At 68.4% G+C, this 51745-nt stretch carries 50 protein-coding genes and 5 pseudogenes; 18 read left to right on the top strand and 37 right to left on the bottom strand.

Features of this window, described 5'->3' with window-relative positions; translation table 11 throughout:
* Positions 1 to 154: pseudogene (locus ACOJVU_RS03860) on the bottom strand (MmgE/PrpD family protein); the annotation flags it as partial.
* A gap of 275 nt (positions 155 to 429) precedes the next feature.
* On the opposite strand from ACOJVU_RS03860, the gene ACOJVU_RS03855 reads away from it, so the two are divergent.
* Complete coding sequence (locus ACOJVU_RS03855; RefSeq protein ID WP_421528571.1) at positions 430 to 1794, top strand: HNH endonuclease signature motif containing protein; 1365 nt, start codon at positions 430 to 432, stop codon at positions 1792 to 1794.
* Here ACOJVU_RS03855 and ACOJVU_RS03850 read toward each other — a convergent pair whose 3' ends face one another.
* The 4 genes and pseudogenes from ACOJVU_RS03850 to ACOJVU_RS03835 all read right to left on the bottom strand — a co-directional run bounded on the left by ACOJVU_RS03850 (position 1795) and on the right by ACOJVU_RS03835 (position 6103).
* The gene (locus ACOJVU_RS03850; protein ID WP_421528575.1) at positions 1795 to 2304 is read right to left on the bottom strand and encodes a DoxX family protein; all 510 of its coding nucleotides are present in this window, start codon (positions 2302 to 2304) and stop codon (positions 1795 to 1797) included. It abuts the gene before it with no gap.
* 214 nt (positions 2305 to 2518) lie between these two features.
* Positions 2519 to 3823 (bottom strand): annotated as a pseudogene (locus tag ACOJVU_RS03845) (hypothetical protein); the annotation flags it as partial.
* A 19-nt stretch (positions 3824 to 3842) separates the two neighbouring features.
* Positions 3843 to 4748 (bottom strand): alpha/beta fold hydrolase, encoded by a 906-nt coding sequence (locus tag ACOJVU_RS03840; RefSeq protein ID WP_421528570.1) that lies wholly within the window; start codon positions 4746 to 4748, stop codon positions 3843 to 3845.
* Between the two features lie 269 nt (positions 4749 to 5017).
* The gene (locus ACOJVU_RS03835) at positions 5018 to 6103 is read right to left on the bottom strand and encodes a histidine phosphatase family protein (protein ID WP_421528569.1); all 1086 of its coding nucleotides are present in this window, start codon (positions 6101 to 6103) and stop codon (positions 5018 to 5020) included.
* 264 nt (positions 6104 to 6367) lie between these two features.
* Between ACOJVU_RS03835 and ACOJVU_RS03830 the strand changes: the two genes are divergently transcribed.
* Both ACOJVU_RS03830 and ACOJVU_RS03825 read left to right on the top strand, forming a co-directional pair.
* Positions 6368 to 8239: a tetratricopeptide repeat protein gene (locus ACOJVU_RS03830; RefSeq protein ID WP_421528568.1), complete on the top strand. Its 1872-nt coding sequence runs from the start codon at positions 6368 to 6370 to the stop codon at positions 8237 to 8239.
* Between the two features lie 109 nt (positions 8240 to 8348).
* Positions 8349 to 9218 carry an alpha/beta fold hydrolase gene (locus ACOJVU_RS03825; RefSeq protein WP_421528567.1) on the top strand — a complete coding sequence of 290 codons (870 nt, stop codon included), beginning with the start codon at positions 8349 to 8351 and terminating at the stop codon, positions 9216 to 9218.
* Here ACOJVU_RS03825 and gnd read toward each other — a convergent pair.
* The 5 genes and pseudogenes from gnd to ACOJVU_RS03800 form a co-directional block, all read right to left on the bottom strand.
* The gene (gene gnd / locus ACOJVU_RS03820; RefSeq protein WP_421528566.1) at positions 9211 to 10233 is read right to left on the bottom strand and encodes a phosphogluconate dehydrogenase (NAD(+)-dependent, decarboxylating); all 1023 of its coding nucleotides are present in this window, start codon (positions 10231 to 10233) and stop codon (positions 9211 to 9213) included. The genes ACOJVU_RS03825 and gnd overlap by 8 nt on opposite strands.
* Positions 10234 to 10289: 56 nt before the next feature.
* Positions 10290 to 11699, bottom strand: coding sequence for a glucose-6-phosphate dehydrogenase (locus ACOJVU_RS03815; protein ID WP_421528565.1), 1410 nt, complete (start codon positions 11697 to 11699; stop codon positions 10290 to 10292).
* A gap of 249 nt (positions 11700 to 11948) precedes the next feature.
* A pseudogene (locus ACOJVU_RS03810) lies at positions 11949 to 12071 on the bottom strand (type II toxin-antitoxin system PemK/MazF family toxin); the annotation flags it as partial.
* A pseudogene (locus ACOJVU_RS03805) lies at positions 12058 to 12299 on the bottom strand (ribbon-helix-helix protein, CopG family). The pseudogenes ACOJVU_RS03810 and ACOJVU_RS03805, both read right to left, overlap by 14 nt.
* Positions 12296 to 12499 (bottom strand): hypothetical protein, encoded by a 204-nt coding sequence (locus ACOJVU_RS03800; RefSeq protein WP_421528564.1) that lies wholly within the window; start codon positions 12497 to 12499, stop codon positions 12296 to 12298. The pseudogene ACOJVU_RS03805 and the gene ACOJVU_RS03800 overlap by 4 nt, the downstream one beginning before the upstream one ends.
* Before the next feature lie 67 nt (positions 12500 to 12566).
* Here ACOJVU_RS03800 and ACOJVU_RS03795 point away from each other — a divergent pair, with 67 nt between their 5' ends.
* Entirely contained in the window at positions 12567 to 13247 is a 681-nt protein-coding gene (locus ACOJVU_RS03795; RefSeq protein ID WP_421528574.1) for a guanylate cyclase, read from the top strand.
* A 15-nt stretch (positions 13248 to 13262) separates the two neighbouring features.
* Here ACOJVU_RS03795 and ACOJVU_RS03790 read toward each other — a convergent pair whose 3' ends face one another.
* The 3 genes from ACOJVU_RS03790 to ACOJVU_RS03780 form a co-directional block, all read right to left on the bottom strand.
* On the bottom strand, positions 13263 to 13586 hold the full coding sequence (locus tag ACOJVU_RS03790) for a putative quinol monooxygenase (protein ID WP_421528563.1): 324 nt from the start codon (positions 13584 to 13586) through the stop codon (positions 13263 to 13265).
* A 362-nt stretch (positions 13587 to 13948) separates the two neighbouring features.
* Complete coding sequence (locus tag ACOJVU_RS03785; protein WP_421528562.1) at positions 13949 to 14476, bottom strand: peptidoglycan endopeptidase; 528 nt, start codon at positions 14474 to 14476, stop codon at positions 13949 to 13951.
* A gap of 195 nt (positions 14477 to 14671) precedes the next feature.
* Positions 14672 to 16216, bottom strand: coding sequence for a threonine/serine ThrE exporter family protein (locus tag ACOJVU_RS03780; protein WP_421528561.1), 1545 nt, complete (start codon positions 16214 to 16216; stop codon positions 14672 to 14674).
* A gap of 237 nt (positions 16217 to 16453) precedes the next feature.
* On the opposite strand from ACOJVU_RS03780, the gene ACOJVU_RS03775 reads away from it, so the two are divergent.
* Positions 16454 to 16843, top strand: a complete 390-nt coding sequence (locus ACOJVU_RS03775) for a DUF732 domain-containing protein (RefSeq protein ID WP_421528560.1) — start codon at positions 16454 to 16456, stop codon at positions 16841 to 16843.
* A gap of 123 nt (positions 16844 to 16966) precedes the next feature.
* On the opposite strand, the gene ACOJVU_RS03770 is transcribed toward ACOJVU_RS03775, so the two are convergent.
* The 7 genes from ACOJVU_RS03770 to ychF form a co-directional block, all read right to left on the bottom strand.
* Positions 16967 to 17230 (bottom strand): type II toxin-antitoxin system RelE family toxin, encoded by a 264-nt coding sequence (locus ACOJVU_RS03770; protein WP_421528559.1) that lies wholly within the window; start codon positions 17228 to 17230, stop codon positions 16967 to 16969.
* Positions 17227 to 17511 carry a type II toxin-antitoxin system Phd/YefM family antitoxin gene (locus ACOJVU_RS03765; protein ID WP_421528558.1) on the bottom strand — a complete coding sequence of 95 codons (285 nt, stop codon included), beginning with the start codon at positions 17509 to 17511 and terminating at the stop codon, positions 17227 to 17229. Before ACOJVU_RS03765 ends, ACOJVU_RS03770 begins: the two co-directional genes overlap by 4 nt.
* Before the next feature lie 96 nt (positions 17512 to 17607).
* Entirely contained in the window at positions 17608 to 17976 is a 369-nt protein-coding gene (locus tag ACOJVU_RS03760; protein WP_421528557.1) for a PIN domain-containing protein, read from the bottom strand.
* The gene (locus ACOJVU_RS03755; RefSeq protein ID WP_421528556.1) at positions 17977 to 18168 is read right to left on the bottom strand and encodes a type II toxin-antitoxin system VapB family antitoxin; all 192 of its coding nucleotides are present in this window, start codon (positions 18166 to 18168) and stop codon (positions 17977 to 17979) included.
* A gap of 97 nt (positions 18169 to 18265) precedes the next feature.
* Positions 18266 to 18454: a hypothetical protein gene (locus ACOJVU_RS03750; RefSeq protein ID WP_421528555.1), complete on the bottom strand. Its 189-nt coding sequence runs from the start codon at positions 18452 to 18454 to the stop codon at positions 18266 to 18268.
* On the bottom strand, positions 18451 to 19110 hold the full coding sequence (locus ACOJVU_RS03745; RefSeq protein ID WP_421528554.1) for a TetR/AcrR family transcriptional regulator: 660 nt from the start codon (positions 19108 to 19110) through the stop codon (positions 18451 to 18453). The genes ACOJVU_RS03750 and ACOJVU_RS03745 overlap by 4 nt, the downstream gene beginning before the upstream one ends.
* Positions 19111 to 19176: 66 nt before the next feature.
* The gene (gene ychF, locus ACOJVU_RS03740) at positions 19177 to 20250 is read right to left on the bottom strand and encodes a redox-regulated ATPase YchF (RefSeq protein WP_421528553.1); all 1074 of its coding nucleotides are present in this window, start codon (positions 20248 to 20250) and stop codon (positions 19177 to 19179) included.
* Between the two features lie 163 nt (positions 20251 to 20413).
* Here ychF and ACOJVU_RS03735 point away from each other — a divergent pair, with 163 nt between their 5' ends.
* On the top strand, positions 20414 to 21643 hold the full coding sequence (locus tag ACOJVU_RS03735; RefSeq protein WP_421528552.1) for a DUF6542 domain-containing protein: 1230 nt from the start codon (positions 20414 to 20416) through the stop codon (positions 21641 to 21643).
* A gap of 122 nt (positions 21644 to 21765) precedes the next feature.
* Here the strand turns inward: ACOJVU_RS03735 and ACOJVU_RS03730 are convergent.
* Positions 21766 to 22761, bottom strand: a pseudogene (locus ACOJVU_RS03730) (4-hydroxy-3-methylbut-2-enyl diphosphate reductase); the annotation flags it as partial.
* Between the two features lie 101 nt (positions 22762 to 22862).
* Here ACOJVU_RS03730 and ACOJVU_RS03725 point away from each other — a divergent pair.
* The 4 genes from ACOJVU_RS03725 to ACOJVU_RS03710 all read left to right on the top strand — a co-directional run bounded on the left by ACOJVU_RS03725 (position 22863) and on the right by ACOJVU_RS03710 (position 26260).
* Positions 22863 to 23483 carry a lipid droplet-associated protein gene (locus ACOJVU_RS03725; protein WP_421528551.1) on the top strand — a complete coding sequence of 207 codons (621 nt, stop codon included), beginning with the start codon at positions 22863 to 22865 and terminating at the stop codon, positions 23481 to 23483.
* Entirely contained in the window at positions 23480 to 24730 is a 1251-nt protein-coding gene (gene xseA / locus ACOJVU_RS03720) for an exodeoxyribonuclease VII large subunit (RefSeq protein WP_421528550.1), read from the top strand. The genes ACOJVU_RS03725 and xseA overlap by 4 nt, the downstream gene beginning before the upstream one ends.
* Entirely contained in the window at positions 24720 to 25019 is a 300-nt protein-coding gene (locus ACOJVU_RS03715; protein ID WP_421528549.1) for an exodeoxyribonuclease VII small subunit, read from the top strand. The genes xseA and ACOJVU_RS03715 overlap by 11 nt, the downstream gene beginning before the upstream one ends.
* A gap of 80 nt (positions 25020 to 25099) precedes the next feature.
* A complete protein-coding gene (locus ACOJVU_RS03710; protein ID WP_421528548.1) occupies positions 25100 to 26260 on the top strand; it encodes an AI-2E family transporter in 1161 nt (386 codons plus the stop codon).
* 190 nt (positions 26261 to 26450) lie between these two features.
* Here ACOJVU_RS03710 and ACOJVU_RS03705 read toward each other — a convergent pair whose 3' ends face one another.
* Both ACOJVU_RS03705 and ACOJVU_RS03700 read right to left on the bottom strand, forming a co-directional pair.
* Positions 26451 to 27248 (bottom strand): dienelactone hydrolase family protein, encoded by a 798-nt coding sequence (locus ACOJVU_RS03705; protein ID WP_421528547.1) that lies wholly within the window; start codon positions 27246 to 27248, stop codon positions 26451 to 26453.
* A gap of 37 nt (positions 27249 to 27285) precedes the next feature.
* Positions 27286 to 27990: a DUF4245 domain-containing protein gene (locus ACOJVU_RS03700; RefSeq protein ID WP_421528546.1), complete on the bottom strand. Its 705-nt coding sequence runs from the start codon at positions 27988 to 27990 to the stop codon at positions 27286 to 27288.
* An 80-nt stretch (positions 27991 to 28070) separates the two neighbouring features.
* Here ACOJVU_RS03700 and glpX point away from each other — a divergent pair, with 80 nt between their 5' ends.
* Together glpX and ACOJVU_RS03690 are read left to right on the top strand one after the other, a co-directional pair.
* On the top strand, positions 28071 to 29168 hold the full coding sequence (glpX, locus tag ACOJVU_RS03695) for a class II fructose-bisphosphatase (protein WP_421528545.1): 1098 nt from the start codon (positions 28071 to 28073) through the stop codon (positions 29166 to 29168).
* A 74-nt stretch (positions 29169 to 29242) separates the two neighbouring features.
* Entirely contained in the window at positions 29243 to 30673 is a 1431-nt protein-coding gene (locus tag ACOJVU_RS03690) for a class II fumarate hydratase (protein ID WP_421528544.1), read from the top strand.
* 295 nt (positions 30674 to 30968) lie between these two features.
* On the opposite strand, the gene ACOJVU_RS03685 is transcribed toward ACOJVU_RS03690, so the two are convergent.
* From ACOJVU_RS03685 to glyA, 4 genes are all read right to left on the bottom strand, one after another.
* Positions 30969 to 31844 carry a polysaccharide deacetylase family protein gene (locus ACOJVU_RS03685; protein WP_421528543.1) on the bottom strand — a complete coding sequence of 292 codons (876 nt, stop codon included), beginning with the start codon at positions 31842 to 31844 and terminating at the stop codon, positions 30969 to 30971.
* Positions 31845 to 31870: 26 nt separating this feature from the next.
* On the bottom strand, positions 31871 to 33172 hold the full coding sequence (locus ACOJVU_RS03680) for a PhoH family protein (RefSeq protein ID WP_421528542.1): 1302 nt from the start codon (positions 33170 to 33172) through the stop codon (positions 31871 to 31873).
* 196 nt (positions 33173 to 33368) lie between these two features.
* Positions 33369 to 34196, bottom strand: coding sequence for an acyl-ACP desaturase (locus tag ACOJVU_RS03675; protein WP_421528541.1), 828 nt, complete (start codon positions 34194 to 34196; stop codon positions 33369 to 33371).
* 118 nt (positions 34197 to 34314) lie between these two features.
* The gene (gene glyA / locus ACOJVU_RS03670; protein ID WP_421528573.1) at positions 34315 to 35595 is read right to left on the bottom strand and encodes a serine hydroxymethyltransferase; all 1281 of its coding nucleotides are present in this window, start codon (positions 35593 to 35595) and stop codon (positions 34315 to 34317) included.
* A gap of 145 nt (positions 35596 to 35740) precedes the next feature.
* Between glyA and coaA the strand changes: the two genes are divergently transcribed.
* Entirely contained in the window at positions 35741 to 36679 is a 939-nt protein-coding gene (gene coaA, locus ACOJVU_RS03665) for a type I pantothenate kinase (RefSeq protein WP_421528540.1), read from the top strand.
* Positions 36680 to 36695: 16 nt separating this feature from the next.
* Here coaA and ACOJVU_RS03660 read toward each other — a convergent pair whose 3' ends face one another.
* Together ACOJVU_RS03660 and ACOJVU_RS03655 are read right to left on the bottom strand one after the other, a co-directional pair.
* Complete coding sequence (locus tag ACOJVU_RS03660; protein ID WP_421528539.1) at positions 36696 to 37796, bottom strand: methyltransferase; 1101 nt, start codon at positions 37794 to 37796, stop codon at positions 36696 to 36698.
* 223 nt (positions 37797 to 38019) lie between these two features.
* Positions 38020 to 38808 carry a (2Z,6E)-farnesyl diphosphate synthase gene (locus ACOJVU_RS03655; RefSeq protein WP_421528538.1) on the bottom strand — a complete coding sequence of 263 codons (789 nt, stop codon included), beginning with the start codon at positions 38806 to 38808 and terminating at the stop codon, positions 38020 to 38022.
* A gap of 183 nt (positions 38809 to 38991) precedes the next feature.
* On the opposite strand from ACOJVU_RS03655, the gene trhA reads away from it, so the two are divergent.
* A complete protein-coding gene (trhA, locus tag ACOJVU_RS03650) occupies positions 38992 to 39786 on the top strand; it encodes a PAQR family membrane homeostasis protein TrhA (RefSeq protein ID WP_421528537.1) in 795 nt (264 codons plus the stop codon).
* Positions 39787 to 39799: 13 nt separating this feature from the next.
* Here the strand turns inward: trhA and ACOJVU_RS03645 are convergent, their stop codons facing one another.
* From ACOJVU_RS03645 to mca, 4 genes are read right to left on the bottom strand one after another with little or no spacing between them, the layout of a single operon-like run.
* Positions 39800 to 40183: a nuclear transport factor 2 family protein gene (locus tag ACOJVU_RS03645; RefSeq protein WP_421528536.1), complete on the bottom strand. Its 384-nt coding sequence runs from the start codon at positions 40181 to 40183 to the stop codon at positions 39800 to 39802.
* Positions 40184 to 40205: 22 nt separating this feature from the next.
* Positions 40206 to 42230: a thioredoxin domain-containing protein gene (locus ACOJVU_RS03640; protein ID WP_421528535.1), complete on the bottom strand. Its 2025-nt coding sequence runs from the start codon at positions 42228 to 42230 to the stop codon at positions 40206 to 40208.
* A complete protein-coding gene (locus ACOJVU_RS03635; RefSeq protein WP_421528534.1) occupies positions 42217 to 42600 on the bottom strand; it encodes a hypothetical protein in 384 nt (127 codons plus the stop codon). Before ACOJVU_RS03635 ends, ACOJVU_RS03640 begins: the two co-directional genes overlap by 14 nt.
* Positions 42597 to 43469, bottom strand: a complete 873-nt coding sequence (mca, locus tag ACOJVU_RS03630; RefSeq protein ID WP_421528533.1) for a mycothiol conjugate amidase Mca — start codon at positions 43467 to 43469, stop codon at positions 42597 to 42599. The genes ACOJVU_RS03635 and mca overlap by 4 nt, the downstream gene beginning before the upstream one ends.
* Before the next feature lie 188 nt (positions 43470 to 43657).
* Here mca and ACOJVU_RS03625 point away from each other — a divergent pair, with 188 nt between their 5' ends.
* A complete protein-coding gene (locus ACOJVU_RS03625; RefSeq protein ID WP_421528532.1) occupies positions 43658 to 44092 on the top strand; it encodes a DUF4307 domain-containing protein in 435 nt (144 codons plus the stop codon).
* Between the two features lie 223 nt (positions 44093 to 44315).
* The gene (gene greA / locus ACOJVU_RS03620) at positions 44316 to 44810 is read left to right on the top strand and encodes a transcription elongation factor GreA (protein WP_421528531.1); all 495 of its coding nucleotides are present in this window, start codon (positions 44316 to 44318) and stop codon (positions 44808 to 44810) included.
* Between the two features lie 15 nt (positions 44811 to 44825).
* Here greA and ACOJVU_RS03615 read toward each other — a convergent pair whose 3' ends face one another.
* The 4 genes from ACOJVU_RS03615 to ACOJVU_RS03600 all read right to left on the bottom strand — a co-directional run bounded on the left by ACOJVU_RS03615 (position 44826) and on the right by ACOJVU_RS03600 (position 49260).
* Positions 44826 to 46013 (bottom strand): cystathionine gamma-synthase, encoded by a 1188-nt coding sequence (locus tag ACOJVU_RS03615; RefSeq protein WP_421528530.1) that lies wholly within the window; start codon positions 46011 to 46013, stop codon positions 44826 to 44828.
* On the bottom strand, positions 46010 to 46648 hold the full coding sequence (locus ACOJVU_RS03610) for an RDD family protein (RefSeq protein WP_421528529.1): 639 nt from the start codon (positions 46646 to 46648) through the stop codon (positions 46010 to 46012). The genes ACOJVU_RS03615 and ACOJVU_RS03610 overlap by 4 nt, the downstream gene beginning before the upstream one ends.
* Positions 46649 to 46763: 115 nt before the next feature.
* Positions 46764 to 48158 (bottom strand): cystathionine beta-synthase, encoded by a 1395-nt coding sequence (locus ACOJVU_RS03605; protein ID WP_421528528.1) that lies wholly within the window; start codon positions 48156 to 48158, stop codon positions 46764 to 46766.
* Positions 48159 to 48189: 31 nt separating this feature from the next.
* Positions 48190 to 49260: an alpha/beta hydrolase gene (locus ACOJVU_RS03600; protein ID WP_421528527.1), complete on the bottom strand. Its 1071-nt coding sequence runs from the start codon at positions 49258 to 49260 to the stop codon at positions 48190 to 48192.
* Positions 49261 to 49542: 282 nt separating this feature from the next.
* Here ACOJVU_RS03600 and ACOJVU_RS03595 point away from each other — a divergent pair, with 282 nt between their 5' ends.
* Positions 49543 to 50487, top strand: a complete 945-nt coding sequence (locus ACOJVU_RS03595; RefSeq protein WP_421528572.1) for an SGNH/GDSL hydrolase family protein — start codon at positions 49543 to 49545, stop codon at positions 50485 to 50487.
* Positions 50488 to 50596: 109 nt separating this feature from the next.
* On the top strand, positions 50597 to 51745 hold a 1149-nt coding region (locus ACOJVU_RS03590; RefSeq protein WP_421528526.1), incomplete at its 3' end, for an acetyl-CoA C-acetyltransferase.

The raw sequence follows: 51745 nt of genomic DNA, 5'->3' as shown, positions 1-51745 counted from the left end.
CGGCGTTGTCGATGATCCGGTTCGCCACCATCTCCGCGACGTCCGGCTCGACGGGAACCGGGTCGGTGGCGACGTCGGCGATCTTGGCAGCCAGGTGTTCGCTGCGCGGAAACGCCTCGGCGCTGCGCCGCGCCCGGACCGTGTGTATCAACACACCGTGCACACTATTTTGCGCCGCGCGCCCATTTTGCGCCGCGCCCGGTTTTGCGCCGCGCCCGGTTTTGCGCCGCGCCCGGTTTTGCGCCGTACCCGGTTTTGTGCAGCGCCCGGTTTTGCGCCGTACCCGGTTTTGTGCAGCGCCCGGCCGGGACCGGGTGGCCAACCTCGCCGCGGTGCGCCGGATGACAGGTTTTCCGCCTGCGCCCCTGGCGCTTCAGGTCCAGCATCTCGGGGCGACCTGTTGTCGGTGGCCCGGCATAATATTCGAACATGAGTTCGAGTAGTCGCGAGGAGGTCGCCTCGGTCCTCGACGCGCTCGACGCCGACATGGATCGCGCCTGCGCGCTGTCGTTCGACGCTTTGACCAACCCGGAACGGTTGCGGATCCTGATGCGGCTGGAGAGAGTCGCCCGACGGCTGCCCGTCCCCGGCCACCAGCTGATCAACCAGCTCGCCGAACGAGCCACCCGCGAGGAGCTCGGCGCCACGCTTCCCGACGCGCTGGCCGACCGGCTACGCATCACGCGCGGCGATGCCACCCGGCGCGTCGCCGAGGCCGGTGACCTGGGTCCGCGCCGCGCCCTGACGGGGGAACCGTTGCCGCCGCTGCTGGCCGGCACCGCCACCGCCCAACGCGACGGCGACCTGGGCTCCGGACAGGTGCGGGTCATCCGCCGCTTCCTGCACCACCTGCCCCACGCCGTCGACGTGGGGACCCGGGAGAACGCCGAAGCCCACCTCGCCGAACTGGGCGCCTGCCACCGCCCGGACGATCTGGCCAAACTTGCCGAGCGCCTCAACGGCTATCTGAACCCCGACGGCACCTACACCGACGAGGACCGCGCCCGCCGCCGCGGCATGACGCTCGGCAGGCAAGACATCGACGGCATGTCCAAGCCGACCGCCTGGCTGACCCCCGAATCCCGTGCCACCCTGGAGGCCGTGCTGGCCAAAACGGCGACTCCCGGCATGTGCAACCCCGACGACCAGATGCCCGTGGTCGATGGCCAAGCCGACGAGCAGGCCCGGCAGCGCGACAACCGCAGCCCCGCCCAGCGCAACCACGACGGGCTCAACGCCGCGCTCAGAGCGCTGCTGGCGTCGGGAGACCTCGGCCGGCACAACGGATTACCTGCCACCATCATCGTGACCACCACACTGGCCGAGTTGGAGGCTGCCGCCGGACGCGGCCTGACGGCCGGAGGGGCCCTGTTGCCCATGAGCGACGTGATCCGACTGGCTCGCCACGCGCACCACTACCTGACCATCTTCGATCGAGGCAAAGCGATCGGACTGTGCCACACGAAACGACTCGCCTCACCCGGGCAACGAATTGTCCTGTACGCCAAGGACCGTGGGTGTACCCGGCCAGGATGCGACAGGCCCGGCTACTGGACGGAAGCGCACCACGTCGAGGACTGGGCCACCACCCACCGCACGGACGTCAACAAGCTCACGCTGGCGTGCACGTCGGATCACCCACTGGTGGGACCCGGCGGCTGGACCACCCGAAAGAACGCGCGCGGCGACACCGAATGGGTACCGCCGCCCCATCTCGACTACGGCCAACCGCGAACCAACCTGTTCCACCACCCGGAAAAGCTTCTGGCAGAAGAGGACGACGACGAGCCGTAGCTACCTCGCCGGTTTGGCCGGCGGGCGGTAGAAGATCAGTAACTGGCCGAAGGCTCCGGCCAGGCCGAGCCCGGTCGATATCAGCAGGCCGTGCCAGCCGTCGCACCAGTTCTGCCCGAATACCAGCCAGTCCAAGCTCAGCCTGCCCGCACCGAGTGTGGCCACTGCGACCGCGCTCGCCGCCAGGACCAGGTTGTACTCCCAGCCCTCTTTGACGATGAAGAAGCCGTTGGCGCGGTGCACGGTCCAGGCCGCGACCAGCATCAAGGAGACGAAACCTGCCGCGGGAATCGGCGTCAGCAGCCCGGCGGCCAGGCCCAACCCGGCGGCCATCTCGGTGGTCGCGGCCACCGTGGCGTGAAACCTGCCAGGTTTCATGCCGATGCTTTCGAACCACCGCGCGGTGCCCGGGATACGGCCCCCGCCGAAGAACTTGTTGTAGCCGTGCGCGGCCAACGTCACACCCAACACCAGTCGCAGGATCAGCAATCCGACATCCTGGCTCGACACTGCGTCGTGAATCATGCCTGCAAACCTAGAGCATCGGCCGGGGTGACACGAATATCGATTGATGTAACGCTTCCCCGCGTTTCACCGCGGTGCGGCGGCGCTACAGCGCCGCGTCGAGTAGCCGCACGTAGGCGTCGCTGCCGGCGTCGATGCCGGCGTCGCTGCGGGCGTCACTGCCGGCGTCGCTGCCGGCGTCGCTGCCGGCGTCGCTGCCGGCGTCGTCTCCCGGGAAGGCCGACGCCGCCGCGTGCACGCTGATCGCGGCGGTGTCGCCGATGCCGTGCATCCCGTGGGTCAGGCCCATCGCGGGCGACAGTGCCGGATACCCGGCCGTCAGCACCACCCGGGCACCCCCGAAACTCAGGTCGGCCTCCCCGCGATGCACGCTGGACACCACCGTGTTGCCGGCCACCTGCGCCGGCCGCACGCCGGGGTCGAACCGCGCCACGCCCCACCGCAGCAGCACCGGGGGCATCGCGGCGAACGCCCGGTGGGCGCTGCGGGTGGCCGGATGCGCGAAGCGACGCCGGCCATTGGCCAGGTCGGCGGCGATCCGCTCGGCGCGGTCGTCGCGACCCAGGTTCGGATATAGACCCAGGACGACGTTGCCGAAGTGGTTGTGTGCCTGTGGGGCAACGGGTTTGGCCATCGGCACTTCGGCTCCCAGCGAATCGGCCCCCAGCGAATCGGCTCCCAGCGAATCGGCTCCCAGCGAATCGGCCCCCAGAGAATCGGCCGCACCGCCCAGCAGCGCCGACAGCGCCGTGGACACCGCCCCCAGCACCCCGACGGTGACCGTGGGGCCGGGCAGCTGCGAGCGGTGCCGCACCAACGTGCGCACCGAGCGTGCGCCGCCCGGACGGACATTGGTGGGCTGCAACGGGCGCAACCCGGCTCCCGGTGCCAGCAGCCCGGCGCACCCATCGCCGACCAGCCGGCGATGGGTGCGGGCCGCATCGACGGCCCGCCACCCGAAGCACGCCACCACCGGCCGTCTGAATCCGGGCACTGGGGCGTCCCGGCCGAAAAGCCACGCGGGCAGCGCCGCCGCGCGGGCGCCGTCGGCCAGCGCGTGCGCGACCTGCAGCACCGCGACCGTTCCCGGCCCGGCGACACCCGGGACGCCGAGCACCGGCGTGAACACATGCAACCGCCAGGGCACCAGTTCGGCGTCGAGCTGCGCGTCGGCGAGCCCGGCGACGGCCGCCAGGCAACCGGCCCAGCCGCCGCCTGCCACGTCGCCGCCTGCCACGCCGCCCCCTGCCACGCCGTGGAGAACCACCTGCCGTGCCGCGTCCACCAGCGCCGGGACCCACCGCGGACAGGTCAGCGGATTCCGGTCCTGAATCCGCATCGCCAACGACGGGCAGGCACGGGCCCGCCGACAGACGTGTTCGACGGCGTGCGCCAGATCAGCCAGCTCGCCGTCGAAGGCATACAGCAGGAACTGGTCGTTCGGGATCTTGGCCGACATCCAGTAGAACTGCGCATCCACTGCCGTCATGTACCGGGCCGTCATGTACTGGCCCGTCATGTGCTCAGCCGGGCGAGCCGATGAACCCGAGTACCAGATCGGCAACCTTGTCCGGCTGTTCGAGCTGCAGGAAATGTCCAGCGTGTTCGACGATGGCGACCTCACTGCCGGCCGGCAGCACTTTTTCCACCCAGTGGGTGAAATCCGCTGTCATGCAACCATCGTCGCGGCCGTGCAGGTACAGACACGACAGCACGGGCGGCTCGGTCCAGCGCCGGTCCAACTCGGCATACCGCTTCGGCGGGGCGGTGTTGCGGACCAGGGCCCGGTAGGTTCCCAGGGCCGCGCGCCAGCTCTCCGGTGTACCGATCGCGGCGTCGACATGACGCAGGTCCTCGTGCGGGTTGTAGCCGGGCGACCATCGTTTCCACAGCAAGGGCAACACCCAGGAGGCCGAACGCTCAGGCAGCCAGGGCAATTGAAAGTAGAAGATGTACCAGCTGCGCAACAGCTGACGCGGCAGCCGACGGACCAGCCGGCCCCGCTCGGCCACACCACCCCGCAAGCGCAGCGCCGCCGAGGGCGGCACCGACATGATCACGGCCCTGGTGAACGGGCTGTCGGGCATCGCGGCCAGTCCGGTGGCGGCAATCGCCCCCCAGTCGTGACCGATCACCACGTCGCGATCGGTGCCGCCCGCCGCCGACCGGACTCGCAACGCGTCGTCGCACAGCGCACCGATGTGAAAGCTACGATCGGCCGGGATCGAAGACGGGGCATATCCCCGCATGAAGGGCGCGACGACCCGCCAGCCGGACTCGGCCAGCCGGGGAGCGACCTTGCGCCAGCCGTACGGGGTATCGGGAAAGCCATGCAGGCACAACGCAATCGGGCCCTCGGGCGGCCCCCAGGTCAGCGCCTTGAGGTCGCCACCGGCGCCCGGCACGTCCAGCCAGCGCGGTTCAGGCATCGCAAGTCGCCCTCGACGTATCTTCGGTCGTATCCCAATTGGTCATGTCCAAGTCGGTCATGTCCACTCCTCATCAGGCCCCGGTCGTCAGAGACCGTTCGTCAGAGACCGTTCGTCAGAGACCGTTCGTCAGAGACCGGTCGTCAGAGACCAACGTAACGCGAAGAGCGACGTCGCCGGAATACCACTGGGCACGCGCCGACGGCAGCCGCGCATCACCGCGCTACGGAGGAGTGCTGCCCCGCAGCGCCGCAGCGCACCCGTCGCGGCTAGACAATTCCCAAAAACAACGCGTCGAACGCGACGTTCAATGCCTCGCCCGCGGCCACGTCGGTGACAAGATTCTGCACTGCGCTGGCCGTGTCGCCAATCACCGATATCGGGAACTGGACCGTGGCCGCGCCGATATTCTGCAGGCCCTCCTCAAGCGCGGTCCCGACCGCCGTCGGATCCCCGGTGAACAAGGCCTCGGTCACGTTGTACGCGGCGATCTGCGGTGGCGTGATCAGATCGCGCACGTCGACGACCAGTTGCGTCAACAATCCCGGGTCCCGCGGAATGGCCTGCCCGTCGAAGCTGACCAGGGTCCACCCCTCGGTGGGGTCGCCTGAGAGCACCACCACCCCGGTGTTGGGCAGGAAGTCTTTGCCGTACACCAGATCCTCGGCGAAAAGGGGAAGGAAGATCGCCAGATCCGGGTTTTTCGCATTCATCAGCGACCAGGTGCTGATCGCGGCCTCACCGGAAAACGCCACATCGGTGGTCGAGCCGCCCGAGCTCACGGTGCTGTCGTAGATCGAGGCCACGGCGTTGCTGAAGCCTTCGTCGAACGACACGCCGTTCAGGTCGAAGGAGCCCCCCATGGGCACGCTGTCCAAGCCGAACACCCAAGCAGCCAGGGTCAGGTCGTAGAGGATGCCGCCCGGGCTCGCTGACGGGTCGCCGTTGTAGATGCCGCCGGCGATCTCGTCGAGACCGGGCAGTTGGGTGATGTTCATGTTGAGTGCATCGGCCAACGGTTGGGCGGTCTGGATCATCCTGAGGTTCTCCCCGGCGTAGATACCGGCGTACGGGGCCCCCTGCTCAAGAACCTTGGCCACCGCATCCGCCTGCTCCTCGCCGGTCGCGTTGAGCGGATATCCCGGCAGGTAGGACCCGATGGTGGACAGGTACGACACGGGCCCGTCGGACCCGTGCCGGACGAGGTCCAGCACGATGTCCTCCTCACCGGCGGCGAGCTGAATCGCGCGCTGCTGCGATTCGGCCGGCGGCGGGGTCACCGGAGTGGCGGCGATGAGACCGGCGGTTGCGGTCGCGACACCGGCGGCCAGATACGCGCGACGGCTGAGTTCCATGACGTTGTCCTTTGGCTCGATGGCCGATGACCGATGGCCGATGGCCGATGGCCGATGACCGATGGGGAACTGAACGCGGGATGGATGCAACCAGAGCGTAACCAATGGAACGTGTGAATCGGTAGATCTCGCCGGAATCATCCGCCGACCACCCCGCAGCGCCCGCAGCAGCTCCGGGGTGGTAACGCCCGTGAGCCTGCACCTGCGCCGCGGGATCGGAGCCGGGCCGAAGGCCCGTTTGATACGGTCCCGCAGGAGGGTGTCATGGCGCTGGTCGAGCCGATCATCGTGGTGCTGGGCCCCTGGTGCGGCGGCACATCGGCTGTAGCGGGAGTCCTGCACCACCTCGGCGTGTTCATGGGCACCGACTTCGACCTGGTGATTCGCGAACCCCACGACACCTGGGAGGACTACCAGCTGGCGTTGTTGTGCCGCAAGGCATTCGCGGCGTATCAGGGACCAGGCAACAGGCTGCGCATGGACCCCGACTCCTGGCGCGCGAAACTTCGCGGGTGGGCTGATACGCACCGGCGCGCGGCCCTGCGCGCCGAGCAACGACCGGGCGCCAAACATCCGCTCCTGTGCCTTGCGGTGGACGCCGTCCGCGACGCGTGGGGGCCGGTGGTGCCGGTTGTGGTGGACCGCCCCCAGGACAAGGTGGTGGCGTCGCTGAATCGGCTCGGCTGGCTCAGGGACGAGCAGGAGCGCGCGGATTCGACGGCGCACCTGATCGCCGCACGTGACCGCGCGCTCGGCGACCCGAAAACGATCAGGCCGGAACCGATCGGGGCGGCCGCGATCAGGGTGGACTTCGAGGCGCTGCGCGCCGCGCCGGGCGCGGTGATCCGCCGCCTCGCCCGGGACCTGCGCCTGGAGGTCACCGAGGAGCAGGTGGCGGCGGCCACCCGCAGCATCGTGGGGCCGGTCGAGGTCCGTGCCGGTGACAAGACAGCCGATCCTGCGGCACACCTGCGGGATCGGCTGCTGGCCCGGGTCGATGACTGTCCGCAGGACGCGCGGGCAGTTTTCTTTCTGGCCCAGACGTTCTTCGCGCGCAACGATTTCGACAACGCGACACAGTGGTACGCCCGGCGCGTGGAGATGGGCGGCTGGGACGAGGAACGCTATTTCGCGATGTGGCAAATCGCCCAGTCGATGGCGCAGCAAGGAGCGCCGGGACCCGACGTCGTGGACGCCTACCTGCGGGCGTGGGAGTTCCGTCCGACACGCGCCGAGCCGCTGTACGCCGTCGCCCGCCGCTACCGCGCCGAACAGCGTTACCGGATGGGCTACCTGTTTGCTCAGCGCGCCGCCGAAATCCCCTGCCCGGAAGACGATCTGCTGTTGATGGACCCTGACATCTACGGGTGGCGCGCACTGTATGAGCAAGCGGTCTGCGCCTCCCGGCTTGCTGACGATACCGAGGCGTTCACGTTGTGGCGGCGTCTGCTGGCCCGGGACGATCTTTCCGAGGAGGATCGGCAACGGTTCGCGGCCAACCGCGATGTTTTTGCTCCGGCGATGGCCGAAGCCGCGCTGTCCTACCCCGATGGGCCGGTACGGGGTCTGATCGGCGGTTCCAGTGAGCCCGACGTGGTGGTGAGCCTGGTCGCCGGGCCGGACCGCACAGTCGCCGAGCACACACTGAACTCGTTTCTGCGCTGCTGCCTCGACAGGTCGCGGATCGGGCGTTTCCTGGTCATCGACGCCGGATTGTCGGCACGGGACCGCAGGATTCTCGAGGAACGCTACGGGTTCCTCGAGTTCGGCGATCCCGACTCCGCGAACGGGCGGTTCTGGCTGCATCTGGGTCAGGGCTGGCGGTTCTTCGCCCCCGAGAACCTCATCACTCGGCTGACCGCGGTGCTCGAGACCGAACCGCAGGTGTGTCAGGTGGGCGTCAACTTCGCTGACGCGGTCACGCTGACCGGAACCTGCGCGGCCGAGGCCGCGACACGCCGAAACCCCGCCGCCGGCCGCTACGTACTCACCGACGTGATGGCCCGCGGCCCGGCGATGTTCGACACCGCGCGCCTGGACGGGGCAGCCGGCCCCGGCGACGTTGCGCAGGGACCGGGGGCCGACGGGTCGCGCACCGCCAGCCTCGACGAGGTGCTCTGCGTCCGCATAGTCTGACCCGCCACGGCCGGTTTCGGAGTGGTGGTGGCGGCACCGCAGACCGAGTGCGGCTCACCGTCGGCGGGCGGTTCGACGCACGCGCATCCGGCCTGGGTAACGTCAGGGCATGACCGCCGCGAGCAGCAACCCGCAGACCGTCGAGTTTTCCGGTGTCGACGGGATCAGCCTGGTCGCCGACGAATGGAACCGCGGCGCCGCGTCCGGGCACCCGACCATCCTCATGCTGCACGGCGGCGGCCAGAACAGGTTCTCCTGGAAGAACACCGGCCAGGTGCTCGCCGACGGGGGATTCCACGTCGTCGCCCTCGACGCCCGCGGACACGGCGACAGCGATCGAGCCCCCGGGGCCGACTACGCGGTCGAGACGTTGACCGCCGACGTCATGCACGTCCTGGACACGCTCGGCCGACCCGTGACGATCATCGGGGCCAGCATGGGCGGGTTGACCGGCATCCTCGCCGCCCACCGGGCCGGCCCCGACCGGGTCACCCAACTGGTCCTCGTCGACGTGGTACCCCGCTTCGAGAAGGGCGGCAGCGCCCGTATCCGCGACTTCATGATGGGCAACCTCGACGGGTTCGACACGCTGGAGCAGGCCGCCGACGCCGTCGCCGAGTACCTGCCCTACCGCACCAAGCCGCGCAACCCGGAGGGTCTGACGAAGAACCTGCGCCTGCGCGACGGTCGCTGGTATTGGCACTGGGATCCCGCGTTCATGACGAAGCCCGGCGACGACCCGGAGCTGCGCACCGAGAAATTCGAGCATGCCGCGACGAGCCTGACGATTCCGGTTCTGTTGATCCGCGGGAAGCTGTCCGACGTCGTCAGTCCCGAAGGGGTCCAACACTTCCTGTCGACGGTGCCGCAGGCGGAATTCGTCGAGCTGTCCAACGCCGGGCACACCGCGGCAGGCGACGACAACGACGCGTTCAGCGAAGCCGTTGTGACGTTCGTCCGGAGGGGATCGCTCAGTTAGCGGGTTTTTCCGCGTGCCCGCCGAACTGCTTGCGCATCGCCGACAGGGCTTTGTTGGCGAAGTCGTCGAGCTCGCGTGAGGCGAAGCGGGACTGCAGCGCGGTCGTGAGCACCGGAGTGGGAACGCCTTCGTCGATCGCCGCGATGGACGTCCACCGGCCCTCCCCCGAGTCGGACACGCGCCCGGAGAACTCCTCGAGCTCGGGCGAGTCATGCAGGGCGATCGCGGTCAGGTCCAGCAACCAGGAGCCGATGACGCTGCCGCGCCGCCACACCTCGGCGACCTCCGAGATATCCAAATCGTATTGGTAGAACTCGGGATTCGACAGCGGCGCGGTTTCGGCGTCGCCTTCTTGCACGTGCTTGCCGACGTCGGCGTTGCGCAGCACGTTGAGCCCCTCGGCGAGCGAGGCCATCATTCCGTACTCGATGCCGTTGTGCACCATCTTGACGAAGTGACCCGCGCCGGACGGCCCGCAATGGAGGTAACCCTTCTCCGATTGGGCGACCGCGCCGTCACGCCCCGGTGTGCGTTCCGCCGCGTCCACCCCCGGGGCGACGGTGGCGAAGATCGGCTCGGCGTGGTCGAATGCGGCAGCGTCGCCGCCGATCATCAGGCAGTAGCCACGCTCGCGACCCCACACGCCGCCGCTGGTTCCGCAGTCGAGCAGCCGAATGCCGCGCTCGGACAGGGTTTTCGCGTGCCGGATGTCGTCCCGGTAGTAGGAGTTGCCGCCGTCGATCACGATGTCGCCGGAGTCCAGCGTGGTGGCCAACTCGTCGATGACCCCCGTGGTGATCGTTCCGGCGGGCACCATCACCCAGACCACGCGCGGGGCACTCAGCTTGTCGGCGAGCTCCTTGAGCGAGGACACACCGATCGTGTTGTCCTCACCGGCCATGGCTTTGACCGCGTCGGCGTCGTGGTCGTAGACGACGCATTCGTGGCCGTCGTTGACCAGGCGGCGCACGATGTTGGCGCCCATTCGGCCCAAGCCGATCATCCCTAGTTGCATGGCGTGCCGTCTCCTCGATTTCGGGTCGTCCCTGTCGGGTCATCACTGTCGGGTCGTCACTCTCGTGCCTGCGGATCACGTGGCAGCCAGGGCTCCTGCCAGGTGCGATGGCCCCGCAGCAGCGACTGCGTGGTGTCGGGGCCCCAGGACCCCGGGTCGTAGTGATGGATCCGGCCCGGAGCGTCCAGCAGGGGCTGCACGATCCGCCACGTCTCCTCGATGGCGTCCTCGCGGGCGAAAAGCTGGCGGTCCCCCATCAATCCGGCATAGAGCAGCCGCTCGTAAGGCCGCACCGGCTCACCGAGATCCTCGGCGAACGACGAATCCATGTGAACGCTCTGCCACGAGGTGCCGACTTGGGCCGACAACTGCAGGCGCATCCCCGGGTCGGGGTCGATGCGCAGCACGATCTGGTTGGCCTCGGGGGGCCGGCGGTTGGGCAGGAAGGAAAAGCCGGGCACGTGATGCAGGAACATCCGCACCTCGGTGACCTTCGTCGGCAATGCCTTGCCGGCCCGCAAAAAGATCGGCACACCGGCCCAGCGCCAGTTGTCGATCTCGGTTCGCAGGGCGACATAGGTCTCGGTTTGTGAATCCTGTGCCACACCGGCCACCTCGGTGTAGCCGCGGTACTGGCCGCGGACGCATCGATCAGGATGCATCGCCGGCATCGCCCGGAACACCTCGGCTTTTTTGTCGTTCACGTCATCTGCGCCGGGACCGACCGGGGGTTCCATGGCCACGAGCGCGAGCACCTGTAGCAGGTGGTTCTGCACCACGTCACGCAAGGTTCCCACCGCGTCGTAGAACTTGCCGCGGTCCTCGACCCCGAAGTTCTCGGCCATGGTGACGTGAATCTCGGAAATGGCGTTGCGGTCCCAAATTTCGGTCAGAGCACGATTGGCAAAACGCAGGTACTGCAGCTCTTCGACGGGTTGTTTGCCCAGAAAATGGTCCACCCGCAGGATCTGGTTTTCCTCGAGCACCGCGCGCAACCGCGCGTTGAGGTCTCGCGCGGACTCGAGGTCGTGACCGAACGGCTTCTCCACCGCGACGCGGGCACGCTCGAGCAACTCGGCCTTGGCGAGGTTCTCCACGATGGGCGCGAACAAGGACGGCGGCATCTCCAGGTAGAAGAACGGGCTGCGGCCCGGCCCGATTGCTTCGGTCAGCTGCTTGTACAGCTTGTCGTCCAAAACGTCGCCGTGCAGGTAGGAGAACCGTTGCGCCAGCCGCTCGAACACCGCCTCGTCGAACTTCTCACCGCTGGCGACGATGTGCTCCCGCCCCCTGGCCATCAGCTCCCCGACGGAGATGGCGTCGCTGGCCACACCCACGATGGGGCAGTTCAGCAGGTGGCGGGACTCGAGCCGGTAGAGGGCTCGAAACGTCATCTTGCGGGCCAGATCCCCGGTGATCCCGAAGATCACCAGCACATCTGACGGGCTGATGTCACCGTCGGCCAAAACCGCACCTTTCCGAACGTCACCTGATCGGCTTACTTGAGAATCGGCTTACTTGAGAATCGACGTGCTTGAGAATCGACGTGCTTGAGAATCGACGTGCTTGAGACCCATTACCCGCGGCGGCCGCTTTCCACCCTAGACACTGCGCTGGGGCCCGACAACCCGACTCGGACCCACGCGCGCCCGGCCATGAGGCGTGGCGTCGCTGCTGCGCCGCATCTCGCGGTCGACGCCCGGGAGCGATCGCGGACCCGGACGCGGCCTGGTGAAAACCGCCATACCGATGCGATCGGCAACCGGATCTCCGGTGAGAACGAGCACGGGCCGGTCGCCACCGGATGTCGCGGCACACCACCGTTCACCTCGCCGCATCGGCCCAGTCAGCCCAGTCCTCGGCAGGGCCCCACTCGGCGATCTCGACGAGGGCCTTCTCGTCATCGATCACGGGCTGCTCGGCGGCGCGTGCACGTCGTGGTCGGCCGTGAGCTCGGCCACGTGGCGTCGGAGCGCCTCGCGGAGAAGCTCCGGGCGGTCGATGTGCAGCCGACGAGACCACTGATCGACCGCGGCCGCGTCCTCGCCGCCGACGCGAAAGCTCACGAACGCTTGTTCGCCGTGCGAGACGAAGCCGAATCGTGACGACTGTTCGCCTCGGCCTCGGCCAGCCTCTGATGCAGACGGGCGCGCACCTGATCGGGGGTATACGCGCGTCGTCTGCGTTGATCGCGCACGACCAGCGCTCCCCCGGCCACCACGCCGGCGACGCCGGCCAATCCCAGCCACTTCCACGTGCTGCGCATGACGGCAGGATATCGCCGGGTGGTCCCGACGCTGCTGCGTAACCTCGGCGAGCGACAATCACCGATCATGCTGTCCCTGGATCGTGCACTCGACGAAACCCGTACCGGCGACCTCTGGCTGTTCCGTGGCGGGTCACGGCCCGACCGCGCAATCCAGACCCTGACCAACAGTCCGGTCAACCACGTCGGGATGACTGTCGCCCTCGACGACCTGCCACCGCTGATCTGGCATGCCGAGCTGGGCGACAAACTGGTCGACATGTGGACCGGCACCAACCACCGCGGTGTCCAGCTCAACGACTTGCGGCAGGCCGTCGTGCAGTGGACGCAGCGCTACCACCAACGCTGCTGGCTCCGGCAGCTGACCCCCTACGCCGGCCGCGAGCAGGAGAACCAGCTGCTGCAGGTGATCGCGCGGCTCGACGGTACCGCGTTTCCGACGACAGCCCGGCTGACCGGCCGATGGCTGCGTGGGCGACTACCGACCACCTCCGACTGGGTACGGGGAACCCCTTTGCTGGACAATAAGTTTCGCGAGTCGCGGCAACGACACCGAGCCCGCCACAGCGTCGGCCTGGAGACTGCCTACTGCGCGGAGACCGTGGCGGTGACCTACCAGGAAATGGGGCTGCTGGCCACGGACAAGAACTCGAACTGGTTTGACCCCGGCTCGTTCTGGAGCGGCGACGCTCTCCCACTGGCACCGGGCTACCGCCTGGGCGCCGAGATCGCGATCGATCTCGGCTGAGCCCGGACTCGCCGGTCAGTCGACCGTCATCTCCCCCATCAGCGACCACCCCGTCGCCTCGACCGTCTGGCTGATGATCTTGGGCGTGGACTTCAGCGCCTGCGGCAGTTCGTGCATCGCCTTCGCGAAGTGAGCGCTGTTGACATGCACACCACCCGCATCGCCGTCGCGGAACGCCTCGACCAGGACGTACTCGTGCGGGTTCGCCAGGCTGCGAGACCACTCGAACCATAGGTTGCCGGGCTCGGCGCGCGTGGCGGCAGTGAACCCGGCAACCAGCTCCGGCCAGCGCTCCGTCCACTCCGGCCTGGTCTCGAACTTGACGACGATGAAGATCAATGCCCGCCCCGATGTTCGGTGCTCGATGGTTCGACGGGGCCCGCTCGGATTCCCCGGGCGGAACCCCCCCGGGTGGATTCCCCGGGCGGGGCCAGCTTATACGGCTTCCCCCGGGGGATTCTCGGAACGGACCCGCCATGCCGGACACCAGACATGAACCGAGAACAGTAAGCCGGAGTTACAGCAAATTGTCTTCTGATCTTTATCGGTCTTTATCAAAGCGTGAGCGTATCGTCGCAGTAGTGTTACTTCACCGCTGCGTCATTTGATCTGGAGACGGATCTCCAGATTTTGTCGACAGAAATCAGAATCATTGATCGGATGGACACAGCATTGATATATTCGTGAAACTCACGGGAAACTCACGGCCCCGGCGGCGGCAATTCCCCGGGCGGCGCAGCCGGCATGTCAGGAGCCGTGTCGTCGACCAGAACAGCCGGCACATCCGACGGTGGGGCCGCGTCCCCGGGGGGTGGCAGGGGCGCGTCCGGCGGGGGGGTCGGCAGTTCCGCATCGTCCGGCGGAACGGGTAAGAACATGTGGTGAGTGAAACCGGCCTGGTAGGCGCCCTGACCACCGACGCGTACACCGCCGCGCTCGCCACTGGACACCGCGGTGCCGTCGGGCAATGTCACGGCGGTGTGGCCACCGTTCCAGCCGATGACCACGGCATCGGGAGCGGTTCCATAATGAAATCCCCGCGCCAACAAAGCGGCTTCCTCATTACCCGTGTCGAATCGATCCCCGAAGACCGGCCGGTCTGCCGCCGCATTTGCTATCCAGGAAGCCAACCCCGAGCAGTCGGTCCCGGCGGGAGAATCCCCACCCGAAATATAGGGTGTACCGGATAACTGATTGACAAGCGAAACCAACGCGGCTAAAACTACCATGGGCAGGCACGCTAGCAATTACCGACACTGTGCTCCAAAATTTGTGGCGTAGTTCATTCGAATACAAGACCATGGCATTCGTCTCACCCGGAGCCAATTACGGTGGACAAGCTTGCGGCCCGGGCCCGCGTGACGTGGGGTCCCCCGCAGCTCGAGGTCGCGGCAACCGCTACCGGGCGTCGCTCTCGCCGGCGTTCAGGTGTTCGGGAGGTGCTCGGCAGGTTCGGGCTCCAACGCGACGCTGCGCGAGCGCTGCCTGCGGGGGCCGACGGGCTGCGGCCGCGTGGCAGGCTTCAGGTGCACGACACGGCCGACGGCCCGGCGGATGCCAGGCGGCCCCTCGAGCCGGAACAGGTCGCCGATGCGGCCGGCGCGGTACCGCAGCGGCGAGCCGACGAACTCGCCGAGCACCGCCCCGCTACCGAGAGCCAGCGCCGTCGTCGCGGCCCCCACCAGTTGGGCTTGGGCGTCGTTGAAGTTCTTGTCGACGGCGAAGTAGAACACCGCCCGGAAAATCGCCAGGCCCGGCAGCATCGGCATGATCCCGGCGGTCGCCGTCACCAGGGCGGGAGCCTGCCGACGGATCGAGATCAGCGTGGCCAGGAAACCGACGCCGACCGCGGCGAGCCCGGCGGCGATCACCTGGCCGAACCCGGCCGACCCCAGACCGATCAACGCGAACTCGGCCAGCCCGGCGGCGAGCCCGCCGGTGGCCACCGAACGCAGCGGCGCGTAGCTCGCGACGGTCAGGCACGCCCCGGCCAGCGCGGCGCCGGACACCGCAAGCAGGATCGCCAGCGGACGGTCCGGCACCACGAAGGTTTCCGCAGCATTCATGTACAGCTCGATCGTGATGCCGGCAAGGGCGGCGACCTGCAGTCCGGCGAGGATGCCGACGACGATCCCCGACGTCAGGAACAGTGCGTCGCCGAGCCTGGCGACCGCGGGCAGCATGTAGCCGGTCACCGCGTCCTGCACGGCACCTACCAAGGTCATCCCCGAGAGCAGCATCATGATCCCGGTGACCACCAACGCGCTGGGGCCCTGGCCGGCGAACAGGTAGGCCGCCACCGCCACCAGGGTCGCGATCGTGGCTCCGGTCACGTACTGGAAGAACAGCGGGGTCCCGACCCGGTTCAACAACCTGCCCACCCGGTCGATCACCGCAGCCGTCACGGCGGCCAGGACACAGGTGAGCCAGGTGCCGCCGAGCAGCATGGCGATGCCGAGGGCGAAGCCCGCCCACCCGACCGTCGCCAGCCACCGCGGGTAGGGGTGCGGCCGGGCGATCAGCTCGTCCATGGCTTCCTGAGCCGCGTCGACCGCGACACCGCCGGAAGTGATCCGGCCGACGAGCCGGTCCAGCTCGGCCAGCCGAGAGTAGTCGGCGGACCGGGTGCGCACCGACCGCACGATGGTGACCGGCGGGCTGTCCGCGGTGGACAGCGCCGACACGATGATGGTGGTGACCGCGATGTCGACGACACAGTCGGTGAGCCCGTAGGCCTGGGTCACGTCCTGAGCGGTCGCGACGACATCCGCGGTCCCCGACCCCGACGACAGCATCACCTCGGCGAGCCGGATGGTGAGATCGACGACCTTGCGGGTATGCACATCGTCGACGCTCGCCGCGGCTCGGCTGCGCCGGCCGGCCACGGGCACCGGATCGCGGCGCCCGCGCAGCGCGATCTGCAGGCCACTGCGCAAGCGCGCCGCGCCGCCCGATCGATCTTGGGTCATCGCCAGGCCAGGGTACTTGGGCCGCCGAACCGGCGGACCCGCGCGCCCGGTGCCGGTGCGACGCGTCGGTCGCGGCCCCGACCGGCGCGGATCTGTCGCGGATCTGTCGCGGATCTGTTACGCCACGGAAAACTCTCCGCGGGCCCGTCCGACGCCAGATAAAATCGCGCGAGTTCACGTCGTCACTCTCCAGTGCCAGCCACCGGACGCCGCGGAATTCGACTCGAGGAGGGTGTCATGGTGGTACGAGCCGTCGCTTTGCTGGTCGTTTCCCTCGGACTCGCCGCACCGGCCCGTGCGGACGCCACCGACGATGCATTCATCGCCAACCTCGACACCTCCGGCATGAATTACGGGGCACCCGAGAAGGCAATCCAGGTCGCCAAGACCGTCGTCTGCGCCACCCTCGGCAGCAACCCCGACACCAGCAACGCGGACCTGGTCACCAAGGTCAGCGACGCCACCAACTGGCCACCGCTGAACGCCGCCTACTTCACGGGAGCCGCGATCCAGGCCTACTGCCCCCAGTACGGCTCCCTCGCGGTCCCCACCCTTCCCAAGCGGGGCCCCCAAGACCCCGGCACGGCTCCCTCAGCGCCCCCGGAACCGAAAGTTGAATCGGCGTGAGCGGTCAGCAGTCCCCGACGACTGTCAGCCTCGGGTACGAGAGCCGCCGCGACGGCAGCGCGCACATCCCCCACGCTGGACGCGTCCGCTCTCCACGTTGACGTGGAACTCGACCACGTCGCGTCATTGGTAAACGTCGCGACGATGCGCGATGTGGATCACCCGGACAACGACTCTGTCGTCGAAAACCTGGTAAAGCAAACGGAATTCACCTCGGCTCGCCGAGAACCGGCCCTCCATCCGACCGCGCAGCGGCTTGCCCACCTGATGGGGATTCTCGGCCAGCGGGCCTCTGATGAACTCCCAGCAGGCGACTGCGACTGCTTCGGGCAACAACTCGGTCAGAGCCCTTTTCGCAGTCTTTGTCAATTCGATGCGGTAGCTCACCGTGGCAGCCGGCCAGCGGCGCGCATCTCCGCTGCTACCTCCTCGAGCGAGAAGATCTCACCTTTTTCAGCCTCGGATTCGGCCTCTCGGACCTCGCGCATCAGTTCCTGATCGCTGAGGATCGCCAAGGTCTCCATGATCGAGTCGAAGTCATCCGCACTGAGGATCACCGCGGCCCGGCGCCCTTGTCGAGTCACCTCGATCCGCTGGTGCGTGCGCACCGCCTCCGCGACGAGCTTTGACAGGTTTGCCCGTACCTCGGCGAGCGGCAGCGTCATCATGTACAGAATGCTAGCGTGAATGGGCGATTCGTCGTGGTCTGCCGGCGGTTACACGTTGAACCGGAACTCGGTCACGTCGCCGTCGGCCAAGCAACGTCAAACATCGAACAACGCGACACCCACATCGGCCGCCGCGGCCTTGAACCGCTTGTCTCGCGTCCAGAGCTGCGCCCCTTGGACCATGGTGACCGCGGCCATGAGGTGGACGTCGACCGCACTCAGGCCACGCCCCCAAAGCTTGCGCCGATCAGTGAAGTGGAGGATTTCGTGGTGGTGGACAGTCGGGAACTGGCGCAGATTCGCGAGCAGGTCGAGCACCACATCCCGCTGCGAGATCGACCCGAGCGCGATTTCCTCGATGACCAACGGGTGACAGCCGACTTCGTCGGCCTCCAGCAACTCGACCAGTCTCGACTCCGTCGCGTGGAGATGGTCTATCCACACCGCGGTGTCGACAAGGATCATTTAGTCGCACCGCCGCCTGAGACCGGTCGTCGCCTCGGGGTCCGTTCCGCCCAGCGCGGCAAGACGGCGAGCACTTTCCACCCGGATCAGCGTCTGCAACCCGTGGCGCAGCAGGGCGACGTTCTCGTGTACGCCGGTCAACTCGGCGGCCTTTGCCAACAATTCGTCGTCGATCGTTACGGTTGTCCTCACGGCGCACCTCTATACGTATCATTGATGCCTTAGCATGATGCCACACCTCGGGAGTCACCGCCTTCTGTCACGCTGAACCCTCTACAGGTTGAACCCTCTACGCGTCGAACCGGAACCCCACCGGATGACCCACGGTCACCAGGGCCTGCGAATGCTGCTCAATATCTTTCAGGTGGGAGTTGACGGCGTCGAGCCAGTGCGGCGAGAACCGGTTTTCGCCTTCTCCCAAGGTCAAGACGGCGACCGGCCCATGGTGATCGACAGTTGTGGTCATGGCGTTGCTCATGGCGCGCTCCTCGAATCGGGTTTGGTGGATCTGCTGGGCGGGTCCGGCGGTGTCAATGTCAGCACAGCGCGCACGGCGGCATCGAGTCGTTGCAGCGCCGCTGCGTCCGGCACCCTCGTGCCACTGACCACCAGGGCGGTGGGGAGTTCGACCACGCAGGCGCGGATGGCGGCTACCGCGTGGCGATCGCGCCTATTCCAGAGGTTTTCGGCAAGTGCGATGAGCAGACCGGCAAGCTCATTGTCGAGTTGACGCAGTTCTTCGGCCAACGGAGCGGGCACGTCGCCAGCTCCGAGGAGTTCGTCTCGATGCACCGCGAGCAGTAATCGGGCTGCGGAAGGGTACTCGACGAGGAACGTTGCAGGGCACACGGCGGCCGCAACCACCGCTTCGACCGCTGCTTCGTGCGAAGCGCCGGGTGCCAGCGCCTCGGCTACTGCGGCGCGCTGAACGCTCAGGTAGCGCTTCGCGGCGCGCAACCATGCTTGACCCAACAGTCCGCCACGAGACCCGAACGCGTGATAAATGGCTCCATTCGAGATCGCCGTCACCTCGGACAGAGCGCGAATGGTGACCGCGTGCGGGCCGGATTGCGCGGCAAGCTGTTCAGCCGCATCCAGAAGGGAGACGCGATCGAGCGTTCTGGGGCGAGCCACCCGGACACCATAACAGAGCAAACGCTCTGAAATTGGATCGGCGGGAACTATTGAGACATCGCGGCCCTACACGTTAAATCTGAACTCGACCACGTCGCCGTCGGCCATGACGTAGTCCTTGCCCTCCATCCGCACCTTGCCGGCCGCCTTGGCCGCCGCCATCGAGCCGGCGGCCATCAGGTCGTCGTAGGACACGATCTCGGCTTTGATGAAACCCTTCTCGAAGTCGGTGTGGATCACCCCGGCCGCCTTGGGCGCGGTATCGCCCCGGTGGATCACCCACGCCCGCGCCTCCTTGGGGCCCGCCGTCAGGAAGGTCTGCAGGGCGAGGGTGTGGAAACCGGCGCGGGCCAGCGCGTCCAGGCCGCGCTCGCTCTGCCCGATCGACTCCAGCAGCTCGGCGGCCGATTCGTCGTCGAGCTCGTTGAGCTCGGCTTCGATCGCCGCGTCCAGGAAAACCGCGTCGGCCGGTGCGACGAGCGCGCGCAACTCCGCGACGTGCGCGGGGTCGGTGAGCACCGACTCGTCGGCGTTGAACACATAGAGGAACGGCTTGGTGGTCAGCAGGTTGAGCTCGCGCAGCAGCGTGGCGTCGACTCCCGCGCCGAACAGTGTCGTGCCGCCGTCGAGCACCTGCTGGGCGCTCACCGCCGCCTCGAATACCGGCCTGCGCTCCTTGTTGGTGCGCGCTTCCTTCTCCAGCCTGGGCAGCGCGCGCTCGAGGGTCTGCAAATCGGCCAGGATCAACTCCGTCTCGACCACCTCGATGTCGGAGTTGGGATCCACCGCTCCGGCGACGTGGGTCACGTCGCCGTCGGCGAACACCCGCACCACCTGGCAGATGGCGTCACACTCGCGGATGTGGGCCAGGAACTTGTTGCCCAGCCCGGCCCCCTCGGACGCTCCCTTGACCAGACCGGCGATGTCGACGAAGGTGACCGGCGCCGCCACGATGCGCTCGGAGGAGAACATCTGCGCCAGCTTGTCCAGCCGTGAATCGGGCAACGCGACCACACCCTCGTTCGGTTCGATCGTCGCGAACGGATAGTTGGCCGCCACCACATTGTTGCGCGTCAGCGCATTGAACAGCGTCGACTTGCCGACGTTGGGCAGACCCACGATTCCCAGGCTCAGGCTCACAGGGAGCCAAGTCTAGGCTCCGCGTCGGCGCCGGCCCGCCGCGGATTCACCGGCACAAGACAACTGAAGAAGGAGGCTCAAGAAAGAAGGATCACAGGTGGCACGCCCGGGCCGCGCCCCGCGAGATACGCCTCTTTCGGGTCATTGCCGGTACGGTCGACGTGTGTCAGCACAGCGGGGAGGCTCGGCGGTGGAGACCGCCCATCGCTCGGCTCACCCCAACATCCCAGGTGTGCGCTGGTGGACTGGCCTGCTCATCGCCGTCACCGCGACCGCGATCGGCTACGGGATCGACGCCGGCCACAAGGAGCTGACCCACGTCTTCGCCGGCTTCTACATCGCCGGATGTGTGGCAGCGGTACTGGCCGTGCGGCAAGAGGACCTGTTCACCGCGATCATCCAACCGCCGCTGATCCTGTTCTGTGCGGTACCGGGCGCCTACTGGCTGTTCCACGGGGGCAAGATCGGACACCTCAAAGACGTGCTGGTGAACTGCGGCTACCCGCTCATCGAGCGGTTCCCGCTGATGCTGGGCACCGCCGGCGGCGTCCTGCTGATCGGGCTGCTCCGGTGGTACTTCGGGATGTCGCGCCGGTTGACGTCCCAGGCCGACACGCCCGACACCGCGACGGACGCCTCGGCGCGGGACGCGCGCTCCTTCCTCAACTTCTTCCTCAACTTCCTCAACGACATCGCCGCCAGGCTGCGCTCGCTGTTGCGCCCCGAGTCCGGCGGGGACGAATATTACGGGGACGAGTCCGACGGTGAGGTCGCCGACGCGGCACGCTCGTCGGGCGCACGCCGGGGCCGCGCGGGCGGCGCCTCGGCCACTCGCCGACGAGCGACGCGCGGTGCTGCTGGGACGACGCGCAGCACTCGCACCCGCTCCCGCACCGCCAGACATCCACTCGACGACGAGCTGGGCGCGCGAGCCGAGGGTCCGCGGCGGCCGCGGCGCCGTGGCGAGGCAGCGACGCGCGACCACGACGCCGCCGAGCCGCCGCGCCGCACACGGCGCCGCCCGCGGCCAGGGTCCGTCCCGGATCCGCGCGACCACCAGCCACCCGGGGAGTCCCGCCGCGAGCCGCGACAACGCCGCAACCCCTACGAGCGTTCGGTGCCGCGCAGCAGCCGCTTCGACGGCTACGACAGATATGACCCGCCCGGGGCGCCCGCGCGCTACGGAACCCCCGAGCGGTACGACCGCCATGAGCCGGCCCACGAACCGAGGCGGCGCCGGCCCGCCAATGGGGCGGGCTCCTACCATCACCCGATATCGCAGGTCCGCTACCGCGCGGACGTACCCGTGGACGAGTCGAGGGCCGAGCCGAGCGGCCGGTACCGCCCTGGGTCCCGGTCCAACAGCCGGTCCACCAGCGAATCCTGGGAGTAGGACGTCTAACGGGTTTAGGACGTCTAACGGGTTTAGGACGTCTAAGAGCCCTGCCTGCCCGGCCGGATTTCCCTGGGCCGGATTTCCCTGGGCCGGATTTCCCTGGGCCGGATTTCCCTGGGCCGGATTTCCCTGGGCAGGGCGAACACCAGCGTTTCCTGCGCCGTCGTCACCGGCTGCACCACGTCGAAGCCGCCGTCAGCGAGCCGCTCCAGCACTCCGCGCACCAGCACCTCCGGGACTGACGCACCCGAGGTGACACCCACCGTCGTGACGCCCTCCAGCCACGCCGGGTCGATGTCGTCGGCCCAGTCGACCAGGTGAGCGGCCCGCGCGCCGCCGCTCAGGGCCACTTCGACCAGCCGCACCGAATTCGACGAATTGGCCGACCCGACGACAATGACGAGCTCGCACTCGGGCGCCATCGCCTTGACCGCCACCTGACGGTTCTGAGTGGCATAGCAGATGTCGTCGCTGGGGGGATCCTGCAGGTTCGGGAACCGCTGCCGCAGCCGCTCGACGATCTCCATCGTCTCATCGACCGACAGCGTGGTCTGGGACAGCCAGACAACCTTGTTCTCGTCACGCACGGTGACGTTGTCTGCCGCGGAGACCCCGTCGACCAGCTGCACGTGCTCGGGCGCCTCCCCGGCGGTACCGATGACCTCCTCATGACCCTCGTGGCCGATCAGGAGGATGTCGTAGTCGTCGCGGGCGAACCGCCTCGCCTCGTTGTGCACCTTGGTCACCAGCGGGCAGGTGGCGTCGATGGTCTGCAAGTTGCGTTCGGCGGCCGCGGCATACACCGTCGGCGCGACGCCGTGCGCGGAGAACACCACGATAGCGCCCTCGGGGACCTGGTCGGTTTCCTCCACGAACACCGCACCGGCCTGCTGCAGAGTGTCGACCACGTGTCGGTTGTGCACGATCTCGTGCCGCACGTAAACGGGTGCGCCGTGGCGTTCCAGCGCGCGCTCGACCGTCTCGACGGCCCGATCGACACCCGCACAGTAGCCACGCGGCTCCGCCAGGAGCACCCGTTTGCGAGCCGGGTCGTCGGCTACCGACCTCCCGGTCATGGACGCACCGGGGATCCCCATGTCGACAGTCGGTGGCATGACACTCAGGGTACGTTTCGCCGGCCCGAGGGGCACATGCCCGCCGCCGCGCCGCGCCGCCGGGCTTGGCGTTGGCCGCCGGTTGAGGCAGTCTTGGACCCATGTCTGTTGCACCGTACGGGGTTCGGCTGCTGGTCGGCGCGGCGACGGTCGCCGTCGAGGAAACGATCAGATTGCCGAAGACCATCCTGATGTGCCCGATCACGTTGGTCAGCCAGGCCGCTCAGGTCGTGATGCGGTTCCAGCAGAACCTGGCCGAGCTCGTGATCAAGGGTGACAGCACACTGGAGTCGATCTTTCCCCCGCGGGAGGATCAGCCGGGATGGGCGACATTTGACGAGGATGAGCCCGGCGCCGCCGAGTCGGCGGTGGGCCTGCTCGACGGCCCGCCGAGCCCGGACGGCGGCGGTAGCGAGCGCTTGACCGAGGGGCGGTTCGCGCTGTACTCGGTGAATGACGCCGCCGGGGCGAGGCTTGCCGACGTGCCGCGCCAGGCCGGCGGGCAATCCACGCGCCCCGCGGGCGGATCGGCGGATTCGGGGCCGTCGGTGGCGGCCGACATCGGGTACGCGACGCTGACGCTGGCGCAGTTGCGCGCGCGGCTGCCATCGCTGAGCGTCGAGGAACTCGAAACCCTGCTGGCCTACGAGCAGGCCACCAAGGCCCGGGCGCCGTTCCAGACGCTGCTCGCCAACAGGATCACCCGCGCGAACGCCAAGTGACTCGCGCCCCGAATGCGCAGGAGAACTCGGCCGAGAACCCGTTTCCGGTGCGCGCGGTGGCCATCCGGGTCGCGGGCTGGATCGACAGGCTGGGCACGGTCTGGGTGGAGGGACAGCTCGCCCAGATCACTATGCGGAACGGCTCCAGGACCGTCTTCATGGTGCTGCGCGATCCGGCCGCCGACATGTCGTTGAACGTGACCTGTCCGCGTGACCTGGTGCTCGGTGCGCCGGTGAAATTGGCCGAAGGTACCCAGGTGGTGGTATGCGGCAAGCCGTCCTTCTACACCGGGCGAGGCACATTCTCCCTGCGGCTCAGCGAGATTCGCGCCGTCGGCATCGGTGAGCTACTGGCCCGCATCGAACGGCTGCGCCGCCTGCTGGAGGCCGAAGGGCTATTCGATCCCCGGCTCAAGCGGCCGCTGCCGTTCCTGCCCAACGTGGTCGGGTTGATCACCGGCCGGGCCAGCGCCGCCGAACACGACGTGACCACGGTGGCGCGGGCGCGCTGGCCCGGGGTCCGCTTCGCCGTGCGCAACACCGCCGTGCAGGGGCCGAATGCCGTCCCGCAGATCGTCGAGGCGCTGGGCGAACTCGAGCGCGACGCCGAGGTCGACGTGATCGTGGTGGCCCGCGGCGGCGGCAGCGTCGAGGACCTGCTGCCGTTTTCCGACGAGACGCTGTGCCGCGCGATCGCGGCATGCCGCACGCCGGTCATCAGCGCCATCGGCCACGAACCCGATAACCCACTGTGCGACCTGGTTGCCGACGTGCGCGCCGCCACCCCCACCGACGCGGCCAAGAGGGTGGTTCCCGACACCGCCGCCGAGCAGCGATTGGTCGACGAGCTGCGATTGCGCAGCGCGCAGGCGTTGCGCAGCTGGGTGTCCCGGGAACAGCGGCTGCTGGCCCAGTTGCGCAGCCGCCCGGTGCTGGCCGAGCCGCTGCGCGCGCTCACGGCTCGCGCCGAGGAGGTCCACCGCGCGCACTCAGCGGTACGCCGCGACATCACCCGCCTGATCACCGCCGAGACGGAGCGCATGGGGCACCTGCGCGCGCGGCTGGCGACGCTGGGACCGGCGGCCACCCTGGCCCGCGGCTACGCGGTGGTGCAGACCGTGCCGGACGCGGGGCCCGCGGCGGTGCTCCGGTCGGTCCACGACGCACCCGCGGGCACCAGGTTGCGGGTACGGGTCGCCGACGGCGCCGTGGTGGCGGTGAGCGAGGGGAGCACAGATGGTGCCTGACGAAGACAAGCCTGACGAAGACAAGCCTGACGAAGACGGGCAGGATCGGCCGGTTACGCCCATCAGGGAGCTCGGCTACGAGGCATGCCGAGACGAGTTGATCGAGGTCGTGCGGCTCCTGGAGCAGGGCGGACTGGACCTCGACGCGTCGCTGCAGTTGTGGGAGAGGGGCGAACAGCTGTCCCGACGCTGTGAGGAGCACTTGGCCGGCGCCCGGCGACGCATCGAGGACGCGCTTGCCGCCGGCGAGGCTGACAACGAGGCCGACAACGAGGCCGACAACGCCTGAGTGCGCGCCCGTGCGGACACCGCCGACGCCGACCACCGAGGTTTAAGGTTGCGCTCAGCGGCGATGCGGAGGCGGTCCGGGTGAACACCGAATTCACGCTCACTCAAAAGCGTGCCCTCGCGATCACCACGGTGATTGCGCTGCTGTTCGGTGCGTACTTCCTGCGCGACTACTTCGTGCTCATCGTGGTGGCCGCTGTCGGGTCGTACCTGTTCACGCCACTGTTCGTGTGGTTCACCAGACGCCTGGGGACCGGATTGTCGGCCGCGTGCACCCTGCTCTGTGCGCTGGCCAGCGTCATCGTGCCGATCGGTCTGCTGGTCGGCCTGGCTATCGTGCAGATTTCGCGCATGGTCGACGGCATCACCGGCTGGGTCCAGACGACCGGCCCCAGCGGCCTGGGCGAGAAAACGCTACGGTTCGTCAACGATGTAGCGGCCCGAATTCCGTTCGCGCACGTCACGATCACCACGGAGATGCTGCGCAAGGCGATGCTGACCGTGGCACGCAACGCGGGTGAATGGCTGCTGCATTTTCTGCAGGGCGCGGTCGGCGGCATCGCAGGAGCCATCGCCTCGGCCGTCGTCTTTCTCTACGTCTTCGTCGCGCTGCTGGTCAACCGCGAGAAGATGCGGACGCTGATCGGTCGGCTGAACCCGCTCGGCGAGGACGTCACCGACCTGTATCTGCAGAAGGCGGGCGCGATGGTGCGCGGCACCGTCAGCGGCCAGTTCGTCATCGCGCTGTGCCAGGGTGTGGCCGGGGCCGCATCGATCTACCTGGCCGGATTCCACCACGGCTTCTTCGTTTTCGCGATCGTCCTGACCGCGTTGTCGATCATCCCGCTCGGCGGCGGGATCGTGACGATCCCGTTCGGCGTCGTGATGATCTTCTTCGGCAACGTCATCGGTGGCGCGTTCGTGGTGATCTGGCATCTCGCGGTGGTGACCAACATCGACAACTTTTTGCGGCCGGTCCTGGTGCCCCGCGACGCACGCCTGAACTCCGCGCTCATGTTGCTCTCGGTGTTCGCGGGCATCGCCATGTTCGGGCCCTGGGGAATCGTCATCGGCCCGGTGCTGATGATCCTCATCACGACCACCCTCGAGGTCTACCTCGCGGTGTACGCGGTGAACAACGGCGCCGAAGCCGAAGACGGACCGCCGGCCGTCCCGCCCCTTGCACCGGAACCCCGCGCGCCCAAAACCCCGCGCGCCGGAACCCCTGTCACCGGAACCTAACTAAGTGGTCTTGTAAGTGGTCTTGCCCGTAAGTTCGTCGGGGGTTGTTACCAGACGCCGCTTTTCCGAGTCTGCGCCGGCGGCGTCGAGACTGCGTTCAGCGCTCCCTTTTGCGCCTCAGACTCAAGTGGTCGCCACCGCAGTCTCGGCACCTCAGCGAACGGGCCCGACGAAGCAACGGGCAAGACCACTAAGTCAATCTCCGAGTGAGGAACTCGACCATTCTTTTGCGTGCCTCGTAGGCGGGATGGCCGTCGATTTCGCGCACCTCCTCGGTGAGCACGGAGTGCGCCATCGTGCCGAAGCCGTGCGCGTTGCCCGGGCCGGAGTCGATCTCGATCACCTCGAACGCGTCGCCGAGCCGCTCCTTGAGCGCGGTGAACCGCTCGCCAGGTGACATCTTGTCCCCGCTGAACCGCAACCCCAGGGCGCACAGGCCGTCGTTGGCGCAACGGTCGGCCACGGTGGCCAGCTCGGCCTCGCTGAGCCCGGGATCGCGTCGCTGCGCGGCGGTCAACGGGAAGGGCACGGACGGCTGGCTGAGCACCGGTGCCAGCACGCTCTCGTCGACCGCGGCGGCCAGCGCGAACCCACCGGTGAAGCACTGCCCGATCACGCCGACGCCCTTGCCCGGCGTCGACGCGTTGAGATCACGGGCCAGCGCACGCAGGAACAGCGACACCGGGCGCTGCCTGTTCGTTGCGAACGCTGCGAATTCCCTGGCCACACAGGCCCGGGCGATCGCGCCGGCGATGTAGGCGGCGGTCGTCGGCTTACCCGGCTCGCCGAACAGCGAGGGGATGGCGACGGAGAATCCGTTGTCCACCAGATGGTTGCCCAGCCCCAGCACGCCGGGATGAATCCCCGGCATCTCCGGGATCAGCACCACTCCGGGGCCGGTGCCCTTGCGGTACACGTCGTGGGTGTAGCCGCCGCCGGTGAACGGGGCCACCGACCATCCGGACAGGTCTGCTTGGGGTGCACTCACGTAATTCCTTGTGTCAGTTGGCGTGTCAGTTGGCGTGTCAGTTGCCGTGGTTCGGCGGGCCCGGTAGCGGCGGCTGGGACTGGGTCGCCGAGGCCAGCGTACGGAACTGGTCGGCGCCGCCGGCCCCGGTGATGGCAACCTGGGTGGCACCGGCCGGCCCGGTGAGCCTGGTGGTCCAGATCGGCTCGGCATCGGCGCCGCTCTGACCGGTGCCGCGGTAAACGACCCAGTCGGTGCCGGCGACGTCGACCGAACCGGTGGGGTAGGCCTCGGCATGGATGGAGCCGACCAGCCTGGCCTCGTCGGCATCGCTCTGGGTCAGCCTCAGGTACATCCCGGTGGGGCTGATGTACCCCACGGTCGAGGTGAGCGCATTGCTCCGGCGACCGGTGGCGGGGTCGGTCCGCCCGTTCTGGATGTCACCACGGCCCCCGGAGTTGGGCCGCCAGCCCGCTGGCAGCCGCGGCAGCCGAATGGGAAAGCCCAGCGTCTGCGCGTCCGCGCGCAGGGCCGCCGCCGCGTCGTAGGACGGGATCGTCGGTGCTTTCATCCCGGCGGGCGCGAACGAACACATCCCGACCAGGCCCGCCAGCAGGATGCAGCCCAGCACCAGCGGCATCAGCGACCAGAACATGTCGCGACCGTCCTGCAGCAGCCGCGGCTTGGCCGGCCTGGGCGCCGGGCCGGCGGGGGGAGCCGGCTCGCCGACCAACGCGGCGTCCGCCTGCGGTTTCTCGGTCACCCCTGCAGTATTCCAGTCGTCCGGGGCCAGTCACAGCCCAGCTCCGGCGGACCGGCGTGCTTCTGGAACAATCAGCAGCTATGACAGTTGAGGGCGACCGACCTTCGGAACCCGCCTCGTCGCCGGCCGCCGGGGGCCGCGGGTCGGCGCACCCGCGCTCGCGTGGGGAGCCTCCGGACCGCAACCTGGCGCTCGAACTGGTGCGCGTCACCGAGGCCGGCGCCATGGCCGCCGGCCGCTGGGTGGGCCGCGGCGACAAGGAGGGCGGCGACGGCGCCGCCGTCGACGCCATGCGCGAACTGGTCAACTCGGTGTCGATGCGCGGCGTGGTCGTCATCGGCGAGGGCGAGAAGGACCACGCGCCGATGCTCTACAACGGCGAGGAAGTGGGCAACGGCGACGGCCCGGACTGCGACTTCGCCGTCGACCCGATCGACGGCACCACGCTGATGAGCAAGGGCATGCCGAACGCGATCTCGGTGCTGGCCGTCGCCGAGCGCGGGGCGATGTTCGACCCGTCGGCCGTTTACTACATGAACAAGATCGCCGTCGGGCCCGAGGCGGCGGAGGTGATCGACGTCACCGCACCGATCGCCGAGAACGTCCGGGCGGTCGCCGCGGTGAAGCATCTGTCGGTGCGGGACATGACGGTGTGCATCCTGGACCGGCCCCGGCACGCGAAGCTGATCGAAGACGTCCGAGCCACCGGGGCCCGCATCCGGCTGATCACCGATGGCGACGTCGCCGGCGCGATCTCGGCGTGCCGGTACCAGTCGGGCACCGACATGCTGGCCGGGATCGGCGGCACCCCCGAAGGCATCATCGCCGCCGCGGCGATCCGCTGCATGGGCGGCGCGATCCAGGCGCAGCTGGCGCCGATTGACGACGCGGAGCGCCGCAAGGCACTCGACGCCGGCTACGACCTCGATCAGGTGCTGACCACCGAGGACCTGGTGTCCGGGGAGAACGTCTTCTTCTGCGCAACCGGGGTCACCGACGGCGACCTGCTCAAAGGAGTGCGGTACTACCCCGGCGGTTGCACCACCCAGTCGATCGTGATGCGGTCGAAGTCCGGCACCGTGCGCATGATCGAGGCCTACCACCGGCTCGCGAAGCTCAACGAGTACTCCGCGATCGACTTCACCGGCGACAGTTCCGCCGCCTACCCCCTGCCGTAAACCCACCCACCAGCCCCACCACCAGCCCAGCCACACCACCAGCCCAGCCCCACCACCAGCGAGGACCTTCAGCAATGGCCGACGACGGCTCCGACAACGCCGAGTACCGCATCGAGCACGACACCATGGGCGAGGTCCGGGTACCCGCACAAGCGTTGTGGCGGGCCCAGACTCAACGCGCCGTGGAGAACTTCCCCATCTCGGGCCGCGGCCTGGAACGCGCCCAGATCCGGGCGCTGGGCCTGCTCAAAGGCGCCTGCGCCCAGGTGAACAAGGACCTCGGGCTGCTGGCCCCGGACAAGGCCGACGCGATCATGGCCGCGGCGGCCGAGATCGCCGACGGCCGCCACGACGACCAGTTCCCCATCGACGTCTTCCAGACCGGTTCGGGCACCAGCTCCAACATGAACACCAACGAGGTGATCGCCTCGATTGCAGCCAGGGCCGGGGTCACGGTGCACCCCAACGACGACGTCAACATGTCGCAGTCCTCGAACGACACCTTCCCCACCGCCACCCACATCGCGGCCACCGAGGCCGCGGTGAGCCACCTGATCCCCGCGCTGGAGGTGCTGCAGAACGCGTTGGCCGGCAAGGCCGACGAGTGGCAGACGGTGGTCAAGTCGGGCCGCACGCACCTGATGGACGCGGTTCCGGTGACACTCGGCCAGGAGTTCAGCGGGTACGCCCGCCAGGTCGAGGCCGGCATCGAACGGGTGCGCGCCACCCTGCCCCGGCTCGGGGAGCTGCCCATCGGCGGCACCGCGGTCGGCACCGGCCTCAATGCCCCCGACGGCTTCGGCACCAAGGTGGTGGCGGTGCTGGTGGAGCGGACGGGAATCGCGCAGTTACGCACTGCGACAAACTCTTTCGAGGCCCAAGCCGCCCGCGACGGATTGGTCGAGGCCTCCGGCGCCTTGCGCACCATCGCCGTGTCGTTGACCAAGATCGCCAACGACGTCCGCTGGATGGGATCCGGCCCGCTCACCGGCTTGGCCGAGATCCGGTTGCCCGACTTGCAGCCGGGGAGCTCGATCATGCCGGGCAAGGTGAATCCTGTTCTGCCGGAAGCTGTTACGCAGGTTGCCGCGCAGGTGATCGGCAACGACGCCGCGATCGCCTGGGGCGGGGCGAACGGCGCCTTCGAGCTCAACGTCTACATCCCGATGATGGCGCGCAACATTCTGGAATCGTTCACGCTGCTGACCAACGTGTCGACGCTGTTCGCGCAGCGCTGCATTGCCGGCCTGACGGCCAACGTCGAGCACCTGCGGGAGCTGGCCGAGTCCTCCCCGTCGATCGTGACGCCGTTGAATTCGGCGATCGGTTACGAGGAGGCCGCGGCGGTGGCCAAACAGGCACTCAAGGAGCGCAAGACGATTCGGCAGACCGTGATCGATCGCGGCCTGATCGGAGACAAGCTCTCCATCGAGGAGCTGGACCGCCGCCTCGACGTCTTGGCGATGGCCCGGGTCGAAGCCGACGCTACCCCGGACGAGTCCTGACCCGGCCAGTCTGACCCGGCCAGTCTGACCCGGCCTCCTCACCCGCCGCAGCCGAGAAGTAGGCCTCGGAGCGCCCTCGGAGCGGCCTCGCAGGGTGGACGCTCCGCCGCACACTCCGGAAGCAGCCCAGCGGGCCTGATCAGAGCGGGCCCGGCAACGTGCCTTAGCTGTTCTTGCCTGCTGCGCCCTGCGTGCCGGCGGTGCCGGTGGGGTCACCGGTCCCGTATTCACCGGTAGCACTCCCGGGCTGCCGCCGATCCCGGCCGGTCCCAAAACCCCCTAATTCAGCGCCCTCTTAGGCACCGTTGTTCGGCCCGCCCGAGTTCTGGCCCGGGATGTCGGTGATCGGGAAATTGGGCATCGGCCGCGGTGACGGCGTGTCGGGCAGCGGCGGGATCTCGCTCGCCGGGATGTCGTGCAGGACGTTGGCGGGCGGCCCGTTCTCCCGGCTGCCGTAGCTGCTGCCCGGCGCCCGCGACCCGAGTAGTTCGCTGACCGTCACCATCCGGTAGCCGTTGGCCTTGAGCACCGGGATGAACTGGTACACCAGGTCCACCGTGCTCGAATAGGTGTCGTGGAACAACACCACGGAACCGGGCTTGACGTAGGTCATCAGCATGGAGCGCGTCGCCGCCGTGTTCGAGTCGTTCGCCCAGTCGAAAGGGATGACATCCCAGAGGATTTCGGCCAACCCGTACCGGGCGGCGGTCTGGCGCACCACCTCGTCGGACAGCCCGCCGGCGGGGCGGTACAGCGTGGGCGTGCGGCCGGTCGCGGCGGTGATCGCGTCGTTGGCCCGCGCGAACTGGCCGGCGATGTCCTGGGTGGGGATGGTCGCCATGTTGGGGTGTTCCCAGGTGTGGTTGCCGATCTCCATACCCGCGTCGGCGATGCGCCTGGCCCCGGCCGGGTCGGCTGCCACCTTGTTGCCGATCAGGAAGAAGGTCGCCTTGGCGTCGTTGTCCTGCAATATCTTCAGCAGCCGAGCGTCAAACGGGCTGGGCCCGTCGTCGAACGTCAGCGCGACGCACTTGACCACGGCGCAACTGAGGTCCTCCGCGCGGGTGACGTGGCCGGTGAGGCCGCCGACCACCAGCACCGCGACGGCCGCCACGACACCGAACACCATGCGCCCATAGCGCCAGGCCTGGCTGTCGGGTCGTTTCGGCACGCTGGAAGCCTACCGGCCGGAACGTTTCAGTGCGGTCCGGCGATCTCCTCGAGCATCTCGGTGACCAGCGCCGCGATCGGCGAACGCTCGCTGCGCAGCAGCGTGATGTGGGCGAACAGCGGGTGGCCTTTGAGCTTCTCGATCACCGCCGCGACCCCGTCGTGGCGGCCGACCCGCAAGTTGTCGCGCTGGGCGATGTCGTGGGTCAGCACCACCCGCGAACCGGTGCCCAGCCGGGACAACACCGTCAGCAGGACGTTGCGCTCCAACGACTGCGCCTCGTCGACGATGACGAACGAGTCGTGCAGCGAGCGGCCGCGGATGTGGGTGAGTGGGAGCACCTCGAGCATGCCGCGGGACAGCACCTCCTCGAGGACGGCCGAGCTGGCCAGGCCCTCGAGGGTGTCGAACACCGCCTGCGCCCACGGACCCATCTTGTCGCTCTCGCTGCCCGGCAGGTAGCCCAGCTCCTGGCCGCCGACCGCGTACAGCGGACGGAACACCACCACCTTGCGATGGGTCCGCCGTTCCAGCACCGCCTCCAGGCCCGCGCACAACGCCAGCGCCGACTTCCCGGTGCCGGCCTTGCCGCCCAGGGAGACGATCCCCACCGACTCGTCGAGCAGCAGGTCGAGCGCGACCCGCTGCTCGGCGGAACGCCCGCGCAGCCCGAACACCTCGCGGTCACCGCGGACCAACTGGACGCGCTTGGTGGCGGTGACCCGGCCGAGCGCATGGGAGCTGCCGCCAAGAAGCCGAATCCCGGTGTGACACGGCAGATCCCGCGCCTCGACCAGGTCGATCTCGCCGTCGGCGAACAGCGCGTCGATGTCCTCGGCGGCGGTGTCGATCTCGTGCATACCCGACCATCCGGAGGCCACAACGTCCTGGGCGTGGTACTCATCGGCGGGCAGGCCCACCGCGGCGGCCTTGACCCGAAGTGGAATGTCCTTGCTGACCAACGTAACTCGCCGGCCTTCGGCCGCGAGGTTGGCCGCGCAGCTCAGGATCCGGGAGTCGTTGCTGTCGGTGCGGAAGCCGGCCGGCAGCACCGCGGGGTCGGTGTGATTGAGCTCGACGTGCAGCGTACCGCCTTGGTTCCCAACGGAAATCGGCTGATCCAGCCGTCCGTGCTCCAGACGGAGATCGTCGAAAAGGCGCAGCGCCTGGCGCGCGAACCACCCCAGCTCGTGATGGTGGCGTTTGGCTTCCAGTTCGCTGATCACCACCAGCGGAACCACCACCTCGTGCTCGGCGAACCGGCTGCACGCCCACGGGTCGGACAGCAGCACGGAGGTGTCGAGAACGTAGGTCCGGATATCGGTCACGTGGCGCTCCTCGAGCGGGTTGAGCCAGCGCGGCCCCACACAGGCATGTCGGTGGGAATCGCGGCACCAGGACCGGGGCCGGTCCTGCCGTTGCGTTGACGGGAGGTGCCGCCCTGGCAGCTGAGCTTGTCGCTGGCCATCACCGACGACGCTACTCTCGTCGTCGCCCACGCGCCGCGCAGGCGCGCCGAGGTGTCTAACCCGCGGCGAACTGCCGCAACGCGGGCTCGTCGGCCAGCCCCCAGGCGGTGATGCGGTCCGAGATCGCCTGCCGCAGTTGCGCGGGACCGAAGATGCCCGCCTGGGCGACGTTGCTCACCTTGTCCTGGTACGCATCGATGTCGGCGCCGGGGACCTGCAAGTCGGCGGCGCGGGCGGCGATCGCCGCGATGGTCTCGTCACGGGTGTGCTCGAGGCAGTGTGCGACGAGGTTGGCGAAGAACTCCTCGTGCCGCGCCTCGTCGCGGGCGATGCGGTCGACGAGCCCGGCCAGGACCGGCTCCTCGACCTTGGCCGCCAGGTTCGCGCAGAAAACCGCATGGGTGCGCTCGGCGAGCGCCATGTACACCAGAGTCTCGACCTGGGTGTAGGTGTCGGCGCGGTAGCCCTTCATCACGTGCTCGACGCGCGCCTGTTCGTTGGCGGCCGGGTCGACCTCGCGGGTGACCACCAGATATTCGCGCAGCGCGATCGCGTGCAGGTGCTCCTCGGCGGTCCAGCGGCCCAGCCAGCGGCCCCACCACTCCTCGAGGATGAAGTGCTCGACGAGCTCGCGGTGATGTCCGGCGAGGTTGTCCTTGAGAAGCAGCAGGATCTCGCAGGCATCGGTGATGTCCTTGGGCAGCGTCACCTGGGACGCATCCCAGTCGCGGCCACCGAGGAAGGCGAAGTTCTCCCCGCGTTCGAACGGCACGTAGTCGTGCGCGAACCAGAGTTCCTCGGTGTTGAGGTGTCGGTCCATGTTCGCTTCGACGACGGGCTCGAGTTCCAAGGTCAGCGCGTTAGCGACAGGTTTCTGTGCCATGGGGTTACTGTAACCCGGGTACACAGGTGTGTGAAATTCTCCGCTCGTGTCGCAACCGATTGGTGACTTTGGTCCTCTTCAGGGTCCTCTTCGGGGTCCTCTTCGGGCGGGCCGGCCGTCAGCGGTCGACCAGCGTCCAGTCCTCGATGTCCTCGTAGAGCGGGAAGTTCGACGCCAGCCTGGTGACCCGTTGCCGAAGCGCGGAGACATCGGCCGACGCACCCGCCGCGAGCGCGGTGGCGATGATGTCGGCGACCTCGGCGAACTCGGCGTCGGCGAACCCGCGGGTGGCCAACGCCGGCGTACCCACCCGCAGCCCCGAGGTCACCATCGGCGGCCGGGGGTCATTGGGGACCGCGTTGCGATTGACGGTGATGCCGATGTCATGCAGCAGATCCTCGGCGGCCTTGCCGTCCAGCAGCGAGTCGCGCAGGTCGACCAGCACCAAGTGGACGTCGGTGCCGCCGCTGATCACCGACACACCGGCCTTGGCGACGTCGGGAGCGACCAGCCGTTCGGCGATCAGGCGCGCACCGGACAGCGTGCGCCGCTGCCGGTCGGCAAACTCCGGCGTGCCGGCAATCTTGAGTGCGACCGCCTTGCCCGCGATGACGTGCATGAGCGGCCCGCCCTGCTGGCCCGGGAACACCGCCGAGTTGACGGCTTTGGCGTATTCCTGCTTACCCAGGATCATCCCGGAGCGGGCGCCACCGAGCGTCTTGTGCACGGTGGTGGACACCACATCGGCGTGGGGCACCGGCGACGGGTGCAGGCCGGCGGCCACCAGGCCGGCGAAGTGCGCCATGTCCACCCAGAGCTTGGCGTCGACCTCGTCGGCGATCGAGGCGAACGCCGCGAAGTCGAGGGTCCGCGGGTAGGCCGACCAGCCGGCGATGATCACCTTCGGGCGGAACTCGAGCGCCCTGGCCCGCACGGCGTCCATGTCCACGAGGTGAGTGGTGGGGTCGACGCCGTAGAAGCCGGCCTCGTAGAGCTTGCCGGAGAAGTTCAGCCTCATGCCGTGGGTGAGGTGTCCGCCGTTGGCCAGATCCAGACCCAGCAGCCGCTCCCCCGGCGTCATCAACGCGTGCAGCACCGCGGCATTGGCCTGGGCCCCCGAATGCGGCTGGACGTTGGCGAACTCGGCGCCGAACAGCGCCTTGGCCCGGTCGCGGGCGATGTTCTCCACGGCGTCGACGTACTCGCAGCCGCCGTAATAGCGCCGGCCGGGCAACCCCTCGGCGTACTTGTTGGTCAGCACGCTGCCCTGGGCCTGCAGCACCGCACGCGGCACGAAGTTCTCCGACGCGATCATCTCCAGGGTGTCGCGCTGCCGGTGCAGCTCCTTGCCGATCAGCTCCGCGATGTCCGGGTCGACCTCGGCGAGCGGGGCGGACATCACAGAGGCCGCGCCGGGCGAGGTGGCCGTGCCGGGCGAGGTGGCGGGAGCGTCAGGTGCAGCAGTCACAAGCGCCAGTCTATCGAGCGGCGCTTTTGGCCAGCCCAGGCGTTGAGCGCCCGACGGCCCCTGCCACACTTGCAGCATGCCGCGGCTTAGCGAGCCGAGTCCTTATGTCGAGTTCGACCGAAAGCAATGGCGTGCGCTTCGCATGTCGACGCCGCTGGCGCTGACCGAAGCCGAACTCGTCAGCCTGCGCGGACTCGGCGAGCAGCTCGACCTGCTCGAGGTCGAAGAGGTTTACCTTCCACTGGCTCGACTCATCCACCTGCAGGTCGCCGCCCGCCAGCGTCTGTTTGCTGCCACCGCCGAGTTCCTCGGCGAGCCGCAGCAGAACCCGGATCGGCCGGTGCCGTTCATCATCGGCGTTGCCGGCAGCGTTGCGGTCGGCAAGTCCACGACCGCGCGCGTGCTCAAGGCCCTGCTGGCCCGCTGGGGACACCACCCGCGGGTCGACTTGGTGACCACCGACGGCTTCCTGCACTCGAACGCCGAGCTGGACCGGCGAAACCTCATGCACCGCAAGGGTTTCCCCGAAAGCTACAACCGGCGGGCGCTGATGCGCTTCGTGACGACGGTCAAGTCCGGGTCGGAGTACGCGTGCGCGCCGGTGTACTCCCACCTGCACTACGACATCATTCCAGGAGCAAAGCAGGTGGTCCGGCATCCCGACATCCTGATCTTGGAGGGCCTCAATGTCCTGCAGACCGGTCCGACCCTGATGGTGTCGGATCTGTTCGACTTCTCGCTGTATGTGGATGCGCGCATCGAAGACATCGAGCAGTGGTACGTCTCGCGGTTTTTGGCGATGCGCAGCACGGCGTTCGCCGATCCCGAATCGCACTTCCACCACTACGCGGCCCTCAACGACACCAAGGCCGTCGCCGCCGCGCGCGAGATCTGGCGGTCGATCAACCGGCCCAACCTGGTGGAGAACATCCTGCCCACCCGGCCCCGCGCGACCCTGGTGCTGCGCAAGGACGCCGACCACTCCATCAACCGGCTGCGTCTGCGCAAACTGTAGCGGCCGGGACCCGCGCCTATACCGCTTCGGCTTCGATGAGGCTGAACGGGGACGCGGTTTCGACCACCCGCACCAGCCGGAAGCCGGCGCGCCGCAGGAGCCGACCGTATTCCTCGGCGGTGCGTTCGGCCGCGGCGGCGCTGACGAACATGTCCAGGTCCAGCCATTTGCCCGCGAAATCTCGGTCGTGGGTGGGGATCACCAGTTCGACAAGGACGACGTGCTTGCCCTTGCCGCACGCCGAGCGCACGTTGCGCAAGATGCGCTCCGCGTCGTCGTCGAGCCAGTCGTGAATCACGTTCTTGAGGACGTAGACGTCGCCACCGGCGGGTATGACGTCGTCGAAAAACGATCCCTCGGCGATCTCGACGCGGCCGTCGACACGGTATCGGCGGAGTCCCTCCACGGCGCCCGCCACGACCTGGGGCATGTCGAACAGGATGCCGCGCGCCTGCGGTGTGGCGGCGAGGATGGCCGAAAGCAGCCGGCCGTGCCCACCCCCGACGTCGACGACGGTGGGGTTGGCACCGAAGCGCCCGAAGTCGTAGGCCGCCATGAGCGGGGCGATCGAGAGTTCGGACACGTTGGTCATGGCCTCGTTGAAGATGGCGTTCAGTTCCGGCTGGCCGGCCAGGTAGTCGAACATGTTCTGGCCGCGCATCTCGGCGGCGACGCACCGACCCTCGCGGATACCCTCGGTCAGATGGCTCCAACGCTCACGCAACTGGGGCGAACCCGCCCATCTGGCCCACGCGGCCAGGGAGACCTCGGCGTCGCGACGCAACGGCTGCGCCAACGGGGTCAGGTCGTAGCGGCCGTCGCGGCGTCGGCGAAAAATCCCGCGCGAGATCAGGGCGCGCATCAATCGGGCGAGCGCGTCGGTGTCCGCATCGACCGCCTTCGCCAAATCCGCGGCCGAGAGCGGACCTTTCGCCAGCGCGTCGGCAATGCCGAGGTCGGCCGCCGTCGTGATCGCTTGCGACACCCACGCGTCCATCAGCATTTCCAGCAGGACCGCCGGAGCGGGAAGCGTCCGGCGGTACAGCCGGCCCAGGTGATGCCTGGCACGTTCTATCGCCCGGACGACTTTCGCGGGAGGAATCGTCGACATAGCCATTCCCGTGCCCCTTCGGTGGTCTTCGGTGGTCTTCGGTAGTCTTCGGTAGTCTTCGGTAGTCTTCGGTAGTCTTCGGTGGTCTTCGGTAGTCTTCGGTAGTCGATGCCCCGGCTGCGAGCGTAACGGCCGCGGCGCCGCTGCATCCGGTTCGTCAACGTGGGGGTCGCCACAGGCACGGTTGCAGCCCGGTTGCAGCCCGGTTGCAGCACGTCGGCCGTCTCGGCTACCTGCCGTACCTGCGGTGCCGCGCGCTGTAGGCGCGCAGCGCGCGCAGGAAGTCCACCCGGCGGAACGCGGGCCAGTGCGCCTCGGTGAACCACATCTCCGAGTACGCGCTCTGCCACAGCAGGAAGCCGGACAGGCGTTGTTCGCCCGAGGTGCGGATCACCAGGTCGGGGTCGGGTTGCCCAGAGGTGTAGAGGTTTTCGGAGATGGCGTCGGCGGTCACGGCGTCGACGAGTTCCTCGGCGGTCGCGCCGTTGGCGAGTTCTTTGCTCAGCAACGCCCGCACCGCGTCGACGATCTCCCGGCGTCCCCCGTAGCCGACCGCGACGTTGACATGGAAGGACGCCGCGAGCGGTGTGGACTTCACCGCGCCGCGCAGCCGCCGGGCCGGCTCCTCGCCGAGCAGCTCGAGGTCCCCGACGGTGCGCACGCTCCAGCGGTTGGCCGGCGCACAGATCTCCTCGACGACCTCGGTGATGATCTCGATCAGCCCGGCCAGCTCGGTGGGATCGCGCTGCAAGTTCTCGGTGGACAACAGATAGACGGTGGTCATCTCGATGCCCGCCTCCTGGCACCAGCGCAGCATCTCGGCGATCTTGGCCGCCCCCATCCGGTACCCATAACTGACGTCGTCGTGACCGGCGTCGCGCGCCCAGCGCCGGTTCCCATCGCACAGGACCGCGATGTGGCGCGGCAATTCGGCTCGTGAGGCGGCCAAGCCCTGCCGCAACCGCAGCTCGTAGATCTTGTAGAGCGGTTCCTTGAGCCGGGGCGGAATGATCTCCACGAAGACCCACCCTACTGTCGGGCCCAGCGATTTCGACCGTCACTGCACCGGATGCCGCGAACGGCCGACACCGTCGCGTAACCATTCGCGGCTAGGGTGGTCGCACGACAGGCCCTCGACAGGCACTCGACACGCACTCGACACGCACTCGACACGCACTCGATGTGGCAGGAAAAAGGAGCCATGAGCAGCCAGACCAGCACTCCCCCCAATTCGGGGCCCAATTCGGGGCCCAATGCGGGGCCCAATGCGGGGCCCAGAGCACCGGGGCGCGGCCAGGAGAACCCGGTCGAAGAGCTCGTCAAAGGTGCCGCCGACGTTTTAACCAGGCCGCGGATGCGCGGCTGGATCCATTTCTACTCGGCGTGGTTGGCGGTGGTGTGCGGGGCGACGCTGGTGTCGGTCTCCTGGGCGGTCGCCTCGCCGCGCGCGGGTCATTCGACACTGGTCTACGCCGCCGCCACGGTGGCGATGTTCGCCGTCAGCGCGACCTATCACCGCGTCCAGTGGAAATCGGCGACCGCACGGCTGTGGATGCGACGGCTGGACCATTCGACGATCTATCTGTTCATCGCCGGCAGCTACACCCCGTTTGCGCGCCTGGCCATGCCGCAGAACACCGGGGTGGTGGTGCTGTGGATCGTGTGGGGCGGCGCGGTGGCCGGGATTCTGCTGACGGTGTTCTGGCCGACGGCACCCCGGTGGGTGGGCGTGCCGCTGTATCTGCTGCTGGGCTGGGTGGCGGTGTGGTACTCCCCGACAATCATCCACACGGCCGGGGTGGCCGCGATGGTACTGCTGGCGGTCGGCGGTGTGCTGTACAGCGTCGGGGGGGTGTTCTACGGGCTGCGCTGGCCCGACCCGTGGCCGCGCACCTTCGGCTACCACGAGGTGTTCCACGCGTTCACCGTGCTCGCGGCGATTCTGCACTACATCGCGATGTGGCTGGCCGTCTTCTACGTCGGCCACCCCGCCTGATCGAGGCGAACCTTCAGAGCTGGGTCACGTCGGCGGCCGACCAGTACGCCTTCATCGTCGCGATCCTGCCGCGATCGTCGAAGGCCATGACGTCGATCGGCTCGATCACCATCCGGTGACCGCCGGTGTTCACAGTCAGCCGGAACTGGAAAGCCGCCTCGTCGCCGGCCACCCGCAGCGACACCAGTTCGCATTCGCGCCGTGCGTCGTCGATCGCGGAGTAGAAACGGTGGATCGCCTGCCGGCCGATGTGCACCTCGCCGCCGACCGGGTCCTCGACGGAGGCGTCGTCGGCATACAGCTCGACCAGGTCGTCGGCGCTGCCCGTGGCGATCAGCGCGATGTAGCGGTTGACGGTGTCGGTGATCGCTCGAGTCCGGTCGTCGGAGTGCGGCATGTGAGGCAGGGTAACGGTCGGGCTATCGTCGGGGGACACCCAGGGCCGCGGCCAGATCGGCTGCCCGGGTCACGGGGGGATCGCACACCCGGCCGCGGCACACGTAGGCGGTGTCGGCGTCGCGCACCCGACTGCGGCCGGCGAACAACGCCGACGAGTCCGGCGCCCCTCCGATGACGATCGCCCCGCCGGGCGCCAGGCGGCGGGCCTCGGACAGCAGCTCGGAGTGTGCCGGGTCGCAGGCGACCGCGATCTGCAGCGGCCCGCGAACCGCCAGCTCGGCGACGGACACCCAGTTACCGACCGAGTGGGGCGCCTGCGACAGCAGTATCGAATGCGCATTGAGCGAATCGGAGGCCGCCTGCAGGTACCGCTCGGCGCGGGGCCCGTCGACCAGATGCGCGGCGGTCAGCAGCGCTTCGGTGATCGACGACGCGCCCGACGGCGTCGCCCCGTCCAACGGGTCGGCGGGCCGCAGCATCAGCTCTTCGGCGTCGTCGGCGGTGTCGAACCAGCGGCCTGGCCGGTACGGATCGGCGAAGTGCTGCATCGCCGTGTCCAGCAGCCCGATCGCACCCGTGCGCCAGTTCTCCTGGGCGGTCACCTGATACAGCGCCAGCAGCCCGGCGGCCAGCGTGGCGTGATCGTCCAGGGTGGCGGCGCTGTCACCGACCACCCCGCCCAAGCTGGAACGCCGCAGCCGGCCGTCGGCGACGTGCAGTTCCAGCAGCTTCGCCGCACACCGCGCCGCGGCGCGGGCCAACTCCGGCTCGTCCAGGGCCACGCCGGCTTCGACGAGGGCGGCAATCGCCAGCCCGTTCCAGCAGGTGACGACCTTGTCGTCGCGTCCCGGCTGGGCCCGGGTGCGGCGGGCGGCCAGCAGCGCCGAGCGCACCCGCTCCAGCCGTTGCGGGTCGTCGGGGTCTTCGCGCAGCTGCAGCACCGAGGTCCGGTCCTCGAACGTGCCGGATCGGGCTACCGTGAAAATTTTTGCGGCCCAACGGCCGTCGTCATCGCCGAGCGCATCGCTCAGCTGGTTGCGGGTCCAGACGTAGGTCGAACCCTCGCGGCCGTCGGCGTCGGCGTCCAGCGACGAGACGAACATGTCGGCGTCGGAGAGCTCCACGAGCAGGAACCGCGCTGTCTCGGCGGTGACGCGGCGGGCCAGCGGATCTCCGGTGCGGCGGAACCAGTGCGCATAGGCGCGCAGCAGCAGCGCGTTGTCGTAGAGCATCTTCTCGAAATGCGGAACCACCCAGGCGTTGTCGACGCTGTAGCGGGCGAAGCCGCCGGCCAGTTGATCGTAGATGCCGCCACGGGCCATCGCGCCGCCGGCGCGTTCGACCGCCTCCAGGGAGGCCCGCGACTTGGTGCGCTCGTAGTTGCGCAACAACGCCTCGAGAACGGCGGCCGACGGGAACTTGGGTGCGTCGCCGAAGCCGCCGTTGACCTTGTCCTCGCCGGCCAGGAGCGACGCGACTGCGTAGTCGCAGACTGCGGGGACCAACGCCGGGCCCCCGCTTGCTTGCTCCCAGAACGCGTCCGTCATCGCCCGCAACTCCCCGGCTATGCGGTCGGACGCCTCCTCGACCTCGTCGCGCCGTTCCCGCCAGGCCTGGGTGACCGCCGAAAGGATCTGCAGGAAATCTTTTTTCGTGTAATAGGTGCCGCAGAAGATCGGCCGGCCGTCAGGCGTCAAGAAACACGTCATCGGCCACCCGCCCCGCCCGGTGAGCGCGACAGTGGCGCTCATGTAGACCGCGTCGATGTCCGGCCGCTCCTCCCGGTCGACCTTGACGCAGACGAACCCCGCGTTCATCGCGTCCGCCACCTGATGGTCCTCGAACGACTCGTGGGCCATGACGTGACACCAGTGGCAGGCGGCGTAGCCGACGGACAGCAAGATCGGCACGTCGCGCGCAGCCGCGACCGCCAGCGACTCCGGCGTCCATTGCTGCCAGTGCACGGGATTGTCGGCGTGCTGGCGCAGATATGGACTGGCCGCCAGCCCGAGGGTGTTCGTCTCGGAAAGGTCAGCGGGGTTCATCACCGGACCCCTCTGTCGGTTTTGCGCCGTCGGTCCCCTCGTCCGGGGCCGGGCCGGCGCCCTCGTCCGGGGCCGGGCCGGCGCCTTCGTCCGGGGCCGGGTCCGGGCCGGTGCCCTCGTCCGGGGCCGGGTCGGGAGCCGGATGCTCGGGGTCCGGGGCCGGGTCGGGGGCCGGATGCTCGGGGTCGAACGATGCGGGCACCTTCTTCAGCTGCCGGCTCATCGACCTCATCAGGAGCAGCGTGGCGATCAGCAGCAGCACAATCACCAGCAGTCCCAGCGGACTGGCCTTGCCGAAGTCGGGTCCGTGGTTGCGTGGCGCGCCGTCGGCCCACACTGTGACACTTGTTGCCAGCAGGATGTGATTCATCCGTCGACCTCGATTCCGGCGAACAAGTCGTCCTCGGGCAGGCGGACCGGCACCCGGGAGCGGGCCAACTCGAATTCCTCGGTCGGCCAGAGCCGCTCCTGCCATGTGATCGGAGCAGCAAAGAAGTCATGGTTGGGGTCGATCTGCGTGGCATGCGCCCGCAGCGCATCGTCGCGCCGGGCGAAATACGCCGAACACTCGACGCGCGTCGTGACCCGCGACTCGAACGGGTCATGCTCGGGATCCCAGTTCTCGAGCCACTTAGCGAAGGGGGCGTCCCGCCCGTGCTTGACACATTCGTCGTGCAGCAACTGCAGCCGAGCCCGCAGGAAGCCGTGGATGTAGTACAGCTTGGCCACCGTCCACGGCTCCCCGGCATCCGGAAAGCGCCGATAGTCGCCCGCCGCCTCGAAGGCGCCGACCGAGACCTGGTGGCAGCGGATGTGGTCGGGGTGCGGGTAGCCCCCGTTCTCGTCGTAGGTGGTGATGACGTGCGGCCGGAACTCACGGACCACCCGCACCAGCGCCTCGATCGACTCCTCCAGTGGCGTCAGTGCAAAACAGCCCTCCGGCAGCGGCGGCGGCGGGTCGCCCTGGGGCAACCCGGAGTCGACGAAGCCCAGCCAGGTGTGCTCCACGCCGAGGATCTCGGCCGCCTTCGCCATCTCGTCGCGGCGGACCTCCGCCAAGCGTCCGTGCACGTCGGGCACGTCCATCGCCGGGTTGAGGATGTCGCCGCGCTCGCCGCCGGTCAACGTCACCACCAGCACGCGATGTCCCTTGTCGGCATACTTGGCCAGAGTGGCCGCGCCCTTGCTGGATTCGTCGTCGGGGTGGGCATGCACCGCCATCAACCGAAGTTCGCTCACATGCCCCCTACATCGTCTTCCTGTGGAAAGTCTTCCTGCGGAAAATCTTCCTGCGGAAATGCCTCGTGGACTTCCGCGCTGCGCCGCGCCGCGCCGGCCGGGCCCACTCGACCCTATAATTACAGTTCTCGATCGTCGCCATCCCCCGGGCCGGGGACGCCCGGTCGCCGTCCAGAGATGAATCACGCGTGAGCGAGCCGTTTATTCCACGACCCGCGGGCCGTTACGGGCAATCCCGGCTGTCGGGTACGTCGCGGCGGCCCGTGGTGATCGCGCTGACCGTCCTTGCGATCGCGGCGGGGGTCGGAGTCGCCGTCATCGGCTACCAACGGCTCGGCACCAGCGACGTCTCGGGTTCGCTGGCCGGGTATCGCGTCATCGACGACGAGACGGCCTCGGTGACGATCAGCGTGACACGCTCGGACCCGTCGCGACCGGCGGACTGCATCGTGCGGGTTCGCGCGCAGGACGGCAGCGAGACCGGCCGGCGGGAGGTGTTGGTCCCGCCATCCGACCAGGCCACGGTGCAGGTGACGACAACGGTGAAATCCTCCCGGCCGCCGATGATGGCCGACATCTATGGCTGTGGCACCGACGTACCCGCTTATCTGCGGCCATCCTGACCGCGGCGCGGACACCGAACTGCGAATTTGTGCGTCACCGGACGTTTCCGTGGTGGTAACGTAAAGCAACGCACGGTTCCAGCTGGGACCGTGTATTGCTGCATTAATGGCCGTGGGCGGGACGGATCGGCGTCACCCGGGGGGGACCCGAACACTCCCGGGGCGGGGCAGGACAGAGGCTGACGCGACGAGGCGGAAGCGTGAACACGAGGAGCGCGACGAGATGACGGATACTCAGGTGACCTGGCTGACCCAGGAATCACATGACCGACTCAAGGCCGAGCTCGACCAGTTGATCGCCAACCGCCCGGTCATCGCCGCCGAGATCAACGACCGCCGCGAGGAGGGTGACCTCCGGGAGAACGGCGGCTACCACGCCGCGCGCGAGGAGCAGGGCCAGCAGGAGGCCCGCATCCGACAGCTGCAGGATCTGCTGAGCAACGCAAAGGTCGGCGAGGCGCCCAAGCAGTCCGGCGTCGCGCTGCCCGGTTCGGTTGTGAAGGTCTGCTACAACGGCGACGAGTCGGACACCGAGACGTTCCTGATCGCCACCCGCCAGGAGGGCGTCAACGACGGCAAGCTCGAGGTGTACTCGCCGAACTCGCCGCTGGGCGGCGCGCTGATCGACGCCAAGGTCGGCGAGACCCGCAGTTACACGGTTCCCAACGGCCGCACCGTCGAGGTCAAGCTGCTCAGTGCGGAGCCTTACCACTCCTGACCAGCTGCGCGGGGGTTAGCGCAACGCCTGGTCGAGGTCGGCCAGCAGGTCAGCCACGTCCTCGATGCCGACAGACAGCCGCACCAGGTCGTCGGGAACCTCCAGCTGCGAACCGGCCGCCGACGCGTGTGTCATGGCGCTGGGATGCTCGATCAGCGACTCCACCCCACCCAGGGACTCGGCCAGGATGAACACCCCGGTACGCGCGCACAGGTCCTGGGCGGCGCGGCGCCCGCCGCGCATCCGTACCGAGACCATGCCGCCGAAGCCCCGCATCTGCCGTGCCGCGATCTCATGCCCCGGGTGGCCGGCCAGACCGGGGTACAGCACGGCGCTCACCGCGGGGTGCCCGGCGAGAAATTGGGCCACGGCCAGAGCGTTCTGGCCGTGCTGTTGCATCCTGAGCACCAGCGTCTTGAGGCCGCGCATCGTCAGGTAGGCGTCGAACGGGCCCGGCACCGCGCCGGCCCCGTTCTGCAGGAAACCAAAGGCGCCGTCCAACTCCTCGTCATTGGTGACCAGCGCCCCGCCCACCACGTCGGAGTGCCCACCCAAGTACTTGGTGGACGAGTGCAGCACGACGTCGGCACCCAGCGTCAGCGGCTGCTGCAGCGCAGGTGAGGCGAACGTGTTGTCGACCAGCACTCTCGGACCGAGATCCGCCCCGAGTTGCACGATCTCGGCAATCTCGGCAATGGCGGCGATGTCGGCGATGGACAGCAACGGGTTGGTCGGTGTCTCGACCCAGATCAGCCGGGTCTGCGGGGCGATCGCCGCGCGAACGGCGTCCAGGTCTGACAGCGCCACCGGCGTATAGCGGACGCCCCATTGCGTGAACACCTTGTCGATGAGGCGGAACGTGCCGCCGTAGGCATCGGTCGGGATGATCAGGTGGTCGCCGGGCCTCAGTATCGCCCGCAGGGCGCAGTCGGCGGCCGCCATCCCGGAACTGAACGCCCGCGCGTACGCGCCCTCTTCGACAGTTGCGAGCGAAGCTTCGAGCGCGGCCCTGGTCGGGTTGCCGGTGCGCGCGTACTCGAAACCGCCGCGCAGGTGCCCGACGCCGTCCTGGGCGAACGTGCTGCTGGCGTAGATCGGGGGGTTCACCGCCCCGGTCGCGGGATCCGGCGGGTAGCCGGCGTGGATGGCCCGGGTGGCCAGTCCGGCGGTCTTGGGGATTGGCGTGCCGCGCTCTGTGCTCATCCGGGTGTCTGCCTGCCCCCGATCGGCAGGCAGACAGTCGACATCATCTTGTCGGCCAACGTCTGCCGCTTGGCATCCCACAGCGGGACGAGAAAACCGACGAAACAGATGATCGCGTCGCCGACATGCGCGAGATACCGCAGTAAAGACTTCCCGAAACCGATGGGCTGACCGGTGATCTCGCTGACCACCTTGAAGTTCATGACCGACTTGCCGATGCTGGACCCGGTCGTTCCCTGCCGATAGCCGTAGTTCCAGATCAGGTAGAACAGTCCCACGGCCGCCGCCAACGCCAGCGCCAGCGCATCGAGGAGCGAGACCTGCACGAAGCAAACCGGCTTGCTGTGGGGAACCTGGACGATGCACAGATTCGGCAGGGGGAAAAGTAAGGACGCGGTGCCGACCACGACAATGCCCGGAAGGATGTCGATGATGAACGCCAGCACCCGCGAAAACCACGCGGTGTAGTCCTGCTTCGGCAGCGTGCGGATCGCCGGCCCGGGTGGCGGCGGGGCGTAACCCCCCGACGACGGGGGCGGCGGGGGGTAGGAACCGCCCCCGGGGGGAGGCGGAGGGGAGGAACCGGGCGGCGGCGGTGGCGGGAAGGCCCCGCCGGGTGGCGGTTGGTCGGTCATGGGCAAGGAACCTTCCCCCTGCGGATCGGGCGAACCGGGCCGCCCAACAGTACCTGAGCAGCCGATTGCTGCAGCGGCCGCCCGAAACGGCCGCACGATCCGAACGACGCTTGCGCTAGCGCCCGCGCGGCGTATCCGAAAGGAACCCCAGCAGATCATGCCGGGTGATGACACCGACCGGTTTGCCGTGTTCCACCACCATCAAGGCATCCGAGTCGCGCAGGGCTCTGCCGGCAGCGCCGACCGACTCGCCGGCGCCGATCATCGGCAGTGGTGGGCTCATGTGTTGCGAGACGGCGTCGGCCAGCTTGGCGCGGCCCTCGAAGACCGCCGAGAGCAGTTCGCGCTCGGAGACACTTCCGGCGACCTCACCGGCCCGCACCGGGGGCTCGGCGCCGACCACCGGCATCTGGGACACGCCGTACTCGCGCAGGATGCCGATGGCGTCGCGGACCGTCTCGGAGGGATGGGTGTGCACCAGATCGGGTAGAGCGCCGGATTTTCCGCGCAGCACCTCACCTACCGCGGGCTGCTCGGTGGAGCCATCCAGGCGGCTGCGCAGGAATCCGTACGACGACATCCACGCGTCGTTGAAGATCTTCGACAGGTAGCCGCGGCCGCCGTCGGGCAACAAGACGACGACGAGGGCATCGGGCCCGGCCCGCTCGGCCACCTGCACCGCGGCCACCACCGCCATTCCGCACGAGCCGCCGACCAGCAGCGCCTCCTCGCGGGCCAGCCGCCGGGTCATGTCGAACGAGTCGGAATCCGACACCGCGATGACCTCGTCGGGCACGCTCGGGTCGTAGGCCGCCGGCCAGAAGTCCTCGCCAACCCCTTCGACCAGGTACGGCCGGCCGCTGCCGCCCGAATACACCGAGCCCTCAGGATCGACCCCGACGATGCGCACCCGCCCGCCGGACACCTCCTTGAGGTAGCGGCCGGCGCCGGTGATGGTCCCGCCGGTGCCGATCCCGGCGACGAAGTGGGTGACCCGGCCGTCGGTATCGGCCCAGATCTCCGGGCCGGTCGTCTCGTAGTGGCTGGCCGGCCCGTCCGGGTTGGCGTACTGGTCGGGTTTCCAGGCCCCGTCGATCTCCCGGGTCAGCCGGTCGGACACGCTGTAATAGCTGTCCGGGTGCTCCGGCGGCAACGCCGTCGGACATACGACGACCTCCGCGCCGTAGGCGATCAGCACGTTGCGCTTGTCCTCGCTGACCTTGTCGGGACACACGAAGACGCACCGGTAGCCGCGGCGCTGGGCGACCAGGGCCAGACCGACGCCGGTGTTGCCCGACGTCGGTTCGACAATGGTGCCGCCCGGTTTGAGCTGCCCGCCGGCCTCGGCGGCATCGATCATCTTCGCGGCGATCCGGTCCTTGGAGCTGCCGCCGGGGTTGAGGTACTCGACCTTGGCTGCCACGGCGCCGGCACCGGCGGGGACGACGGCGTGCAGGCGCACCAGTGGCGTCCCGCCGATCAGGTCACTGATGTGCTGCGCGATGTGCATGCGCTCATCGTCTCAGTCCGGCGCCGGTCAGCTACCCGGTGGCCTCGCGGATGTACTCACCGATCTGGCGCAGCGACCGGACCGCCTCCGGCACCATCGGCGCGGCAAGCTGGAAGTCGTGGATCTGACCAGGCCAGACCCTCAGTTCGGCCGGCACACCGACTGCCGCCAGCCGGCGGGCCGCCAGCTGTGCGTCGTGCAGCAACACCTCGGCGCCCGACACGTGGATCAGGGTGCGCGGCAGGCCGGGGGTGATGTGCTCCAGCGGCTCGTAGATCTCCTCGGGTTCACCGTCCACCGTGTTCTTCGCGGCCGCACTGGTGACGAGAACGTCGAGGGCGTCGAACGCCTTCGGGGGGAACATTGCGTCGGTCTTGATGTTCGGGTGCGACTGCTTGCATTCCTTCGCCAGCTGCAGCAGCGGCGAGATCGCCACCAGCGCCGCCGGCACCTCGTCCTCCCCCCGTTGCAGGCGTTGCGCCAGCGCCAGCGCCAGGTAGCCGCCCGCCGAGTCCCCGGCCAGCACGATCTGGTCGGGCTGGTAACCGCGCAAGCGAAGCCATTGGTACCCGTCGTGGCAGTCGTCGAGGGCCATCCCGATCGAATGTTTGGGCAGCAGCCGATAATTGACCACCAGGACCGGTGAGTCGGCGAACTCCGACAACGCCTCGACGAGCCTGCCGTGCGAATTCGCGCCGCACGTCAGGAACGCTCCGCCGTGCAGGTAGACGACGACCCGACGGGTCCCGTCCGCGGGCAGCACCCCGGGAGCACGCACCATCTGCGCCGTGGCGTTGCGCAATGTCACGGTCTCGCGCACCGTGGCCGAGACCGGGAGCAGCGCCCGCGATGCGAGGTCGATCAGGCCCCAGGGCCAGGGCACGTTGGGGGCATGGCTGCCCACGGCCAGCACCGGCCGTATCGTCAGCCGCGAAGCCAGTCCGGCCACCCGGGCGGCGATACTGGGTCCGGATTCGAGGACCTCGACCGGCGCACCGCCGCTGATGGCGAATCGGCGAGCCCCAGACCTGCGCGCCTTGCGGACGTCGTGGGTGCGGATGACAGGCCGGGGCAAGCTGGACTCGTCGCGAAATACGGTCATGCTCAACACTTCCTACGCCTTTGTAGTCCGATACGCCTTTGTAGTCCGATACGCCTTTGTAGTCCGATACGGCATGCGCCGGGGCGGCTAAGCGTCTGACACGCCGGCGTCCGACGATCCGTTTAGCCACTCCGTTGAAAGTCAGCTTGACACGCGTTGCCACAGAAGACGTTTGGACAGCCGGATTCGATATCACATCTGATTCACAACGTGATCAGATTGTTCATATCGCGACCGTACAAACCCCGGAGCCGGGCTAAACTCATCAACGTGACCATCCGGGTGCTGCGTCGTTCGACGATCGCCCTGGCCACGGCGGGGGCTCTCGCCTCGACGGGTACCGCGTACCTGGGCGCTCGCAACCTGCTGCTCGGCCAGGCGACCCACGCGCGCACGTTGATCCCAAAATCCTGGGAAATCCCGCCGCGCGCCGACGGCATCTACGCCCCCGGCGGCGGGCCGGTCGAGCGGTGGCACCGCGGCATTGACTTCGACCTGCACCTGATGATCTTCGGCGACTCGACGGCAACCGGGTACGGCTGCACGAGCGCCGAAGAAGTGCCGGGCGTGCTCATCGCCCGCGGGCTCGCCGAGCGGACCGGCGGTCGTGTCCGGCTGAGCACGAAAGCCATCGTCGGCGCGACGTCGAAGGGGGTGTGCGGTCAGGTCGATGCGATGTTCGTCGCCGGTCCCCCGCCGGATGCGGCGGTGATGATGCTGGGCGCCAACGACGTGACCGCCCTCAACGGCGTCGGCCCGTCGGCGCAACGGCTGGCCCTGACGGTCCGCAAGTTGCGTACCCACGGCACGGTGGTCGTCGTCGGCACCTGCCCGGACCTCGGGGTGATCAGCGCGATCCCGCAGCCGCTGCGTTCGCTGGCCCACGCACGCACCTCCCAGTTGGCCCGCGCCCAGGCCGCGTCGGTGCGAGCCGCAGGCGGGGTGCCGGTGCCCCTGGCGCATCTGCTGGCCCCGCAGTTCCGCGCCACCCCGGATTCGATGTTCTCCGCCGACGGCTACCACCCCTCGTCGTCCGCGTATGCCCTGGCCGCATACGCGCTGTTGCCGGCGCTCTACGACGCGCTCGGCGACACCGAGGAGTGCCCCGAGAACACCCTTTCGCCCTCACCCGCTCCGGCGGGTCGCCCGGTGTTGTCGCGTTTGTGGCGGCGCCCGGAGACACAGCCAGCCGCCCCGTCGTCATGCCAGCCGGCGGGCACCGATTAGATTTGGGTTGGTCTCGTCCGGGCCGGTCGGCGCTGACCGTACCAACGGCTCATGAGGCGAGCGCGCCCCATTGGATTTGCACGCCCATCGGATGTGAAGGAAATCTCCCATGCCTGAAGCTGTCATCGTCTCCACTGCTCGCTCACCGATCGGCCGCGCCATGAAGGGATCGCTGGTCAGCATGCGGCCTGACGACCTGGCCGCCCAGATGGTGCGCGCCGCGCTCGACAAGGTTCCCGCGCTCGACCCGCACCAGATCGACGACCTCATGCTGGGCTGCGGCCTGCCCGGTGGCGAGTCCGGGTTCAACATGGCGCGCGTCGTCGCCGTCGAGCTGGGCTACGACTTCTTGCCGGGCACCACCGTCAACCGGTACTGCTCGTCGTCACTGCAGAGCACCCGGATGGCGTTCCACGCGATCAAGGCGGGCGAGGGCGACGCATTCATCTCCGCGGGCGTGGAAACGGTCTCCCGCTTCGGCAAGGGCAACTCCGACTCGTGGCCGGACACCAAAAATCCGCTGTTCGACGCGGCGGAGGAGCGGGCGGCGGCCGCTGCGGCGGGCGCCGAGGAATGGCACGACCCCCGGGCCGACGGCAACCTGCCCGATGTCTACATCGCGATGGGTCAGACCGCCGAGAACGTCGCGATCTTGACGGGGATCAGTCGCGAGGAGCAGGACCGCTGGGGGGTGCGCAGCCAGAACCGGGCGGAGGAGGCGATCAAGAGCGGCTTCTTCGCGCGTGAGATCACCCCGGTGACCCTGCCGGACGGAAGCACCGTCAGCACCGATGACGGCCCGCGGGCCGGGACCACCTACGAGAAGGTCAGCGAGCTCAAGCCGGTGTTCCGGCCCAACGGCACGGTGACGGCGGGGAACGCGTGCCCGTTGAACGACGGCGCGGCCGCCCTGATCATCACCAGCGACACCAAGGCCAAGGAGCTCGGACTGACGCCGCTGGCACGCATCGTGTCCACCGGGGTCAGCGGCCTGTCGCCGGAGATCATGGGCCTGGGCCCGATCGAGGCCTGCACGAAGGCGCTGCACCGCGCCGGCATGTCGATCGGCGACATCGACCTGTACGAGATCAATGAGGCGTTCGCGGTCCAGGTGCTGGCCTCGGCGCGCGAGCTGGGCATGGACGAGGACAAGCTGAACGTGTCCGGCGGGGCGATCGCGCTGGGCCACCCGTTCGGCATGACCGGCGCCCGGATCGCCACCACGCTGCTCAACAACCTGCAGACCCACGACAAGACG

Source organism: Mycobacterium sp. THU-M104 (genome assembly GCF_049197365.1).
In the GTDB taxonomy this organism is placed as follows: domain Bacteria; phylum Actinomycetota; class Actinomycetes; order Mycobacteriales; family Mycobacteriaceae; genus Mycobacterium.
Note: the sequence above shows the minus strand (reverse complement) of the source record. Positions and strands in the feature narration are given on the sequence as shown.

Coding starts and splice junctions, on each gene's coding strand:
- ACOJVU_RS03855 (WP_421528571.1), top strand. CDS start 430: ATGAGTTCGAGTAGTCGCGAGGAGGTCGCCTCGGTCCTCGACGCGCTC.
- ACOJVU_RS03840 (WP_421528570.1), bottom strand. CDS start 4,748: ATGCCTGAACCGCGCTGGCTGGACGTGCCGGGCGCCGGTGGCGACCTC.
- ACOJVU_RS03835 (WP_421528569.1), bottom strand. CDS start 6,103: ATGGAACTCAGCCGTCGCGCGTATCTGGCCGCCGGTGTCGCGACCGCA.
- ACOJVU_RS03830 (WP_421528568.1), top strand. CDS start 6,368: ATGGCGCTGGTCGAGCCGATCATCGTGGTGCTGGGCCCCTGGTGCGGC.
- ACOJVU_RS03825 (WP_421528567.1), top strand. CDS start 8,349: ATGACCGCCGCGAGCAGCAACCCGCAGACCGTCGAGTTTTCCGGTGTC.
- gnd (WP_421528566.1), bottom strand. CDS start 10,233: ATGCAACTAGGGATGATCGGCTTGGGCCGAATGGGCGCCAACATCGTG.
- ACOJVU_RS03800 (WP_421528564.1), bottom strand. CDS start 12,499: ATGCGCAGCACGTGGAAGTGGCTGGGATTGGCCGGCGTCGCCGGCGTG.
- ACOJVU_RS03795 (WP_421528574.1), top strand. CDS start 12,567: ATGCTGTCCCTGGATCGTGCACTCGACGAAACCCGTACCGGCGACCTC.
- ACOJVU_RS03785 (WP_421528562.1), bottom strand. CDS start 14,476: ATGGTAGTTTTAGCCGCGTTGGTTTCGCTTGTCAATCAGTTATCCGGT.
- ACOJVU_RS03780 (WP_421528561.1), bottom strand. CDS start 16,216: ATGACCCAAGATCGATCGGGCGGCGCGGCGCGCTTGCGCAGTGGCCTG.
- ACOJVU_RS03775 (WP_421528560.1), top strand. CDS start 16,454: ATGGTGGTACGAGCCGTCGCTTTGCTGGTCGTTTCCCTCGGACTCGCC.
- ACOJVU_RS03765 (WP_421528558.1), bottom strand. CDS start 17,511: ATGATGACGCTGCCGCTCGCCGAGGTACGGGCAAACCTGTCAAAGCTC.
- ACOJVU_RS03760 (WP_421528557.1), bottom strand. CDS start 17,976: ATGATCCTTGTCGACACCGCGGTGTGGATAGACCATCTCCACGCGACG.
- ACOJVU_RS03750 (WP_421528555.1), bottom strand. CDS start 18,454: ATGAGCAACGCCATGACCACAACTGTCGATCACCATGGGCCGGTCGCC.
- ACOJVU_RS03725 (WP_421528551.1), top strand. CDS start 22,863: ATGTCTGTTGCACCGTACGGGGTTCGGCTGCTGGTCGGCGCGGCGACG.
- ACOJVU_RS03715 (WP_421528549.1), top strand. CDS start 24,720: ATGGTGCCTGACGAAGACAAGCCTGACGAAGACAAGCCTGACGAAGAC.
- glpX (WP_421528545.1), top strand. CDS start 28,071: ATGACAGTTGAGGGCGACCGACCTTCGGAACCCGCCTCGTCGCCGGCC.
- ACOJVU_RS03690 (WP_421528544.1), top strand. CDS start 29,243: ATGGCCGACGACGGCTCCGACAACGCCGAGTACCGCATCGAGCACGAC.
- ACOJVU_RS03675 (WP_421528541.1), bottom strand. CDS start 34,196: ATGGCACAGAAACCTGTCGCTAACGCGCTGACCTTGGAACTCGAGCCC.
- glyA (WP_421528573.1), bottom strand. CDS start 35,595: ATGTCCGCCCCGCTCGCCGAGGTCGACCCGGACATCGCGGAGCTGATC.
- coaA (WP_421528540.1), top strand. CDS start 35,741: ATGCCGCGGCTTAGCGAGCCGAGTCCTTATGTCGAGTTCGACCGAAAG.
- ACOJVU_RS03660 (WP_421528539.1), bottom strand. CDS start 37,796: ATGGCTATGTCGACGATTCCTCCCGCGAAAGTCGTCCGGGCGATAGAA.
- trhA (WP_421528537.1), top strand. CDS start 38,992: ATGAGCAGCCAGACCAGCACTCCCCCCAATTCGGGGCCCAATTCGGGG.
- ACOJVU_RS03645 (WP_421528536.1), bottom strand. CDS start 40,183: ATGCCGCACTCCGACGACCGGACTCGAGCGATCACCGACACCGTCAAC.
- ACOJVU_RS03640 (WP_421528535.1), bottom strand. CDS start 42,230: ATGAACCCCGCTGACCTTTCCGAGACGAACACCCTCGGGCTGGCGGCC.
- ACOJVU_RS03635 (WP_421528534.1), bottom strand. CDS start 42,600: ATGAATCACATCCTGCTGGCAACAAGTGTCACAGTGTGGGCCGACGGC.
- greA (WP_421528531.1), top strand. CDS start 44,316: ATGACGGATACTCAGGTGACCTGGCTGACCCAGGAATCACATGACCGA.
- ACOJVU_RS03615 (WP_421528530.1), bottom strand. CDS start 46,013: ATGAGCACAGAGCGCGGCACGCCAATCCCCAAGACCGCCGGACTGGCC.
- ACOJVU_RS03610 (WP_421528529.1), bottom strand. CDS start 46,648: ATGACCGACCAACCGCCACCCGGCGGGGCCTTCCCGCCACCGCCGCCG.
- ACOJVU_RS03605 (WP_421528528.1), bottom strand. CDS start 48,158: ATGCACATCGCGCAGCACATCAGTGACCTGATCGGCGGGACGCCACTG.
- ACOJVU_RS03600 (WP_421528527.1), bottom strand. CDS start 49,260: ATGACCGTATTTCGCGACGAGTCCAGCTTGCCCCGGCCTGTCATCCGC.